Below are 56,542 nucleotides of genomic sequence, written 5' to 3' on the forward strand. Positions count from 1 at the left end.
AGGCCGAGGCCGGCGGCGGTGGGCTCGCCGGCGACGGCGAGGGCGCGTTCGGGGGCGATGTGGCCGGCGGGGATGGGGCGTTCCGGCCGTTCGGTGGCGTCCAGCTCGCGGTCGGCCCAGTCGTTGAGCGCCATGCCCGACCAGTAGAAGGCCGCCGAGGACAGCGGCAGCAGCAGGCGCCGCCCCCGCAGCGGCCGCCCGGCCGCCGCGGCGCCGGCGACCGTGTCCCCGACGACCGTCAACGCCGCGGGCGCCCGCACGAGCCGCAGGTAGGCCTTCACCGACCCGGCTCCCGCCCGAGGGACAGTGCCCACTCGGTGAGCATGGCGGTCTGCTCGGCGAAGCGGTGCTCGTCGCTGCCGATCGGGTCCTTGAAGAAGAACGCCAGCGCACCCAGCGGGCCCTTCGCTCCCGCCGCGTGCGCTGCCGCCGTCAGCCTGGCCAGGTCGAGCACCAACGGTGCGGCCAGTGCCGAGTCCAGGCCCGTCCAGGTGAGCTGCAGGCTCATCCGCGCGCCGAGGAAGCCCTCGAACGACACGTGGTCCCACGCCGTCTTCTGCTCACCGAGGTCGGGCACGTTGTCGATGTGCAACGGCGCGGTCACCCCCTCCCCGAGCAACGCCGCGAGGCCTCTGGCCTTCGAGTCGAGCTTGCCCTTCGCCTGGTCCGGGTCGGCCAGGTTGGCGCCGTCGCCGCCGCCGAGCAGGTTGGTACCCGCCCACGACCGCACGCGCAGCGCCCGCGCGGTGAACATCGGCGCGAGCACCGTACGCAGCAGCGTCTCGCCGGTCTTGCCGTCCGAGCCCGCGTAGGGCAGGCCACCGGCCAGCGCCAGCTCGTGCAGCGCCGGTAACCGGATGCCGGGCGACGGGGTGAAGTCGACATAGGGACATCCGGCCCGTAACGACGCGTAGGCCATCAGTGAGCTGGGCGGGAGCACGGCGCGCGCGGGGTCGGCGAGCGCCGCCGTCAGCTCGGCCAGGCTGTCGTGCGCCGGCACGTGCGGCACCGGCGGCTCGGTGGAGGCCACGTTCACCACCACCACCCTGGCCAGGTCATGCCGCTCCCGGAAGGCGACGATGTCCTCGGTCAGCCGCGCGGCCGCGTCGGCCTGCGAGCCGGTGTGCGTCGCCGGGTGGTAGCCGTCGCGGATCTCCCCGTCGACGGCCTGCAGTCCGGCGGTGGTCGCGGCCAGCACCCTCGGCGGGATCAGCCCGGAGTCCGCCAGCTGCTCGGCCCGTTTGTCCAACGGAGTGCACACCACGTCGTGTCCGCCGACCACCAGGTTCTCCCAGGCGGGTAGGCCGATACGGGTGAACGGCTCACGTTCGGTCACACAGCCGGTCGGTTCGATCAGGCCGGCGCGCAACGCCAACATCCCGGTCACCGCCGTCGTGCTCACCGACCCACGTGCCCCGACCAACCACAGCCCGGTCGGTTCGTTCGCTGCCATTGCGGACCCCTTTCACGAGGACGTCTGGTGACTCCGGTAGGCCGGCGACCGCCGGCCTACCGGAACATCTCACCTTGTCATCGCGCCTGCACCACTTCGGGGAGCACCGCTACCCCTTCGATGGAACCGATGACGGCCTTGGCATCACGCTCCAGCGCGGTGCGGATGTCCGCGTCCCCGATGAACGTCTCGTCCGTGACGAGTTGGACGAACGTCCGCAGGAACCGCACCGCCTTGGCGTCGTTGCCGTTCGCCTCGGCGTTGCGGATCCTGGTCATCAGCGACTTGAGCTGCTGGTACTGCGAGAGCGTCAGCCGGTTGGTGGCCCGGAATCGCTCGATCAGCTGACTCATGTCCCGCAGTGACGTGGTCGTGGTGAACGACACCGTCTGGTCCTGCACGTTGCCCGCGACGTCGGTGGCCGACACCGTGAACGCGTGCTGCCCGAGCGGCACCTGGTAGAGCGCCGTCGGCCGGCCGTTGAGCACGGTCTCCCCGTCGAGCGCGGCGGACACCGTGCGCAGCCCCGAGGTGGCGTCCTCGGCATGCCAGGACAACACCAGATCGGTGGCGTCGCCGTAGACCCGGCCCTCGGCGACCCCGGCCACCATCAGCGTCGGCTTGGTCCCGTCGATCCTGATCGTGGCGGCCTTCTCCACCTCGACGTTGCCCGCCCGGTCACTTGCCCGGTAGAGCAGCGTGTGGTCACCGTCGCCGGTCACCTCGACCGTGCCGGTGTAGCGCGTCCACGCGCCACCGTCGAGCTGGTAGTCGATCCGGGCGACACCATGGCCGTCATCGGTCGCCGACAGCTCGACCGGCACCGTACCCGGGTGCCAGCCGCTGGGACCGGGGTCGGCGAAACCGGCGGTGGAGACCGGCGCGGTCTCGTCGACGATCTCCTTGAGCTGGATGTTGCGGAACCACACGTCGTCGCTGTCGCCGTGGTTCTGGATGCCGACGAAGCCCTGGGTGAGGTCCCGCGCCGGGTCGGTGCTGGTGAAGTCGTTGATCAGCACCCCGTTGAGGAAGACCTGGATGGTCTGCCCCACCACGACGAGCTCGTAGCTGTTCCACTCACCCGGCGGGTTGAGCGCCTCGTCCCGCGCGGGGATGTCGGCGGCCTGGAAGGTGTAGATCGAGCCCGTGGTCCGGTCCTCCGCGTCGGTCGCGTCGATCTGGATCTCGTAGCCCTGGTTCACCGCCACCCACGGGTCGTCGCCAGGATCCGGGTAGCCGACGAAGATGCCCGAGTTGTCGTCCCCGCCCATCTTCCAGTCCAGCTTCAGGCTGTAGGCGTTGAACTCCTCGTCCACCGACAGCAGGCCCATGCCGCCGACCGACTTGATCGTGCAGTCCTCCTCGAGCGCGAAGCTCCCCGGCCCGGCCTGCGTCCAGCCGTCGAGGCTGCCCTGGGTGCCGTCGAACAGGGCGCGGTAGCCCTCGTCCGGCGTCCACGGCGTGCACTGGGTCGGGCCGCCACCGACGACCCCGTCGCCGACGACGTTGATCGCATCGAGGTCCAGCAGTCCGCCGGCACCGCCGCTGAAGGTCAGGTACAGCGCCCCGGTGCCACCCGGGTCGGTGATCGGCGCGGGCGGGATGTCGGCGTAGGTGTCCCAGCCGCCGGTGTTGGCGACCTCCACGGTCTGCACGACCGGACCGTCCGGCGCGTCCCGGCGGACGGTGATCGTGCCGCCATCGCCACCGGAGGTGAGCCGGTAGCCGATGCCGTCGACCCCGGTCAGGTTGACCGGGTCGAACTTGATCCAGTCACCGTTCTCGATGTGGCCGACCCGCTTGCCGCCGCTGGCCTCGGCGTGGGTGACGACCTCGGTGCCGCTGTTCTCGGTCCAGAACTCGGCCTGCTTGAGCTTGGGCTGCAGCACCGACTCGCCGTCGCCGGTCAGCGCCGGCACGTCGCCGGCACCACCGTCGGTGTAGCGGGCGTTGATGATGCCGAACACGTTGGCGTCCAGGCCGTGGCCCTCGTCGGCCGGGGTCGTGATCTCCCCTTCACAGCCGGTCGTGCGCGACAGCGGGTGACCGTGGGCGTCGTGGCCGAGGATGTACTCGACGATGACCTTCGAGCAGTCGATCTCCCCGTCCTCCGGGTCGGTCACCTCGACCTCGAACGGCACGGTGTCGCCGTAGCCGAAGAAGCCGCCGTTGACCGGCAGGTTCAACGCCACCTCCGGCGCGGTGTTGCCGGCGGTGACCACCACGCTGCGCACGCCGGTGAGCCCGGTCGGGTCGGTCACCGACAGCGACGCGGTGAACTGGCCCGGCGTGTCGTAGGTGTGGCTGACCACGCCCTGCTCGGTCGAGTCGACCGTGCCGTCGCCCTCGAAGTCCCAGGCGTAGGTGAGCTCACCGCCGTCCGGGTCGGACGTGCCGGCGGGGTCGAAGCTGACCGCCAGCGGCGCGGGACCCGAGGTCCGGTCCGCGGCCAGCTCCACCCTCGGGGTGCGGTTGCCCTTGGTGTAGTCCACCCGGTACAGCGCCGAGGCGTCCGAGCCGCCGAACCAGGTGTCGCCGTAGTCCAGCACGTAGAGCGAGCCCTCCGGGCCGAACTCCACGTTCATCGGCCACGACAGCTCCATCGAGTCGAAGAACGGGGTGATGTCGCCGCGCTCGCCGTCCGCGCCGACGTCGATGGTCTTGATCCAGCCACGGCCCCACTCGTAGGCGAAGTTCTTGCCGTCGAAGAACTCCGGGAACTTCGTCACCGAGTCCAGGTCGGCGTCGAAGCGGTAGACCGGGCCGCCCATCGGCGACTCGCTGCCGGAGCCGAACTCGGGCACCGACCCGCCGTCGTAGGGGATCCACGCCGGCTGCACCGGCGGCAGGTCGACCAGACCGGTGTTGTGCGGACTGTCGTTCTTCGGTGCCGCGCAGTCGAACGCCTCGCCGGAGGTGCCGGTGGCGAAGTCGTAGTCGATGTAGGGCAGGTTGTCGCCGACACACAGCGGCCAGCCGAAGTTGCCGGCTTCCTTGATCAGGTTGAACTCGACGGTGCCGCCAGGCCCACGGGCGGCGTTGGCCGCGCCGGCGTCCGGACCGTAGTCGCCGAGGTAGACCCAGTTGGTCTCCCGGTCGACGGCGAACCGGAACGGGTTGCGGAAGCCCATCGCGTAGATCTCCGGGCGGGTCTGCTCGGTGCCCTGCGCGAACAGGTTGCCATCGGGCACGGTGTAGCTGCCGTCCTCGGCCACGGTGATCCGCAGCAGCTTGCCGCGCAGATCGTTGGTGTTGGCCGAGGTGCGGCGGGCGTCGAAGGCCGGGTTGCGGTCCGCGCGCTCGTCGATCGGGGTGAACCCGTCCGAGGCGAACGGGTTGGAGTCGTCGCCGGTGGACAGCAACAGGTTGCCGTCACCGTCGAAGTCGATCTCGCCGCCGGCGTGGCAGCAGATGCCCCGGTCCGCGGCGACCTGCAGGATCTGCTGCTCGCTGGCTAAGTCGACCGTGCCGTCCTCGGTCAACGTGAACCGGGACAGCTGGTTGTGCCCCTGGTATGGCTCGAAGTCCGCCGCGGTGCCGTTCTCCGGCGCGTCCCCGGTGGGGGTCTCCAGCGGCGGCGCGTAGTACAGGTACAGCCACCGGTTCTGCGCGAAGTTCTCGTCGATGGCCACGCCCTGCAGGCCGTCCTCGTCGTGGTTGTAGACGGGGATCGTGCCGGCGAGCTTGGTGACGGCGTCCGGAGTGGTCAGGAACACCCGGCCGTCGCGCGAGGTGTGCACGACACCGCGGTCGGGCAGCACGGCCATGGCGATCGGCTCACCGGTGCTCGGCTCGCCCTTGGCCAGGGTGATCTGGTCGAAGTCCTCGTCGACCGGAGCGCCGGGGTCGGTGGTCTCCGGGGTGCAGTCGGCCTGCTCGATGCCGGCCGCGTACCGGATGCCGCCGGCGAGGTGGGTCAGGAACTCCGGCTCGCTGTAGGACTCGTTGGTGTGCCCGCCGCCGGTGTACCAGGAGCGGCCATCGGCCTGCGGGTGACACCACATGATCGGGTGATCGCCCATCGCGTCCGTGCCCGCGTCGTAGCTGGACTCGTCCAGCGTGGCCAGCACCTTGACGTCGGTTCGCGGGTTGGTGCGGTAGTTGTACCACTCGTCGGTGCGCGTCCAGGCGTCCGGCAGTTGCTCGGTCGACGGGTGGTCGTGGCTCTCCACGTCCACAGTGGCCTGTTGGATCTGCGGGTGGGACTTGAAGTACGCGCCGACGAGCTGGCCGTACCACGGCCAGTCGTACTCGGTGTCGGACGCGGCATGCACGCCCGCGTACCCGCCGCCGCCGTCGACGTAGTGCTCGAACGCGGTCTGCTGCTCGTCGTTGAGCACGTCGCCGGTCGTGGACAACCACACGACCGCGGCGTAGTTCGCCAGGTTGTCCTCGGTGAACGCGGCCGCGTCCTCGGTGGCCTCGACGGCGAACCCGTGCTCGGTGCCCAGGGCCTGGATCGCGGCGATCCCGGTGGGAATGGAGTCGTGGCGGAAACCCGCGGTCTTGGAGAACACCAGGACCTTCGGGTCCTCCTGCGCGGTGGCCGGCGTGGCGGCGACCCCCAGGGCGGTGGCCATGGCAAGACCCACGGTGGCGACCCTGACCAGGAAGCGTGGTTTCGATGGATGTTTACTCGGGCGGTTACCTCGCACTGGTACTTTTCTCCTTGTTCTCACCGAAATGGGGACCGCGAGAAGGGGTGAATCTCCTTTCCGTGTTCGCGGCGTCGCCTGACGTGCCGGTCAGGCGACGCCGCCCAAAAAATCAGCTGGTGCCGAACAGGTGCTCGAGCGCCAACTGGTCCAGGTGCTCCACCTTGGCGCCCCGCGCCGCCGCCTCGTCCAGGTCGAGTTCCTCGGCCCGCAGGTCGGCGAGCGACTCGCCGTCGCCGAGCGTGGACACCGACAACTGGTCGACCCGCGCGGCCGCGAGTGCCGCCGCCACCTCGGGATCGGCGCGGAAGGCCCGCGACTTCTCCGCGAGGATCAGGTAGTTGCGCATGCAGGAACGTGCCGAGGACCACACGCCCGACTCGTCCTCGGTGCGCGCCGGCTTGAAGTCGAAGTGCCTCGGCCCGTCGTAGCCGCCGCGCTCGAGCAGGTCCACGAGCAGGAACGCGCTCTTCACATCGCCGTTGCCGAACCGGAAGTCCTGGTCGTAGCGCGGACCGTTCTGCCCGTTCAGGTCGATGTGGAACAACTTGCCGTGCCACAGCGCCTGGGCGTACCCGTGCACCACCGACATGCCGGCCATCTGCTCGTGGCCGACCTCGGGGTTCAGCCCGACCCGGTCGGGCTCGTCGAGCTCGTTGATGAACGCGATCGCGTGCCCGATGGTGGGCAGGAAGATGTCTCCGCGCGGCTCGTTGGGCTTGGGCTCCAACGCGAAGCGGATGTCGTAGCCCTGCTCGCGCACGTAGGCGCAGAGGATGTCCAGCGCCTCCTTGTAGCGGTCAAGCGCGGCCCGCACGTCCTTGGCCACACCGGACTCCGCGCCCTCCCGGCCACCCCACAGCACGTAGGTCCGCGCGCCGAGCTCGGCGGCCAGGTCGACGTTGCGCAACACCTTGCGCAGCGCGAACCGGCGGATGTCGCGGTCGTTCGCGGTCAGCGCGCCTTCCTTGAACACCGGGTGGGCGAACAGGTTCGTGGTGGCCATCGGCACCACCAACCCGGTGTCGTCCAACGCCTTGCGGAAACTCGCGATCCGGTCGGCCCGCAGCGTGTCGTCCGCGCCGAACGGGATCAGGTCGTCGTCGTGGAAGGTGACCCCGTACGCGCCGAGCTCGGCGAGCTTGCCGACCGCGTAGGCGGGGTCCAGCGGCTCGCGGGTGGCCACCCCGAACGGGTCGACGCCCTGCCAGCCGACCGTCCACAGACCGAAGGTGAACCGGTCCTCTTTCGTTGGCGTGTAGTCACTCACGCGGAACCTCCCGGGATCTCCGTCCACACCGAACCCTCGCTGGCGCTCTGCTCGACGGCGGCCAGCGCCCGCTGCACGGCCAGACCGTCCGCAAAGGACGGTACGGGGTCCACGCCGTCGGCGATGGCCCGCAGGAAGTCCACCACCTCATGGGTGAACGTGTGCTCGTAGCCGAGCAGGTGCCCAGGCGGCCACCACGCGCCGACATAGGGATGGGTCGGCTCGGTGACCAGGATTCGGCGGAACCCGGCCGATTCGCCGTCCGCACCGTCGAAAAAGGACAGTTCGTTCATCGACTCGAAGTCGAAGGCCAGACTGCCGCGCGAGCCGTTGATCTCCACCCGCATGCCGTTCTTGCGGCCGAGCGCGAAGCGGGTCGCCTCGTAGCTCGCGACCGCGCCACTGGCGAACCGGCCGAGGAACAGGGCCGCGTCGTCGACGGTGACATCGTCCAACTCGCCCCCGCCCTCGGTCGGTCGCCGGTTGACGAAGGTGTTGGTGACCGCCGAGACCCCGGTCAGCCGCTCGCCGACCAGGTACTGGGTGGCGTCCACGAGGTGCGCGCCGAGGTCGCCGAGCGCGCCGGAGCCCGCCCGGTCCTTGCGCAGCCGCCAGGTCATCGGCGCCTGCTCGTCGGCCAGCCAGTCCTGCAGGTAGACCGCCCGCACATGCCGGACCTTGCCGATCCGGCCCTCCTCGATCAGCTTGCGCGCGTAGGCGATCGCGGGCACCCGGCGGTAGTTGAACGCCACCATCGACCGCACGCCCTTGGCCGAGGCAGCGGCGGCGGCCTGCGCCATCTCCTCAGCCTCGGCCACCGTGTTCGCCAGCGGCTTCTCACACAGCACGTGCTTGCCGGCGGCGAGGGCCGCGATGGCGATCTCATGGTGTGAGTCGCCCGGCGTGCAGATGTCGACCACCTGCACGTCGGGCGAGTTGACCAGCTCGCGCCAGTCGGTCTGCACGCTGGCCCAGCCGAACTTGGCCGCTGCCGCCTTCGTCCGGCCGAGGTCACGGCCGCCGAGGACGGCAAGATGGGGAACCACCGGCAGGTCGAAGAACCGATGTGCCGAACGCCACGCGTGTGAGTGCACCGCACCCATGAACGCGTGGCCGACCATCCCGACCCCGATCGTGCCCCCGCTGCCCGCTGTCATCGCACACCCTCCGTTGTCACTCGCGGCGCACTCGCGCGCCGCACTCACTCGCCTGGGAACCCGCCTGCTGGGACTCGGGTCAGGAGTCGAAGCCGATGTCCGCGTAGTCGTCGACGTTGTCCTTGGTCACCACGGCCGAGTAAGTGGTGATCAACGCGGGGATCTCGTGCTCGGCGAAGTCCGCGACGCCCTTGTTCTGCCCGAGCAGGCGGGCCAGCGAGATCGCGGTGGACGCCATCGACGGGCTGTAGAGCACGGTCGCCTTGATGACCGAGCTGTCCGCCTTGATCAGGTCCATCATGTTCTTCGAGCCGGCGCCGCCGACCATGAGGAACTCGTCGCGACCGGCCGCCTCGATCGCCGCCATCACCCCGATGCCCTGGTCGTCGTCGTGGTTCCACAGCGCGTCCAGCTTGGGCGTGCCCTGCAGCAGGTTCGCCGTCTGGCGCTCGCCGGTCTCCACGGTGAACTCGGCCGCGACCCGGTGGCTGACCTTGAGACCGTTGCGCTCCAGCGCGTCCTTGAAGCCCTTGCTGCGTTCCTGGGTCAGCGGCAGGTTGTCGAGCCCGGCCACCTCGCCGATGATCGGGCTCGCCACGTTCTTGGCCTTCATCTGCGCGGCGATGTAGTCACCGGCGTTGACGCCCATCCGGTAGTTGTCGCCACCGATCCAGGAGCGGTAGGCCAGCGGGGTGTCGAAGATCCGGTCCAGGTTGATCACCGGGATGCCGGCGTCCATGACCTCCAGCGCGGTCGCGGTGAGCGCCTTGCCGTCGTGGGGCAGGATCACCAGGACGTCCACGCCGCTGCTGACCAGGCTCTCCACGTGCGCGATCTGCTGGCTGGGGTCGTTGGTGCCCTCGGTGGCCTCCATGGTGACGTCCTCGAACGCCTCCGCCTGGGCCTGCGCGTTCTTGGTGATCGCCGCGATCCAGCCGTGGTCGGCGGCCGGGGCGGAGAAGCCGATGGTGACCTCCTTGCCCGGCTGTGCGTTGTCCGCACCGCCTTGGGCCACCTGGTTGCTGTTGGCTTCTGCCGGCTCGTTGGAGGTGCAGCCGACGACCAGCGCGCCCGCGCCGAACGCGGAGGCGCCGATGAGGAACCGGCGACGAGCCAGGGACGGGTCGGTCATTTGGGGTACTCCCTTGTACAGTCCGGAATTCGGGGGTTGTCGGGGTTGTCGCGTCAGGTCTTGCGCGTTCGGGTGGTGCCGTACTGCAGCAGCACCGCGAGGATGATGATCACGCCCTTGGCGATGTTCTGGATGTCGGTTTCCAGGTTGTTCTGGGTGAAGATGCTGTTCACGACGGTGAAGATGAGCACGCCGATGAGCGTGCCGATGAGCGTGCCCCGGCCGCCGGCGAGCAGCGTGCCGCCGATGACGACCGCGGCGATCGCGTCCAGCTCGTAGTACAGGCCGTTGGTCGACGAGCCAGAGGTCGTGCGGGCGGCGACCATGATGGCGGCGATGCCGCAGCACAGGCCGGCGATGCCGTACACCAGTGCGGTGTGCCGCTTGACGTTGATGCCAGCCAGGCGCGCGGCCTCGGCGTTGCCGCCGACCGCGAACGTGCGCCGGCCGAAGGTGGTCCGGTTGAGCAGCACCCAGCCGACGGCGAAGACCAGCGCGAGCATCCAGATCAGCACCGGGATGCCGAGGATGTCGCCGCGGAAGAACTCGCTGAAGTCGGTGACCGTGATCGTCTGGGTCTCCCGGTTGGACAGCCGTTCGGCCAGGCCGCGGGCCGAGGCGTACATGGCCAGGGTCGCGATGAACGGCACCACCCGGCCGTAGGCGATCAGCACGCCGTTGACCAGCCCCGCGCCGAGCCCGACCGCGAGCGCGCAGATCACCATCACGAACATGCCGTAGGACTGGGTCGCGAAGGTCGTCATCCACACGCTGGCCAACGCGACCATCGAGCCGACCGACAGGTCGATGCCGCCGGCGATGATCACGAACGTCATGCCGACGCTGACCACGCCGATGGCCGCGGCCAGCCGCAACATCGTGGAGATGTTGCTCTCGGACAGGAAGCTGTCCGGCTGAAGGAAGTAGCCGACCGCGCAGAGCACGACCAGCACCCCCATGAGGGTCGCCAGGCGCAGGTCGAGCCGTAACCCACTCGGCGTCCGCACACCGGACGTCGGCCCGGCCGTCACCGCCTCCTCTTTCTCACTAGCCGGCGAGGCCTTCTCCCCAACATCACTCACTGTTCCGCCTCCCCGGGTTTAAAAGTGTTGGTTGCGTTGGTTGTGTAGGTGGTTGTTGGGGACGTGGTTGGTGGTTGCGGTGCTTCACGTTCCCCTTGGGTACTGGGGCGTAGGGCTTGGGTCTGCTCATGGTCGGGCGGCTGCGTTGCTGGCTTGCGTAGTGGGTCATATGGCTGCCTCGCTGCCTTCCATGACCATGTCGAGGATGGCGGCCTCGGTCAGTTCGCTGGCGGGGGCCTCGGTGAGCAGGCGGCCCTCGCGCATCACCAGGACGCGGTCGGACAGGCCGAGTACCTCCGGGACCTCGCTGGAGACCAGGACGACGGCCACGCCGGCGGCGGCCAGCTCGTGGATCAGGCCGTACAGCTCGGCCCGGGCGCCGACGTCGACGCCGCGGGTCGGCTCGTCCAGCAGCAGTAGCTTGCACTCGCGCACCAGCCAGCGGGCCACCACGACCTTCTGCTGGTTGCCGCCGGAGAACGTGCGTACCTCGCGGCGCGGGTCCGGCGGGCGCAGGTCCAGTCGCTCGAGCATGGCCCTGGACTCGCGGATCTCCTTGCCCCGGTCGCTGAACCCGCCCCGGCTGAAGGCCGGCAGGCTGGCCAGGATCACGTTGCTGGCCACCGCCTGGTCCAGCAGCAGCGCCTGGCTCTTGCGCTCCTCCGGCGCGAGGCCGACCCCGGCGGCGACCGCGGCGGTCACGCTGCCGTTGCGCAGCCGCTTGCCGTTGACCACCACGGTGCCGGCGTCGGCCTTGCGGGCGCCGAAGATCGTCTCCAGCACCTCGCTGCGGCCGGCGCCGACCAGGCCGGCGATGCCGACGATCTCCCCGGCCCGGACGGTGAAGCTGACGTCGGCGAACTCGCTGCTCCTGGTCAGCCCCTCGACCACGAGCACCTCGTCGGTGACGTCGGTGGTGTTCGCGTCGCGGTGCGGGAACACCGTCTCGACCATCCGCCCGGACATCAGGTTGACCAGCTCGGACGTCGGGGTGTGCGCGTCCAGGTTGGACGCGACCGTGCGGCCGTCCTTGAGCACGGTGACCCGGTGCCCGATGCGGCGGATCTCGTCGAGCCGGTGGGAGATGTAGACGACCGCGACCCCGTCGGCGGTGAGGTCGGCGACCACCCGGAACAGGTTGTCCACCTCGTCGGCGGCCAGCGCGGCGGTCGGCTCGTCCATCACGATCAGCCGGGCGTCGTGGGCCAGCGCCCGCGCCATCGACACCAGCTGCTGGCCGGCCGCGGACAGCAGCCCGACCTCGCGGGAGGGCGGGATCTCCGGGTGACCGAGCCGGCGCATGAGCTTGCGCGCCTCGGCCCGCATGTGCCCACGCCGGGTGAAGCCGAACGTGTGCGGCTCGTGGCCGAGGAAGATGTTCTCCGCCACCGACAGCCCGTCGACCAGGTCGAGCTCCTGGTACATGGTCGCCACGCCGAGGCGCAGCGCGGCGTCGGGCGAGCGCAGCGTCGCCGGCCGGTCGAGCCAGGTGATCACGCCGTCGTCTGGCTGATGGGCGCCGGAGAGCACCTTGATCAGCGTCGACTTGCCGGCGCCGTTCTGGCCGAGCAGGCAGTGCACCTCGCCCGCGCGCACCTCGAGGTCCACCCCGTCGAGCGCGCGCACGCCCGGGAACGTCTTGACGATCCCGGACATGGTGAGCAAAACCTCGCCAGGTTCAGTCACAGGTCTTTCCCTCCCTCACGGCAGCGTTCACGCCGGCGCCTCCTGGTTCTCCTGCTGGATCGGCGGTACGACGGTCGGGTCGTCGAGCACCCGGCGCAGCGCCGCCAGCGCCCCGCCGGTCGTGGCGGCGGTGAAGCCGAGGCGCGAGCCGACCACCCGCGCGCCACCGGCGCCCGGCGCGAGCACCCCGGCGACGACCTGGTTGCGAATGGGCTCCACCAGCCACTCCGGCAGCGCCGCGAAGTACCCGCCGAGCACCACCACGGCCGGGTTGAGCAGGTTGACCAGGATGGACACGCCGACCCCGAGCGCGGACCCGATCTGGTGCAACGCGTCGAGGGTGCGCTGGTCGTGCTGGGCGGCGCGGGCGCGGACGACGCGCATGCGCTGGTCGAGATCCAGCGTCGGGTCGCGGACCGGGTCGTCCGGGTCGGCGCAGGCGTGCAGCAACGCGCCCAGCCCGACCTGGGTCTCCCAGCACCCTCTGCGCCCGCACGAGCAGTAGGGCCCGAGCGGGTCCATGGCCATGTGCCCGATCTCGCCGGCGAACCCGATCGAGCCGCGGACGAGCCGGCCGCCGGAGATCACGCCGCCGCCGATGCCGAAGTCGCCGGTCAGGTAGACCAGGTCGGCGACCGGGGCGCCGGACTCGGCGTTCATGGCGGCGAGCTCGGCCATCGCGCCGAGGTTGGCGTCGTTGTCGACCGCGATCTGGTCCAGCGGCAGCCCGGTCCTGGCGGCGAGCTCGTCGGCGATGGCGACGTCGCGCCAGCGCAGCCGGGGGGAGAGCGTGACCACGCCGGCGCCGGTGTCCACGAGGCCGGGGACGGAGACGGTGATGCCGACGGGCGGGCCGACCGCGCCGGCGACCTCGGCGAGCGCGGCGGTGGTCAGGTCGGCGAGCTGGTCGATGGTCCGTGCCGAGCCGAGCGCCGGGACGTCACAGACGATCCGCTGGTTGAAGATCGTCTCCCCGGCGAGGTCGGTGACCACGGCGCCGACATGGCCGACGTGCACGTCGAGCCCGATGCCGGACACGCTGGTCGGGCGCAGGTCGACGAGTTGGCCGGGGCGGCCCTGGCCGCCGGCGGACACGCCGGCGGAGTGCACCAGCCCGCGCAGTTCCAGGTCGCTGACCAGGCTGGAGACGGTCGCCTTCGACAGCCCGGAGCGGACGGCGAGCTGCGCTCGGGACAGGGCGCCGTGCTCTCTGAGGGTGCGCACGAGCAGCGCGAGGTTCCCTCGACGCAGACCAGCTTGGTCAGCAGGGCGGCTATGGCCCACCGGCGCTCCACTTCGTTGAGTGCCCGATCGAAAGTCGGTGCTTCAACTCACAGGGAAGCGTCTCCTAGCGCCCACAACGGACGCAATACCCCAATTGGCGCAACATCAAGATCGATCTTTTGGATTCAATCGGCAAAAGTAGTGCTGGTTCCACACGAAGTGACGAGATTCAGTCAGGAGCGTCTGGACGCGCGTCGGCCGCGCAGGATCACCCGGACCGCCCGACCACCCGCCGGTGACCGACAGCAAGGCCCCATCGGCTCGCGTCACCGGCGGCGCCAAGGCCGATCGCCCGACCGCGCACCTGGACAACCGACAGCGAGCAGCGCCCGCTCAGTTCACGGCGAACGCCCGGTCGGTCGCCGACCACGCCGCGCCGGTGACCCCCGCCAGGTCCCCCAGCTCCGAGAGCACGATCGGCAGGTTCCCGGTCGCCAGCGGCAGCGACCGGCGGTACACCGAACTGCGCACCTCCGCCAGCAGCGGATGCCCGAGCCGGGACACCCCACCACCGATCACGACCATCCCCGGGTTCAGGAAGCTGACCAGCGAGGCCACCACATGCCCGAGCCGCCGCCCGCCCTCGCGCACCAGGTTGGCCGCGGCGAAGTCGCCGGCCACCGCCGCCTCGCCGACGTCCTGCGCGGTCAGCCTGCCGCCGTGCTCCAACGCCTCGGCCAGCATCGTCGACCGGCCCGACCTGGCCAGCGTCATCGCGTCCCGCGCCAGTGCCGCGCCGCCGAAGTACGCCTCGAGGCAGCCGACCTCACCGCACGCGCACGCCGGCCCGTAGTCATCGAGCCGGATGTGCCCGATGTCCCCGGCGGTGCCGGCGACCCCTCGGTACACCTTCCCGCCGAGCACGATCCCGCAGCCGATCCCGGTGCCCACCTTCACGAAGATCAGGTCGTCCAGCGACCGGGCGACGCCGGCGTGCCGCTCGCCAAGCGCCATCACGTTCACGTCGTTGTCCACGGTCACCGGGCAGCCCCACTTCCCGGCGAGCTCGTCGCGCACGGGGTAGCGGTCCCAGCCGGGCATGATCGGCGGCGCGACCGGCATGCCGTCGCGGAAGCTGACCGGGCCGGGCAGCCCGATGCCGGCACCGACCAGCCTGCCGGGCACCTTGTCCAGCACCTGACCGGCGAGTTCGACCACCAGCCCGAGCACCGGTGTCGGCCCGAGGCGCACCTCGCAGTCCTCGCTCTGGCTGGCCAGCACCTCGCAGCGCCCGTCGGTGATCGCCACGTTGACCGACGTCGCGCCGACGTCGGCGGCGACGAACCGGAGATCGTCGGCGAGGTGCACGAGCGTCGAGCGGCGCCCGCCCCGGCTGGCCGCCGGCCCGCCGATCTCCACCAGACCCGTGTCGACCAGCCGAGACAGCTCGCCGGCGAGCTTGGCTCGCGGTAGTTCCAACCGTTCGCCGAGAGCGACTCTCGACATCGGACCTTCGTCGCGGAGCAGAGCCAGCAGCCGCGACTGCTGACGGGATCGGGCCCCTTGCTGCTGTCCGGCACCCTGCGCATTCATGGCCGTCTCCCTGGAGAACTGTTTCTCGTCCAATTTATCCCTAGGGCGGCATTGGTCGTCGTAAACTTCGGCACCCCGCGTCCCCGGTCCCCCCTTGGCCGCGGTGTGCAGAGTCACTTCTATCCGATGGAGTTGAGCATGGCGGCGAAGTTCGAGATCTACACCGACGCGCGCGGCGAGTTCCGTTTCCGGCTCAAGGCCGGCAACGGTGAGATCGTCGCGACCGGTGAGGGATACAAGAGCAAGGACGGCGTGCTCAAGGGCGTCGACGCGGTGAAGCGGGCCGCGGCCGACGCTGAGGTCGATGACAAGACGGGTGACAAGGCAAACGCCTAACCCTCTAAAGAGTTAACCCGAAGGGGGCTTGTCAGCGTTGCACAACACAATGCGCGCCGGTCAAGCCCCCTTCGTGCGACCCCAAGCCAACGGTGGAGGGTCGGCGCGAGCGGCGACGGCGTCTGGCCCTAGGCTGGACCCCGTGCGTCACGCAACCGTCAGGTTCGTTCCCGCCTTCGTCGTGTCGCTGCTTGCCCTGGTCATAGCCGCGCTGGTCACCGCTCCGGCGGCTGCGGCGGGGTCGAGGCAGGCGCGTGGGGCCCAGCCTGGTGCCGACGAGCAGCAGGGCGCTTGTCAGGCCCGCCAGCTGCCACCGCCACCCATCGACACGTCCGAGGAGCCCGCGCCGGGGAGCCCGAGTCCGGAGCCCCTCCCCATCCCGGGTGACCCAGTTGGTGGCGCACGAATGGGTGATTGCGGCATCGTGCAACCGGAGGGCGCGCCTGCGCCGCCCGCCGGGATCAACGCCGCCACCTGGGTGATCGCGGACCTGGACAGCGGGGATGTGTTGGCCGCCAAGGACCCGCACGCCCGCGAGCGGCCGGCGTCGCTGATCAAGAACCTGCTGGCCATCGTGGTGATCCGCGAGCTGCGCCCGGAGACCAAGGTCGTCGGCACGCAGGAGGACGCGAACCAGGAAGGCACCCGGGTCGGCATCGGCCCCGGCGGCCAGTACACCGTCGACCAGCTGCTGCACGCGCTGATCATGCGCTCGGGCAACGACGCCGCGCACGCGCTGGCCCGCGCGCTCGGCGGGGTCGGGGTCGCGCTGGAGAAGATGAACGCGGTGGCCAGCGAGCTCGGCGCGCTCGACACCAGGGCCGCGACCCCGTCCGGACTGGATGGCCCGGGGATGACGACCTCGGCCTACGACCAGAGCCTGATCTTCCGCGCCGCGATGAAGTACGAGGAGTACGCCGACGCGGCGCAGACGAAGTCGATGGACTTCCCCGGCCACGGCGGCAAGGGCAGCTTCCAGATCTGGAACGACAACGACCTGCTGACCAGCTACGACGGTTTCCTCGGGGGAAAGACCGGGTTCACCGACGACGCCCGGCACACCTATGTCGGCGGCGCGGAGCGCGACGGGCGCAAACTCGCGGTGGTGCTGCTGCGCGGCGAACGCAACCCGGAGCCGATGGCCGAGCAGGGTCGCAAACTGCTCGACTACGGCTTCGGCCTCGCGGCGACCGACATCCGTCCGGTCGGCCAACTGGTCGACAAGGCCCCGGATGCCCAACCCAAGCCGGACCCGAGCCCGGACGAGGAGCCGTCGAGCAACAAGATCCGCCAGCCGGTGGACGAGGCCGCGGCCACCACCCAGGCCGACCCGGAACGCTCGGCGTTCGGCAACGTCGGCCTGCCGCTCGTGGCACTGGCCGGCGTCGGCGTGCTGGTGGTCGCGGCGATGTGGCTGCGCCGCCGCCGCGCCCGCCTGGCCCGAGCCAACCGCACCGCCGGCTGACCTCGCCAACCCCCCGCGAGTGCGTGCGATAGCAAACACGCCTGGGCAAGCACCACCACACCCGGCAAGGGGGACCCCTTGCTTTAACGGTACTGGTTGGCACCGACAGTTCTGGCGCGCGGAGCCCCGGTCACGAGGACTCGCTGACTGACGCGGACCCGTTGGCCGACAGCGCTCGTCGTTCCTCCGTGCGCAGCCAGAACGCCGACGCGATGATCACGAAGCCGCAGAACAGCACCAGGGTCCCCGGCCAGGACATGCCGACCAGCCACGCCAACGCGACCGCCACCACCAACAGGCCCCACGCGGCCAGCACCCACCGAGGAAGCCGCCGGCGCAGGACGAGGACCGCCACCCCGGTCCCGCCGACGACAACTATCCGCCAGTACTCGCCGAGCAACTCCCACACCATCGGCACGCTCCCTTCACGGAACCCACCCAACCCGAACCGTACTCAGGATCGGCGCCACAGGAAGCCGGCCACCGCGCCCATGCCGACCAACTTCAGCGCGTCCCGCACGCCCGGCCCCTGGCGCACCAGCAGCACCGGCCGGATCACCGCCGGCGGCGGCGGTTGTGGCACCGGCGCCAGGAGGTTCTCCTTCGCCGTCGCCGTCCACGCGGTGATGAACAACAGGAACCTGGACACCAGGTTGGCGAACACCAGCAAACCGATGGTCGACCCGAAAACCGAGCCCGCCGGTGAGTCGAGGACCGTTCCCAGATAAACCGTGAACACCTGCTTCAGCACCTCGAACCCGACCGCGGCGAGCGCCGCGCCGCGCACCGCGGATTTCACACTCACCCGTTGTCTCGGCAACCGCGAAATCACCCACAGGAACACCACCCAGTTCGCCAGTAAGCCCAACGCAACCGTGGCCACGCCCAACAGGAACAGCGCCCACGCGTCGTCGTCCAGACCGACCCAGCTCAGTAATGCCGAGCCGAACCCGGTCCCCACCGCGGTCAGTCCGAACGAGACCGCGAGCGCCAAACCCAGTCCCAGCAAGGAAAGCAGGTCCGACAACGCGGTCTTCAGAAACGGCCGATCCTGCTGGCGTTCCTGCCCCCACTGCGCGGTCAGCGCGTCCCGCAGGTTGCTCATCCAGCCGAGCCCGGAATACACCGCCGCCAGCAACCCGATCACCCCGACCGCGTTGCGCTGCTCGATCGACGCGTCCACGATCTTGTTGATCGTCGGCGCCAGTCCGGACGGCACCGCGTCCTCGATTCCGGTTTTCAGTTCCGCCAACTGCGCCGAATTCCCGGCAAGCACGAAACCCGCGACCGCGAACGCGATCATCAGCAACGGAAAAATCGACAGCACACTGAAATACGTGATCGCCGCCGCGTAATGGTTGCCATTCCGCTCGCTGAACGCCATACCCGCCCGGACCAGATGGTCCAGCCACGGTCGTTTGGCCCGCTGCCTGGTCAGAAACGACTCGTTGTCTCCCACGGGCAAACGCTATCCCGGGGCGTGGTCACCCCGCAGAACCAACAGCCAACCTCAACCGGCGGTCGGCGCGACCAGCCCCAGCCGGTCATAGGCGCTGGCCAGCGTCACCGACGCCACCTCGCGCGCCCGCTCCGCCCCGCGCGCAAGGATCTTGTCCAGCTCGGCCGGGTCGTCCAGGTAGGACCGCACCCGCTCCTGCACCGGCGTGACGAACTCGACCAGCGCCTCGCCGACTGCCTTCTTCAGGTCGCCGTAGCCCTTGCCGGCGAACTCACCGGCCAGCTCGGCCAGCGGCCGGCCGGCCAGCGCGGAGTAGATCGCCAGCAGGTTCGACACCCCGGGCTTGTGCTCCGGGTCGTAGACGATCTCCCGGCCGGTGTCGGTCACCGCGGAGCGGATCTTCTTCACCGACACCTTCTGCTCGTCCAGCAGCTCGATGATCCCGCCGGGCGACGAGGACGACTTGCTCATCTTCGCGCTCGGGTCCTGCAGGTCGTAGATCTTGGCCGCGTCCTTGACGATGTAGGGCTCCGGCAGCCGGAACGTCGTGCCGTAGCGGGCGTTGAACCGCTGCGCCAGGTCGCGGGTCAGCTCGAGATGCTGGCGCTGGTCCTCGCCGACGGGCACGAAGGCGGCCTGGTAGGCCAGGATGTCCGCGGCCTGCAACGCCGGGTAGCCGAACAGCCCGAGGCTGATCCGCTCGGCCTGCTGCTTGGCCGACTTGTCCTTGAACTGCGTCATCCGGCTGGCCTCGCCGAACCCGGTCAGGCACTGCATCACCCAGCCGAGCTGCGCGTGCTCTGGCACATGGCTCTGCACGAACAGCGTCGCCCGCTCCGGGTCGATGCCCAGCGCGAGCAGCTGCGCGGCCGACACCCTGGTCCGTCTGCGCAACAGCTCGGGATCGTGGTCGACGGTGATCGCGTGCAGGTCGACGACGCAGTAGAACGTGTCGTGGGTGTCCTGCATGGCCGCCCACTGGCGGATCGCACCCAGATAGTTGCCGAGGTGGAACGAGTCACCGGTCGGCTGGATGCCGGACAGGACCCGGGGGCGCTGCTCTGGTTGCGTCGACACGTGCCGGATTCTCCCAGAACCGCCTGACCGGACGTCGGTCAGGCCACGCGCTCGCCGGCGGCCGTCTCGATCGGCTCCGTGGCCTCCAGCACCGGCAGCGTGCCGCTCGGGTCCACCGGGATGGCGACCGTCGCGGCGGTGATCTCCCGACGCCGGTGCCGCAGCAGGCCGATGACCAGACCGCCGAAGCCGAGCACGACCGCGGCGATGCCGACCGGGCCGAGCAGCCCGAAGGACACGCTCGTCGCGGCGACGTCGTCATCCGCGAGGGTGGCCGCCGCCGCGCCCTGCGCCGCGGTGACCAGCGCGACGGGGACCAGGACCACGACAAGAACCAGCTTGCTCGCCATCGCCGCCGTGCGGGCCGCGACCGGGGCAACTCGGTTGCGCACTGGTGCGCCTCCTGCGCTCATCACCGTCGTAGTACCCCCGATAGGGGCACTTGGGGCCAGATACCTACTGACTGTGCAATCCAGATGGGCTGCGTTAGTCCGATCGGTACTGCGCGAGGGAGCGTAACCCCTCTGTAGGTGAGACGTCACGCGGGGGGCTGTGGTTCAGCCCACAGGCCAACTTGTGCCGAACTTCCTGCGCTGGTCAGGGTGCCGGGCGCAGCCAACCGCGCCGCTCGCCCTCGTCGAGGATCGCCGTCGCCGCCTGTCCAAGCGCCGCCGACGCGTCCCCGATGGTCGACTTCCTGGCCCGCACGTCGACGGCGGTGATGCCCGGCGTCCGCCAGGTCCCGCCGCGGGCCATCCAGTTGAGCAACAGCGGCTCGAGCCGGTCCATCGCCTTGGCGAACCGCGCCTCGGCGGTCTGCCGCGCCTCGAACTCGTCCCACAGCGCGCGCAGCGACCCGGCCTGGTCGGCGGGCAGCAGCCCGAACAGCCGCTGCGCGGCCGCCTGCTCGCGGGCGACCTGGCTGAGCGCGCCGACGCTGTCGTAGAGCGGGGTGTCCCCGGCGTAGATCTCCACCAGGTCGTGCACCACCACCAGCTGCACGGTCCGGCCGACGTCGATCGGCTCGTCGGCGTACTCGGCCAGCAGGATCACCATCAGCGCCAGGTGCCAGGAGTGCTCGGCGTCGTTCTCCCGCCGCCGCGCGGCCACCAGCGGCGACTGCCGCAGCACGGTCTTGAGCCGGTCGACCTCGACGAGGAAACCCAACTGCGCGGCGAGCCGCTCGTCGAGTGCGGCCGGCAGCGGGTTGTCTTCGATGAGCAGCGAGTCGTCCACGCCCGGACCCTCTCAACCGGACCAACGGCACAGCAAGCGATTAGTCCACGGGCCATGGCGGGCTAGGCTCAGCGCATGCCGCCAGGCCAGAGCACGCGACGGGTGACGGTGCTCGGCAGCTGCGCGTCCTGGCCGGAGCCCGGCCGCGCGTGCAGCGGGTTCCTCGTCGAGTACGACGGCTTCCGGGTAGTGCTCGACCTCGGGTTCGCGACCCTGCCCCGACTGCTGGCGCACTGCCCCAACGGCGCGGTGGACGCGGTCGTGATCACCCACGCGCACACCGACCACTGCGTCGACCTCAACGGCCTGCTGCGGGTGCGCCACTACGGCGAGCGCACCCACGAGCGGATCCCCCTGCTGTGCCCGCCGGGGGTCGCCGACCTGGTCGACGCGCTGGAACCCAGGCCACGGCTGGCCGAGCTGTTCGACGTGCGGGCGCTGCCCGGCACCCACCGGATCGGGCCGTTCCAGGTCACCGGGCTGGCCCTGCCCCACCATGTGCCGGCCAGCGGCGTGCGGCTCAGCACCCCCGCCATGACGATCGCCTACACCGGCGACACCGGCCCCCACGAGAACCTCGCCGAGCTTGGCCTGCGGGCGGACCTGTTCATCGTGGAGGCCACCCTGCAGGGAGACCACACCAGCGAGCACCTGCTGTCCGCGCGCCAGGCCGGCCGCTGGGCCACCGCGGCGGGCGCGCGCCGGCTGCTGCTCACCCACTTCTGGCCGGGCAGCGACCGCGGGGTGTCCCTCGCCGAGGCGGCGACGACCTTCGACGGGGAGACGATCGCCGCCGAGGAAGGGCTGACGATCGAGCTCTGAGTGCCGCGTTCAGCCGCAGTCGCGGCCCGGCATGGTCCTGACGAAGTCGACCGAGACCCAGCGGCCATCGCCGAGCTTGCGGAAACCGTTCTCCACGACCTTGTCCGCGTCCGACTCCTCGCCCTGGGCGAGTTGGTCGACCACGTTGGCCTCGTCCTTCACCGGCGCCGACCGCACGTTCAGTCCGTCCACAGTGGACGAAATGCGGCACTCGGCGGCGGCGGGGGCCGGCTGGGTGTCGCCGTCGGCCCGTTGCTCGGAGCCCTGCACGTAGATGACATAGAGACCGACCGCGATCACCAACGCGATCAGCGTGCGCTTGCCGCTCCACTTGATCTTCAGCAGCTTCATGGGACCGCTCCCAACATGAGCGTCGTCAGCGCCTGTCCCCCAGATATAACCCAGGTAGCTCGAGTTGGGAACGAGCCCCGTTCGGAACCACTCGCACGGGCGAGTCGACACCACGTTCTGTCAGCGCACGTGCAAATGCACCGAGCGGCGGCCACCATGAGGTGACCGCCGCTCGGGTATGACCGGGATCGTCAGCCGGCCATCTTCTTCTGCAGGTTCTCGTCGAGCGTGGCCAGGAACTGCTCAGTGGTCTGGAACTCCTGGTCCTTGCCGACCAGCAGCGCCAGGTCCTTGGTCATCTTGCCGCTCTCCACGGTCTCGATGATCACCTGTTCCAGCGTGTGCGCGAACCCGGACACCTCCGGCGTGCTGTCCTGCCGGCCGCGCGCGTCCAGGCCGCGGGTCCAGGCGAAGATCGACGCGATCGGGTTGGTCGAGGTCGGCTTGCCGGCCTGGTGCTGGCGGAAGTGCCTGGTCACCGTGCCGTGCGCGGCCTCGGCCTCAACCTTGCCGTCGGGCGTCATCAGCACCGAGGTCATCAGGCCGAGCGAGCCGAAGCCCTGCGCGACCGTGTCGGACTGGACGTCGCCGTCGTAGTTCTTGCACGCCCAGACGTAGCCGCCCTCCCACTTGAGCGCCGCGGCGACCATGTCGTCGATCAGCCGGTGCTCGTAGGTGATGCCCTTGGCGTCGAACTCCGCCTTGAACTCGGCGTCGAAGATCTCCTGGAACACGTCCTTGAACATGCCGTCGTAGGCCTTGAGGATGGTGTTCTTGGTCGACAGGTAGACCGGGTAGCCGCGGTCGAGGCCGTAGCGCATCGACGCCCGCGCGAAGTCCTCGATGGACTTGCGGTAGTTGTACATGCCGACCGCGACGCCACCGCCCTCCGGGAAGTTGGCGACCTCGAACTCCATCGGCTCACTGCCGTCGGCCGGGGTGTAGCTGATGGTCAGCGTGCCGGGACCGGGCACCTTGAAGTCGGTGGCCTTGTACTGGTCGCCGTGGGCGTGCCGGCCGATGATGATCGGCTTGGTCCAGCCGGGCACCAGTCGCGGGATGTTGGAGATGACGATGGGCTCCCGGAAGATCACGCCGCCCAGGATGTTGCGGATCGTGCCGTTGGGGCTGCGCCACATCTTCTTCAGGCCGAACTCCTCGACCCGCGCCTCGTCCGGGGTGATGGTGGCGCACTTGACGCCGACCCCGTGCTTGCCGATGGCGTGCGCGGCGTCCACCGTGACCTGGTCGTCGGTGGCGTCCCGGTGCTCCATGCCCAGGTCGTAGTAGTCCAGGTTGATGTCCAGGTACGGATGGATCAACTTGTCCTTGATGAACTGCCAGATGATGCGGGTCATCTCGTCGCCGTCCAACTCGACGACCGTCCCCTGAACCTTGATCTTGGCCATGTGCCGGGATGCTCCTCTCGCGTCTTCATCGCGCGCGTGTGTTCGCCTGCTTAGCCCACCCAAACGGTACACGCGTACTGCTATGGGTGGGCTCCGGGTCAGGCCAACCCGGCGACCGCGGCGATGATCCGCTGGGTGATCGCCGGCTGCTCGGCCCCGCCCATGTGCAGCGTGTTGACCGAGAACACCACCCGGCGCGACAGGTCGCGGGTGGCCGCCATGCCGTTGTTGTAGCCGGGCCGGTCGCCGGTCTTGCCCCAGAAGACGAGCTCGCCGACCGGGAAGCGGCCAAGGCCGAGCCCGAACTGGGCCGGCACGTCGTTGGCCGGGTCGTCGTCGCCGTCGAAGGCCGGCACCCTCGGCACGTCGAACAGCAGCGCGGTCTGCGCCGGCGGGAGCAGCCTGCCGGACATCAGCGCGGTGAGGAACCGCTCCAGGTCGGGCGCGTTGGAGATCATCTCCGCGGCGGCCCACTGGAAGGTGGGGTCGGCCTCGGTGATGTCCACGTACTCGCCGTCGAGCAGCTCGTACCCCTTGGCGTGCGGGCCGTGGACGTGCCGGTCGCGGCCGGGGACGGTGGTCGCGGACAGGTGCAGCGGCCGGAGCACGTGGTCGCGGATGGCCTCGCCGTACGGGCGGCCGGTGACCCGCTCGATCACCACGCCGAGCACCAGGTAGTCGATGTTGCCGTAGTGCTGCCTGGTCCCCGGCGCGAACAGTGGGTCGCGGCCGGTGAAGGCGAGGTCGAGCAGCTCGTCGGGGCTCCAGGTGCGGAAGCGGTTCGCCAGGAACCAGGTCGGGTCCTTGTGGGCGATGTCGATGCCGGGCAGCCCGGAGGTGTAGTTCACGAGTTGGCGCACGGTGATCGCCGGGTAGTGCGCCGGCAGCGTGCCCGGCAGGTAGCTCTGGACGGTCCGGTCGAGGTCGAGCCGGCCGATGGCGACCAGGCCGAGCGCGGCGGTCGCGGTGAACGTCTTGGTCATGCTGCCGATGCGGAACCGGCCGTCGGCCGGCACCGGCGCGCCGGTGTGGATGTTCGCGACGCCGGCGGTCGCCCGCCAGGTGCCGGCGTGGTCGCGGATCCGGACGAGGGCACCGCTGGCCTCGTCGTCGGGCAACCCGGCGATCGCGGCGCGCACGTCGCCGCGGTCGATCGGCGGGAGGTCCTCGGCCACCGCCGGGCCGGTGGCGGTGGCCAGGAGGGCCGCGGTCGCGGCCAGGACGGTGAACTGCTGCCAAACTCTCATGCGGCCGACTCAAACAGCCGCCGGCGCTCCCGCCATCCGGCACAAACCCTGACCCGACCCCTGATCATGGTCGGGGGTCGGCCCACTCCTTCGCCAGCATGGCGTACACGATCTCGTCCGCCCACTCGCCCTTGATCTGCGCGTTCTGCACGAAGTGGGCCTCGCGGCGCAGCCCGAGCTTGGCCATCAGCCGCGCCGAGGCGGTGTTGGAGCCGGCGCACCTGCCGATGATCCGGTGCAGGCCAAGGCCGTCGAAGCCCAGCCGCAGCATCTCCACCGCCGCCTCGCGGGCATAGCCGTGGCCGTGGTGGTCCGGGTGGAACACGAAACCGAACTCGCCCTGACGGTCGCTCTCGGACAGCCACGCCAGGTTGACCTCGCCGACCAGCTCGCCGGTCTCCCGGAGCACCACCGCGAGCACCAGGATGTCCCCGGCGCGCGCCAGCGTGGTGACCGTGCGGCGGCGGGCGAGCACCTCGGCGGTCGCCGCCAGGTCGCGCGGGTCGTTGAGCAGGTAGCGGGCCACCTCGGGCAGCTTCTGGTACGCGTGCAGCGCGTCGAGGTCGCGCTCGGCGAAGGGACGCAGGGTCAGGCGGACGGTCTCGATCGGGTAATCAGGTCGGAGCACACCCGTCAACGTAGCCGGAGCTAGCGCGGCAGGTACTGCAGCCGGCGCTGCCGCCGGTTGCGCGCCAGCACGTTCCTGGTCGCCCGGACCGAAAGCGAACCGACCAGCAGGAAGGTCAGGAGCTTCATGCCTTCCAGGATGAGCGGCCGGGCTCGGAAAGTCGTCAGCGTCGGCGAGACTTCCGCGATGCGCCGACAGCGGTAGTTCCACCAGGCAACGTACTCTCCCCGGCGTAGCCGGCGGGCCGTGCCATGATGACCGCATGGCGACCTGGTTGACCACCGACTCCGAGGCCAACGAGCTGCTCGACCGCGAGCCGCTGGCGCTGCTCATCGGCATGTTGCTCGACCAGCAGGTGCCGGTCGAGACCGCGTTCGCCGGGCCGAGGAAGATCCACGACCGGATCGGGTCGCTGGACGCGCGGACCATCGCCGAGTACGACCAGGACGAGTTCGTCGCGCTGTGCTCAACGCCGCCGGCGATCCACCGGTTCCCCGGCTCGATGGCCAAGCGGATCCAGGCGCTGTGCCACGGGCTGGTCGACGCCTACGACGGCGACGCCGAGGCGGTCTGGACCGCCGGCAAGCCAACGGGCGCCGAGGTGCTCAAGCGGCTCAAGGGCCTGCCCGGCTTCGGCGAGGCGAAGGCCAAGATCTTTCTCGCGCTGCTCGGCAAGCAGCGCGGACTCACCGCGACCGGCTGGCGGCAGGCGGCGGGCGACTACGCGACGAAGGGTACGTACCGCTCCGTAGCCGACATCACCGACCAGGCATCGCTGCTCGAGGTGCGGGCATACAAGAAGGAAATGAAAGCCGCCGCCAAGGCAGCCAAAAACTGATCTAGCCGAGCAAGATCGGCGACCAGACGTTTCTTGATCTGGTTGGTTTGTTTCAGCGCGCGCAGGGTAACGAACCCCACTCTTGTTTGACTCGGGCGACCGCGTGTGTTTAGCGTTCCGGCGGGTCCCCCGAGGGTGAACAGGGGGAACTCAGTGCTGAAACGCCAGATAGGGAACGAGTGAATAAGACCTCCATCCGGCGTGGCCGGACGCTGTCCATTCGCGCGCGCGTGCTCTCGATCGCACTCGTGCCGTGTTTCGTATTCCTGCTCGCCGGGGCCGGCGGTGCCGGATATCTGATCTATGACGCGGCCAGCACCCGCAACTATTTCACCCTCGCCAGCGACGCCCAACGGGCCGCGCTCCCACTGATCATGGCCCTCGAGGAGGAGCGCCGGCTCACGCTGCGTAACCTCGCCAGCCTCGGCACGTACCAGTCCGCGCTGCTCCAGCAGCGCCAGCAGACCGACGGGTTGGTCGATCCGGTCCGCAGCACGCTCGGCGAGCTGTCCGACGTGGCGCCCGAGTCGGTGCGCCAGGCCGCGGGCGATGTCACCACGCTGATGACCCAGCTGCCCCAGCTGCGTACCAGGGTGGACGACAACCAGGTCAGCGTGAACGACTCGTTCACCTTCTACAACAGCGTCATCGACCGCTTCATCGACGGCGCCCAGGGCCTGGCCCAGTTCGGCCCGGACGCCGAGTCGGTGCACCAGCTCGGCGTCACCACCGGGCCGCTGCTCACCTCGGTCGACCAGATGCTCCGGGCCGACGCGCTGGCCTCGGCGAACACCGCCGGCGGTGGCCTGAGCCGGGCCAACTACCGCCAGTACCAGGGCCTGATCAACTCCTATCACCTGCAGCTGGAAAAGACCATGACGCTGGCCGAGCCGGCAGTACAGGAGCGCTACGCCCAGCTCAAGGAGACCCCGGCCTGGCAGCGGCTGGTCGAGGTGGAGAACACCCTGCTCGGCGGCGGGTCCCAGATCCCGATCAGCGAGGACCTGTGGCGGGCCGCGGCCCGCGACGTCGGCGCCGAGCTGATGGCCATGCTCACCACCCAGGCCAGGGCCACCATCGCGAGCGCGGTGGACCGGCTGGACACCGCGCTGACCCAGGCGATCATCGCCGGCGCGGTGGTGCTGCTGCTGGCCGCGACCCTGTTCGTCTTCGCGCTGCGGCTGTCCCGCAGGCTCATCATGCGCCTCACCCGGCTGCGTACCGAGACCCTCGACCTCGCCGACGTCAGGCTCCCCCAGCTGGTGCGGAAGGTGCGCACCGGCGCGGAGATCACCGTCGAGGACTCGGTGCGGCTGGTCGACCACGGCCGCGACGAGCTCGGCGAGGTGGCCGAGGCGTTCAACAAGGCCCAGCACACCGCCGTCAACGCCGCCGTGCAGGAGGCGCGGACCAGGGAGGGCACCAACGCGGTCTTCCTCAACATCGCCCGCCGCAGCCAGGTCATCGTGCACCGCCAGCTCAAGGTGCTCGACGAGGCCGAGCGCCGGCAGGAGGATCCCGAGCAGCTGGAGATGCTCTTCCAGCTCGACCACCTGTCCACCAGGGCCAGGCGCAACGCGGAGAACCTGATCATCCTGGGCGGCGGCCAGCCGGGTCGCCGGTGGCGCAACCCGGTCAGCCTGACCGAGCTGGCCAGAGGGGCCGCCGCCGAGACCGAGGACTTCGCCCGGGTCAAGATCGCCAAGCTGCCGCCGGTCGCGGTGAACGGGCCGGTCGTCGGTGACCTGGTGCACCTGCTGGCCGAGCTGCTCGACAACGCGTCCTCGTTCTCCCCGCCGGACTCGCGGGTGGACGTGCGGGGCAACGTCGTCGGCCGGGGTGTCGTGCTGGAGATCGAGGACCAGGGCGTCGGCATGGCGGGCGAGGCGGCGGACGCGTTCAACGAGATGCTCCACAGCCCGCCCGACTTCGGCATCATGGCGCTGTCCGACGAACCGCGTCTCGGCCTGTTCGTGGTGGCCAGGCTGGCCGGGCGGCACGGGATCTCGGTCACCCTGCGCGAGTCGGCCTACGGCGGCACCCGGGCGATCGTGCTGGTCCGCACCGAACTGCTGACCGACGTGCCGGCCGACGACCAGCCGGCCCCGGCCAGTCAGCCCGCTCCGGCCGACCAGCCGACCGAGTACCTGCCGGCGCCACCGGCAGGCCCGCCCGTGCTGTCCTCGTTCCGCCAGACGCTGCCGGAGTTCCCGGTGGTCCAGGCCGCGCCGGGAGAGAACCTGTTCCGCCCACAGCGCCCGATCGACGAGCAGCCGGCGCCGAGTCCCCGACCGCCGGCACCGCCAGCACCGTCCTCGGCCACCGAGGCAGGGCGGGCACCGAACGGGACCGGGTCAGCCGGCGGGCAGCGGCGGGCGCCGAACGGAACCAGCGCGACCAGCGAGACCGGGCAGACGAACGGCACGCGAGCAGACCACGAGACCGGTGCGCGGGCCGCCAGCGAGCAGACCGGGCAGGCACCGAACGGGACGCCTGCGAACGGCAGGCCGCCGCTGCCGCAACGGCGGCGCCAGCAGAACCTCGCGCCGCAACTGCGGGAGGAGCCGGACCAGGAACCGACCTGGCCAGAGCGCGAGGCCGCCGACGACACCCCGGACGCGGCCCGCAGCCGGCTCTCCGCGTTCGTGCACGGCACGCGGCGGGCCCGCGAGCAGCCTGGTTTCGACGAGACGAACGGGAACGGAGTGCGCCATGGCCAGCACCGCGCTGAATGAGCTGGACTGGTTGCTCGACGAGCTGGTCAAGCGGGTGACCGGAGCCGACCGGGCGGTCGTGCTCTCCTCCGACGGGTTGCTCATCGGCAAGTCGTCCGGCCTCGATGACGCCGACGCCGAGCACCTCTCGGCGGTGGCCTCGGCCTTCCAGAGCCTGGCCAGGGGCACCGGCCGGCACTTCGGCGGCGGCGAGGTGCGCCAGACGCTGGTCGAGATGGACCACGCGTTCCTGTTCGTCACCGCCGCCGGGCAGGGCGCCTGCCTCGCGCTGCTGGCCGACGAGTCGGTGGACATCGGGATGATCGCCTACGAGATGAACCTCATGGTCAAGCGAGTCGGCGCGGTGCTCACCGCCAAGCCGCGCGAGCCAGCGGTCCGACCGGTGCCATGACCGCGCACCAGGACCAGGAGGCGTGGTTCGACGACGCGGCCGGCCCGCTGGTCCGGCCCTACGCCGTCACCGGCGGGCGGACCAGGGCGGACACGATCGGCCTTGACCTGATCACGCTCGTGGTCGCGGTGCGCGAGCCGGCGGGCCATCTGGAGCCGGAGTCGGTGCGCATCCTGCGGGTCTGCCAGCAGCCGATCTCGGTGGTCGAGGTCGCCGCGCACGTCAACCTGCCGTTGCAAGTGGTGAAGGTGCTGCTCAGTGACCTGATCACGCAGAACCTGGTGATCTACCGGTCGGCCGGCCAGCAGGCGGAAACCCCCAGCCCACAAGTACTCCAGGCGGTTCTCGATGGCATCCGGAAGCTCTGAACGCAACGTCACCGCGACGGCGGTGAAGATCGTCGTCGCGGGCGGGTTCGGGGTCGGCAAGACCACGATGGTCGGGTCGGTCAGCGAGATCGCGCCGTTGCGCACCGAGGAGCTGATCACCGAGGCGTCCGCGGGCGTGGACGACCTGGCCGGCGTGGAGCGCAAGCACACGACGACGGTGGCGCTGGACTTCGGCCGGATCACGATCAACCCGCAGCTGATCCTCTACCTGTTCGGCACCCCGGGGCAGAACCGGTTCTGGTTCATGTGGGACGAGCTGGCCAAGGGCGCGCTCGGCGCGGTCGTGCTGGCCGACACCCGACGGTTGGACAGCTGCTTCCCGGCGGTCGACTTCTTCGAGGGCCGGGGGGTGCCGTTCATCGTGGCGGTCAACTGCTTCGCCGACGCCTACGACTACACCGTCGAGGAGGTCCGCGCGGCGCTGGACCTCGACCAGCGGGTGCCGGTGCTGCTCTGCGACGCCCGCGACCGGGAGTCGACCAAGCAGGTGCTGATCACGATGATGCAGTACGTGCTGGCCGAGTCCCGGCTCGCCGGCGCCCACTGAGGAAACCCGCTGAGGAAACCCGGCCGCGGTCAGGGTTTGCGGGCCACCGCGGCCGCGCTGCACTGTTCGACCTGGTTGAGGGGGCGCAGCTTGGGGCCGTCCGGCCACCACAGGTCGCTGAGCTCCCAGCCCGCCGGCTTGCCGGGCGCGGGCGGCACCAACTCGAGGCCGGGCAGGAACTCCGCCAGCTGGGCGCGGGTGCGGAACATGCCCGAGCCCATCGGGCTGTGTACGAAGACCTCCTCCATCTTCCTGGCCAGCGCGCTGTGCTCGGGGGTCTCCGGGTCGAAGAAATGCGAGATCGCCACGAAACTGCCCGCCGGCAGGCCGTCGACGTATTCCCGCATCAGGTCGCCGCCGTCGTCGTCCGTGTAATGGTGCAGCGTGCCCACCTGCAACAACCCGACCGGCTTGGTGAAGTCGATGTATTTGCGCACGAGCTCGTGGTTGAGCACCTCCGCCGGCCGGAAGATATCCGCCGAGACGAAATGCGTGTAGTCGTTCTCGGTCAGCAGTGCCTGGCCGTGCGCGATCACCACCGGGTCGTTGTCCACGTAGACCACACGCGCGTCCGGCGCCACCCGCTGGGCGATCTGGTGGGTGTTCTCCGCGGTCGGCAGCCCGGAGCCGCAGTCGATGAACTGCCGGATCGCGCCCTGGTCGGCGAGAAAACGGACCGCCCTGGTGAGGAAGTTCCGGTTCGACCACGCCAGGTCGTTCACCTCCGGCGCCACCCGCCGAACCTGCGCCAGCACCTCACGGTCGATCTCGTAGTTGTCCTTGCCCCCCAACGCCGCGTCGTACACCCTGGCGATGCTCGCCCTGGTCGCGTCGACCCCGACGGGGACAGAACTCGGCGCCGCGTACTGGGAACCGGCCTCGGACATCGCTTACCTCGCAACCCGACGAACTGCAGTGGTGGTTCCCGCCAGCCTAGTGACGCCCGCCCGCCCGCCACCAGTGCATCTGCACATGCAGCCACAGAAAGTCAGCGAAACCCGCCAACAATTCCCTCAGAAAACCAGCAAGAATCACCCATTCGGTCCAGCAAGACCGTCAACCCAACCCAAGGTTTCCGCAACCGCACCTAAGGGGAACGTGACGCAACTCAGCCACAAGTACGTACCCAATCAGCACATCCACCCCAAGGCAACCAGCACCTTAAAGCTCGGGGAGGCGGGCTAGTTGGCTAGGAAGATCAGGTCTGGGTCGCCGCGTGGCACGGGTACCGCGACCGTCTCGACCGAGGCGAACCGTTCGGCCAGTCGCGCGACGAACGCCGGGCTCTCCCCGGCACTCCACACCGCGAGCACCCCGCCCGGCACCAGCGCATCGGCCAACCGCGACAGCCACGGTTCCCGGTACAGCGCGATGTTCCCGGCCGTGACTGTCCACTCAGGACCATTGTCGATGTCCAGACAGATCGCGCCGAACCGACTACCGCACGCCGGCAACCAGGCGAGCAGGTCGGCCGCGACACACCGGACCATCGGGTCGGCGAGCGCGTCGCCGTGCCGGCCGGCCAGCGGCCCCCGGTTCCAGTCGATCACCGCGCGCTCCCGCTCGACCACCACGACCTCGCCGACCCTCGGCTCGTCGAGCGCGGCCCGCAGCGAGAACCCGACCCCGAGCCCGCCGACCAGCATCGAGGCTCCGGCCGGCATCCGCGCCGCGGCGGCGGCCACCATCAACCGCTCGGACTCGCCGTTGCGGGTGTCCATCAGAAAGACGCCGTTGGCGATGATCTCGAAATGCTCGCCGGCCCGCCGCAGCACCAGTTCACCGCACTCGCCGGTCACCCGATCGAGCACGACAGGATCTTCGCTCATCACCGGACAGCCTATGGAGCGCTACCCTGGGCGCACGGAGGTGGTCCTATGCAAGCCCAAGTAGGCGACCGACTCCATGTCCACGGTCGCCATGTCGGAAACCCGGACCAACTGGGCGAGATCGTCGAAGTCCGAGGCAACCAGGGCGCTCCGCCCTACCTCGTCCGCTTCCCCGACGGTCGCGAGACCCTCGTTTTCCCCGGCCCGGACTGCGTCGTCGAGCAGGCCTGAGGTCACGCAACGTGAACGGCGCCTTCCGGGCGATTCCGGAAGGCGCCGTTCGTTGGTTCGCGGGTCAGACCTTGGTGATCTCGTCGATCAGCCCGTCGATGTCGAAGTGCGCGGACTCCTCACCGAGCGGGACGATCGACGCGGTCGCCGCCAGGAAGTCGGCCACGCCGTCATGGTCGAGTTCCAGCAGCGCGTAGCCCTCCGGTGACTCGATCTCCACGACCAGCATCTCCAGGCCGCGATCGGTCAACGGGTGCAGGCGGACGTCCCCCATGCCGGCCGCGGCCGACAGGCCCTCGACCAGCAGATCACGGGAGAACACCCACTCCACCCAGCGGTTGCGGTCGGTCTGGAACGCGGCCACCACCGTGAACGGCTGGTCGGCTCGGTAGGACCAGCGCGAACGTACCGGCGTGGAGCCGGCGTACAACGACACGAGTTCTGCGTGCACTGCGTCGGTAGTCATCTCTGGCCCTCCTCCTTCGATCCGCCGTCGCGGGTCGGTCAAGGGTGAGATGACCAGGTGGACAGCTCGTGATGCGTGGTTGACGAAATTTCACGCTATCTGGTGGCTCCTTGGCCACGCACCGGTCTCGGCCGACTCCGGTGCGCGAGAAACGGCCTCTTTCAGATGAGACCCAGACCACGCACCGCGTCGCGCTCCTCGGCCAGCTCGGCGACCGACGCGTCGATCCGCTCCCGGGAGAAGTCGTCGATCTCCAGACCCTGGATGATCTCCCACTCACCATCGGCGCACCGCACCGGGAACGACGAGATCAGGCCCTCCGGCACGCCGTAGGAACCGTCCGAGGCCACCGCCATCGACGTCCAGTCGGCGCCGTGCACCCAGTCGTACACGTGGTCGACAGCCGCGTTCGCCGCCGACGCGGCCGACGAGGCGCCCCTGGCCTCGATGATCGCGGCACCCCGCTTGGCCACGGTCGGGATGAACGTGTCGCGCAGCCACGCGTCGTCGTTGACCGCCTCGACCGCCGGGCGGCCGCCGACCTCGGCGTGGAACAGGTCCGGGTACTGGGTGGCCGAGTGGTTGCCCCAGATCGTCAGCTTCGCGATCTCCGACACCGAGACGCCGAGCTTGCCGGCGACCTGGGAGAGCGCGCGGTTGTGGTCGAGGCGGGTCATCGCGGTGAACCGCTCCGCCGGCACGTCCGGCGCGTGTGACCTGGCGATCAACGCGTTCGTGTTCGCCGGGTTGCCGACCACGAGCACGCGCACGTCGGCCGAGGCGCCGGCGTTGATCGCCTCGCCCTGCGGCTTGAAGATGCCCCCGTTGGCCTCGAGCAGGTCGCCGCGCTCCATGCCCTTGGTCCGCGGGCGGGCGCCGACGAGCAGGGCCACGTTCACCCCGTCGAACGCGTGCTTGGCGTCGTCGGTGATGTCGATGCCGGCCAGCAGCGGGAAGGCGCAGTCGTCGAGCTCCATCGCGGTGCCCTCGGCGGCCTTGAGTGCCTGCGGGATCTCCAGCAGCGACAGCCGCACGGGCGTGTCCGGCCCGAGGAGCTGCCCGGAGGCGATGCGGAACAGCAGTGCGTAACCGATCTGGCCGGCGGCACCGGTGACGGTGACCTTGACGGCAGCCTTGCTTGCCACAGCGATCCTTCCCGATGGACGTGAATGCGGTGCCAGGAGGCTAGCAAGCGGCTACTGGTCGCGGCCCTGGTGGGAGCGCACCGTCACACCGGGTTTCCCTCGTCGATGACTCAGTTGTCGATGGTGAGCGCGACCGCCATCATGCAGACGCCGAAGATCGTGTAGGTCAGCGCGTCGATGCCCCGGCTGCGGATCACGATCAGCCCGGCCTGCTCGTCGGACAGCAGCACCCGCAGGCCGGCCGCCAGCACCAGCGCGGCGCCCATCAGCACGGTGCCCTCGCGCCAGTGGTAGAGCATGATCCGCGCCAGCCCGAGCGCCACCACGGCCATCACCAGGCCGAACGGCAGGTGCGCGAGGACGGGGTGGCGGCGGCGGTGCGGCGAGGTCACCCGCTGCTCCGCTCCGCGGCCAACACGGTGTTGGTCAGCAGCATGGCGATGGTCATCGGGCCGACCCCGCCCGGCATCGGCGCGAGATGACCGGCCACCTCAGACACGTTCGGGTGAACATCGCCGACCAGACCCTGGTCGGTCCTGGTGATGCCGACGTCCAGCACCGCCGCCCCCGGCTTGACCATGTCCGCGGTGATCAGTGCCGGGTTGCCGGCGGCGGCCACCACGATGTCGGCCCGGCGCACCTCGGCGGCCAGGTCCTTGGTGCCGGTGTGGCAGAGGGTCACGGTGGCGTTCTCGCTGCGGCGGGTCAGCAGCAGGCCGAGCGGGCGGCCGACGGTCACGCCGCGGCCGACGATCGTGGCCCGCGCGCCGGCGATCGGCACGTCGTAGCGGTTGAGCAGCTCGAGGATGCCGGTCGGGGTGCACGGCAGCGGGCCGGCCTCGCCGAGCACGAGCCTGCCCAGGTTGGTGGGGTGCAGGCCGTCGGAGTCCTTGGCCGGGTCGACCCGCTCCAGGGCGGCGCCGGCGTCGAGGTGGCCGGGCAGGGGCAGCTGGATCAGGTAGCCGGTGCAGGCCGGGTCGGCGTTGAGCTCGTCGATGACCTCGTGCAGCTGGGCCTGGGTGATGTCGGCCGGCAGGTCACGGCGGATGGAGGTGATGCCGACCTTCTCGCACGCGCGGTGCTTGCCGCGGACGTAGGAGTGTGAGCCGGGGTCCTCGCCGACCAGCACCGTGCCGAGGCCGGGCACCACCCCGCGGGCGGCGAGGGCGGCCACCCGGGTGCGCAGGTCGTCGAAGATGGCGTCGCGGGTGGCCTTGCCGTCCAGGATCGTCGCGGTCACGGGCGTCATCCTCTCACTCCGCCAACGCCGGGGCGCAGGGCCACGATCGCGACCGCCACCATCGTCAGCCCGGCGCCGATCGCGCTGGTCACCGACAGGCCACCGGCCGCGGGCACGGTCGCGTCGAGCAGCACCGCGCCGACGAGTTGACCGGTGACCGAGCCGAGGCCGAGCACCAGCACGCCGGTGTAGCGCACCGCGGTCACCGCGGTGAGCACGGCGATGATGCCCAGCGGGCCGCCGGTGTAGAGCCACCAGTCACCGGGTGGCGGCGCGGGCAGCCCGCGGATGAGCAGGTCGACCGCGGTGGCGACGGTCAGCACCAGCGCGCCGACGGCGAAGTTGACCAGCGTCGGCACGATGACGTTGGCGGACTCGACGCGGACCAGCCCGTTCATCGCCAGCTGCCAGGCGAGGCCGAGCCCGGCCACCGCCGGGAGCAGCGCCCACCACAGCCCGCCTGGCTGGTCGGTCGCGCCACGGTCGGACACCGCGACGATCACCGCGACGATCGCGACGCCCGCGCCGGCCGCGCGGGCCGGGGTCACCGGCTGCGCGGCGGACGGGCCGATGCCCTGGCGGTCGACCCACAGGCTGGCCACCACCTGTCCGGCGACCGCGGTCACGGTGAACACGGCCACGCCAAGAATTGACACGGTAAGTCCCTGTGTGGTGACCAACCAAGCACCACAGGCGCCGCCAAGGCACTGCCAAAGGCGGAGGCGGCCACCACGTACGCTGGATCGAAGCCGGCGCAGACCGGCACGCGCGGACGGCGTCACGGCGACGGCCACGACCAGCAGGACGGCGCCGATGCCGAACGAGAAAAGGGCGGCGAACACGCCGTCGTTCATAAGGTGACCGAGCTGGCCGTTGACGCGGCCCTGAACGGCGAGTGCCACCCCGCCGCCCGCGGCGAGAGCGGTGCCCGCCACCCGTACCCGGGCGGGGGGATGATGTGGTGAGGAGATCACGTGTGTACATCCTCGGCCACGGGTTCGCCGTGGTTTTTGGCGGCCCGGTAAGGGAGCTTGCCGAGCCGCCGCGGAATCTACGAGGGAAGATGTGAGCGTGGCACAACCGACCCAGCTAACCCCGACCGAGCAGGACGCCCTGGTCAAACAGATCGGGCTGGCGATGTTGCGGGTGGCGCCCGATGACTGGGAGCAACTGAACGTCGACTACCGGGCTGTCGGCCGCTATGCCGAGTCGACCGCACAGGTCGTCTTCGCGGACGGCGCGTCGGACCAGTGGACGATGCCGACCGACCTGCAGGGGCTGTTCGCCCGGCTGCGCGGCGGAATGTATCGGGAGGGGCGCGGCACCTGGTTCAACGCCAGGTACCGCCTCGATCATCCGTCCAGCTACAACCTGGAGTACGACCGCGAGGAGCCGCGGTGGGACAACCCGCCGCCCCCGCAGGCCTACCCGGACGACATGCGGCTGTTCCCGAGGACCGAGGACAACGTGCCGGCGTGGCTGCGCCGGCGGCTGGCCTCGGCGCCGCCGCCGCGCTTCCGGGTGGCACGGATCTTCGACGGCCCGCCGGTCGACGGTGGCCGCCCGACGGTCAACCGGCCGCCGGTCGACCCGGACGACTTCGCCGACCTGCTGAAGTACCTGGACAACGCGCCGGTCGTCGGGCCGGCGCGGGGGTTCGACATCGACCGGTTCGACCAGGAGGGCCGCCCGGCGGTGCCGGTCGCCTTCCACACCGACGGGACGTGGATCTGGCCGGCCGCGGTGAACTACTACCTGCGTGAGCACGATGTGCCGCCGGAGCCGGATCTGGTCGAGCACGTGGTGCGGTCGGGTTTCCGGCCGCCGATGGTGGACGACGCGACCCGCGCGGCCGCGGCGGCCTTCCTCGGCCCCGCGGCTGGTCCCGGCCCGTCCGCCGGCCCCGGCCCCGGCCCCGGTGGCCATGGTGGACCCGGTGGTCCGCCGAGGAAGCCACCGCCAGGACCGGCCCCGACCAGGGCGCTGCAACTGCCGGCGCCGGCGAACCCACTGGCGACGGCGGGTTCGCCGCCGCCGGCCGCGTTGCCGTCGAGCGGTCCGCCGGGGCGGACGGTGGACGCGCTGCGGTCGCGGCTGGACGAGCTGGGGATCCCGCTGACCGCGTACCGGATCGGCCCGCCTGCCGGCCGGGCGTGGACCATGGACCAGACCGAGGACGGCTGGCGGGTCGGGTGGTTCGACCGCGAGTTCGTCGCGCCCGCGATGTTCGAGGATGTCGCCGACGCGTCGGCGTTCCTGCTCGGCAAGCTGCTGCTCGACGCCGACCGGTGGCAATCGGGTCCCGGTCCCGGCCATGGGCCTGGTCACGGGCCTGGACACGGGGCGCGGCCGCCGGGGCTGCCGGTGCCGCCGGCGCCGGTGCCGCCGCCGGCCGACGAGCCGGCCGACTTCGCACTGTCGAACGACCCGGCGGAGGCGTTCGCGCCGCCGACGGTGATCGCCAAGCCGCCTGGCCGGCCGGACTCGCCGAGGGCGGCGTTCGACTTCGATCGCGGGGACGAGCGGACCAGGTTCAGCCCGCCGGCCGAGCCGTCGTTCAACGGGTCGCGGACCAACGGCTCGCGGCCGGACTCGCCGTTCGATCCGGGGAACTCGCCCTACCCGTCGCGGTCCGACCGTGCCGGTTCGATCTTCGAGCCGGCCACCCGTCCGGACGAGTCCGGGCGTCCCGAGTCGGGTTTCGACCCGGGGCGGCTGGAGGGTTTCGAGTCCGGCCGACCGGAGCCTGCGTTCGAGTCGGGTCGCCAGGAGCCGCGCTTCGACTCCCGGCACCCCGAGCCAGGCTTCGACCAGGGACGGCCAGAACCCAGTCCCGACTCCCGGCGCGCCGAGGCGGGCTTCGACCACGGGCGCCCAGAGCCCGGTTTCGACCACGGGCGGCCAGAGCCGAGTTTCGACTCCCGACACCCGGAATCGGGCTTCGACCAGGGACGACCAGAGTCCGGTTTCGACCATCGGCACCCCGAGGCGGGATTCGACCAGGGACGGCCGGAGTCGGGCTTCGACCAGGCGCGGTCCGATGCGCCGTTCGATCCGCGACAGTCCGAGTCGACGTTCGAGCCCCGGCGCCATGATTCGGCACGCGCCGAACAGGGCTTCGACACCCGCCACGCCGAGTCGGCGAACGCGGAGCAGGACTTCGACACCAGGCACGGCGAGCCGGTCTTCGAACCGACGCGATCCGAGCCGCCGTTCGAGTCCCGCCGCGCCGAACCAGCCCGCGCGGAACGACACCCCGAACCCAGCTTCGAAGCCGCCCTCGCCGAGGGCTTCGGCTCGCGTCGAGCCGACCCGGCCTTCGACCCGGCGCGCGCGGTCGAGTCGTTCGACGCGCGCTCGGCCGAGCCAGCGCGTGCGGAGCGGGGCTTCGACACCCGGCACACCGAGTCGGCACATGCCGAGCAGGACTTCGACACCCGGCACGCCGAACCGACCCGTGCGGAGCCGGACTTCGAACCGCGTCGGGCCGAGCCGGCGCACGCCGAGCAGGACTTCGACACCAGGCACGGCGAGCCGGTCTTCGAACCGACGCGATCCGAGCCGCCGTTCGAGTCCCGCCGCGCCGAACCAGCCCGCGCGGAACGACACCCCGAACCCAGCTTCGAAGCCGCCCTCGCCGAGGGCTTCGGCTCACGTCGAGCCGACCCTGGCTTCGAGCCGGCGCGGCGGGCGAGCCGGGCGGATGTCGCACTCGACCCGACCAGGGTCGAGCCGGCGCTGGGCAGTTCGTTCCGGTCCGACCCGGCCAGGCACGAGCCCGCGCTCGACAGCCCGACCACGGTCGCGGCGCCCGCCCGCCCGGCGGCCGCGAATGCCGGTGCCGGGCAGGGCAACCAGGAGTGGCCGGTCAACCCGTTGCCCGGCGAGCCGCCGCTGACCCTGTTCCGCGGCAAGCGACTCGTGGAGCTGGAACCGGGCACCGAACTCGACCGCTTCGGCGAGGACGACGGGAACCTGGCCTACGCGGTCGGCACCCCGTTCCACAAGCGGTCGCTGGTGCCGGAATGGGTGGAACGGCCCTACCACGCCTACCGGGTGCGCGAGCCGGTGCAGGTGCTGAGCGGTACCGCGATCCCGTGGTTCGACCAGCCGGGCGGCGGCACCGCGTACCTGCTGCCGGAGGCCATCGGCGACCTGGTGGCCACCGGCCGCATCGTGGAGATCAACGGCCGGGAGCGCCCGCCGGCGTGACCGTCCGGCCCTAGTTGTCGATCCGGAGACCGTGGGCGGCGGCGAAGGCCACCGCGGTCTCCAGATCGACCCGGGCGCCGGCCAGCTTGGCGTTGGTCAGGCCGGTGGCGTCCAGCCGCGCGCCGCGCAGGTCGGCGCCGGCCAGCTTGGCGTCGGCCAGCCGGGCGCCGCGCAGGTCGGCGCCGGTCAGGTCGGCGTCGCGCAGGTCGGCGCCGAGCAGGTTGGTCTCGCGCAGGCGCAGGCCGGCCAGCGTGGTCTTGCGCAGGTCGGCCTCGGTGAGGCTGGCCAGGGTCAGGTCGGTGTCGGTGATCCGCCACGGCCGGAACCGGCACTCGACGAACGTCGTGCCGACCAGGCTGCACGCGGTGAACTCGCTGTTGGCCAGGGTGGCGCGGCGGAACAGGCAGTTGCGGAACGCGGTCGCGGTGTGCCGGGACTCGCCGAGGTCCGCGCGGGTGAAGTCGCAGTCCTCGAAGACGCAGCCACTGGTGACCAGCCGGCTCAGGTCGGCTTCAACGAACGTGCAGTGCACGAAGTGCCGATCCGTCCAGCGTTCGCCGACCAGGACCGCGTCCCGGTAGTTCTCGTCGCGTTCCATGGTGAGCAACTCTAGGGAACGACCACGACCGGGCGACGAGCCTCGTTGACCAACGCCCTCGGGACGTCGGCGCCCCGGCCGACGACGATGCAGTCCGCGCGGCGGTCCTCGGCGATGGTCTCCAGGCCCTGCGCCGGGTCGCCCCGGTAGTGCACCAGTTCCCAGTGGACACCGGAGGTGTCCAGGTACCGCGCCAGGTTCTGGCGTAACTCGTGGACGAGTTCGGCGGCGGCCTCGGCCGCGGTGGCCATGCCGAAGGGCGACCAGTACGCCGGACTGGTCAACGGCTCGACGTAGACGAGCACCAGCCTCGCTCGCTCGCGCCGGGCGAGGCCGGTGGCCCAGGCCGCGGCGTGGTGGGCCCGGTCGCCGCCATCGATCCCGACCACGATGACCGCGAGGCCATCCTTGCCGATCTCGAAGGCGGGCATTCCCACATCTTAGAACCGTTGTGCGGCAACAACGACGCTCCTGCCGATCGGCTCGGATACTCAGCCGCCGGCACCCGGCGCGGACGCGCTGCCCACCAGGTCGCCCTCGGCGTTGTACGCATCGACCACCGGCGGCGGATTGTCACCCGTGAGCCACCAGTCGACCGGGCGGACGATGCGGGCGGCGTAGACACCGTCAACAAGCACCGCGTCGATGGTCACGTCTCCCTGGGTCAGGGTGACCCGAGCGACCGTGGCGGGATCGACGCGGCCGATGGCGACCTGGTAGCCCATGCGATCGGGGCTGCCCTCGACGGTGGTGACGAGGTTGAGGTCCATGGAGATCGGCGGCTGGTACCCGCCAAGGACGGTGAAGGTAGATCGGTACCCGCCGGCTGGGTCGCCGAACTCGCAGGCGATCAACTTGTCGCCGCCGTAGAGCACGGCGAGCTGGCCGGCCGCGTCGGCGAACGCGAGCTTCAGCTCGAAGGTGCCCTCGACGCCCGCGCTGTCCACGCAGCTCTGGACGAGTACGGGGACATCCTCCTTGGAGAACCGGACCCGCCGCACGGTCGATTCGTCGACGTTCGGGCTCGCGGCCGCGCTGGTCGTGGCCTGCCCGGCGGCTCGCCCGTCGTCGTCACCGAGCGGGACGAGCCACATGACCAGGCCGACGGCGACGACTGCCGTCGCCACGCTGAACGCCGGTGCCTTCCACCGACGTGTCCGCGGTTCACTCGCGGCGTGGACAAGGGTGGCGCGGATTCGGGCATGCCGGTGCGGCGGCAGGTCGCGAGCCGGCGGCAGTGTGGTGTTCATCGGGGAGCCTCCTCCGAGACAGTGAGCGCGACGACGGGCGGTGTGAGCAGGTCGCGCAGCCGGGCGCGGGCCTTGCTGACCCGCGCCCGCACGCTGACCTCCGCGATCCCCAGCACCGCGGCGGCTTCGGCGTAGGACACGCCGGACCACACGCACAGGCCGAGTGCTTCCTGCTGGTTGCGCGGCAGTTCTCGCACCGCCGCCAGCAGTTCGACCATGCGCCGCTCGTCGTCGACGCGGCCGACGACCTCGTCGGCGTGGTCGGGCACGTTCTCGCCAGGCAGTCGCCGGGCGATGCGCAGCCATCTGGTCATCGAGCGGTTGTGGGAGCGGACCACGTTGGTGGCCACGCTGAGCAGCCACGGCAGTGCCGAGTCGTTGGTCAGCCGTACCCGCGCCCGTTTACGCCAGGCCAGGAGGAACACGGCTTGCGTCAGGTCCTCCGCCGCTCCCCAGGACCCGACGAGCCGGAAGCAGTGGTTGTAGACGGCGCGGCCGTGGCGGTCGAACAGCAGGCCGAAGGCCCCGCCGTCGCCGCCGCGGGCGTCGTCCCACAGCTCCCGGTCCGTCCGGTTTTCGATCGTCATGTCAGGTAGTGCCCACCACGACCGCAAGTGTTGCCTACCGCGCCAGGAACGTTATGCCCGTATCAGCGGAAGTCCCGTGACTTGGCGGGGATCCTCAGGTCCAACGGCTCCAGCTGGTCGGCGAGCAGGCTGATCACCCCCTCCGCGCGTTCCAGCATGCCGCGCACGAGCAGCGCCGAGGAGTTCCGCGCGATCCGGCTGTAGCGCGACCACAGGCCGCGCGAGCAGATCACGTTGATCATGCCGGTCTCGTCCTCGAGGTTCAGGAACGTCACCCCGCCCGCGGTCGCCGGTCGTTGCCGGTGGGTCACCGCGCCGCCGACGAGCACCCGGGTCCCGCTGTCCACTGTGGACAGTTGAGCGGCCGGGACGACGCCGAGCTCGTCGAGCCGGGCGCGGAGGAACTCGGTGGGGAACGTGTTCGGCGACAGCCCGGTCGCCCACACGTCGGCGACCGCGAGCTCCAGCGAGCTCATCCCGGGCAACGCCGGGGCGTGCGCGCCGACCGTGGTGCCCGGCAACCGGTCCGGGCGCTCGCCGGCCACCGCGCCCGCGGCCCACAGCGCCGCGCGCCGGTCGAGGCCGAAGCAGTCGAACGCACCGGCCGTCGACAACGCCTCCAGTTGCGCCCTGGTGCAGCCGACCCGCCTGGCCACGTCGGCCATGTCCCGGTAGCCGCCGTGTTCGGCGCGCTCGGCGACCAGCCGCTCGGCGACGGCGTCGCCGATGGTGCGGACCGTGCCGAGTCCGAGCCGGACGACCGGATCGCCCGCCCCGGCGGGTTTCTCCAGCGTCGCGGTGGCCAGGCTCGCGTTCACGTCCGGGCCGAGCACGGTCACGCCGTGCCGGCGCGCGTCGGCGACCAGCGACTGTGGTGAGTAGAAGCCCATCGGCTGGGCGCGCAGCAACGCCGCGCAGAACGCGGCCGGGTAGTAGAGCTTGAACCACGCGCTGGCGAAGACCAGGTAGGCGAAGCTCAGCGCGTGGCTCTCCGGGAAGCCGAAGTTGGCGAACGCCATCAGCTTCTCGTAGATCCGCCCGGCCAGCTCGGGGCCGATGCCGTGCCCGGCCGCGCCGTCGTAGAACCGTTCGCGCAGCCGCTCCATCCGCTGGGTGGACCGCTTGGCGCCCATCGCGCGGCGCAGTTCGTCGGCCTCGGCGGGGGTGAAGTCGGCGACGTCGACCGCCATCTGCATCAGCTGTTCCTGGAACAGCGGCACGCCCTTGGTCTTGGCCAACGCCCTGGCCAGCAACGGATGGTCGTAGGTGACCGGCTCCTGCCCGTTGCGCCGGCGGATGTAGGGGTGCACCGAGCCGCCCTGGATCGGGCCGGGGCGGATCAGCGCGACCTCGACCACCAGGTCGTAGAACTCCTCCGGGCGCAGCCGGGGCAGCGTGGCCATCTGCGCCCGACTCTCCACTTGGAACACACCGACCGAGTCGGCCCGTTGCAGCATCTGGTAGACCCGCTCGTCGGCCAGGTCGAGGTCGTCGATGTTCACCGCGACCCGGTGGTGTTCGGCGACCAGCTCGACCATGTACCGCAGCGCGGAGAGCATGCCGAGGCCGAGCAGGTCGAACTTCACCAGCCCGGCCGCGGCGCAGTCGTCCTTGTCCCACTGCAGCACGGTGCGGTTGGCCATCCTGGCCCGCTCAACCGGGCACACCTCGCTCACCGGCCGGTCGCAGATCACCATGCCGCCGGAGTGGATGCCGAGATGGCGCGGGAACTCCTCCAGCTGCCCGGCCAGCTCGAGCACCTGCACCGGCACGTCGTGATCCCGATCGTCCACTGTGGACTTCAACGGTCCCCAGCGGTCGATCTGCTTGCTCCACGCGTCCTGCTGGCCGGGTGAGTAGCCAAGCGCCCGCGCCATGTCGCGGACCGCGGACTTCGCCCGGTAGGAGACGACGTTGGCGACCTGTGCGGCGTGCCGGCGGTCGTAGCGGTCGTAGACGTACTGGATGACCTCCTCGCGGCGGTCGGACTCGATGTCCAGGTCGATGTCCGGCGGGCCGTCGCGCGCCGGGGCGAGGAAGCGCTCGAACAACAGCTGCCACTTGACCGCGTCCACCCTGGTGATGCCCAGCGCGTAGCAGACCGCCGAGTTCGCCGCCGATCCCCTGCCCTGGCAGTAGATCCCGTTGCGCCGGCAGAAGTCGACGATGTCGGCGACGATCAGGAAGTAGCCGGGGAAGCCGAGTTCGGCGATGACGCCCAGCTCGTGCGCGAGCTGGGCGTAGGCGGCCGGGCTGTCGGACTCGGTGCCGTACCGTTCGCGGGCCCCGGCGTAGGTCTTCTCCCGCAGGTAGCTGATCTCGGTGTGGCCGGGCAGGTCGAACAGCGGCAGCTCGGGGGCCACCCACTGCAGGTCGAACGCCAGCTCGAGGCCGAGCATCGCGGCGCGGTGCACCGCGCCGGGGTAGCGGGCGAACCGGCGGGCCATCTCCGCGCCGGAGCGCAGGTGGGCGGTCGGCGCGGGCGGCAGCCAGCCGTCCAGCTCATCGAGCGAGCGGCGGGCGCGCACCGCGGCCATGGCGGCGGCCAGGTCGCCGCGGTTGGGCTGGGCGTAGTGCACGGCGTTGGTGGCCACGACCGGCAGCGCCAGCTCGGCGGCCATCGCGGCGAGCAGGTCGTTGTGCGTGGTGTCCAGCGGCAGGCCGTGGTCGATCAGCTCGACGTGCACGTGGTCGTGGCCGAACAGCTCGACGAGCAGGCGCAGCTGGTCGAACGCCGCCGCCGGACCGGCGCGCAGCAGTGCCGTGCGCACCGCGCCCTTGCGGCAGCCGGTGAGCACGACGCACTCGTCCCTGGTCTGCGCGGCGACCTCGGCGAGGTCGTACACCGGGCGGCCCTTCTCGCTGGTGTCGGCGAGCTGGCCGGTGGTGATCGCGCGGCAGAGCTTGGCGTAGCCGTCGGTGCCCCTGGCCAGCAGCAGCAGGTGCTCGCCTTCCGGGTCGGCGTTTCCGTTCTGTGGCTGGGAAAGCCCGAGCGAGAGCTCCGCACCGAACACCGTGCGCACGCCGAGCTCCCTGGCCGCCTCTGCGAACCGGACCACGCCGTACATGCCGTCGTGGTCGGTGATAGCGAGCGCGTCGAGGCCGAGCAGGGCGGCGGCCTCGACGAGCTCCTCCGGGTGGCTCGCGCCGTCGAGGAAGCTGAAGTTGGAGTGGCAGTGCAGTTCGGCGTAGGGGGCGCGGGTGTCGCCGCCGGCCAGGTCGGTCGGTTCGGGGACGCCGCCGCCCGCCGGGGCGGTGTAGCGCTCCCGGCGTCTGGTCCACGCCGGACTGTCGCCGCCGTCGCCGTGGACGGCCTCCCGGCCCGGCGGCGGCCGGCCGGAGAGCACGCGCTCCAGCTCCGCCCAGCTGACGGGTGGGTTGTTCCAGCCCATCAGCGGGTCCGGACGTCCTCCGGCGACCGGCGCGGGGCGGGGATCAGCAGGTCGAGGGCGAACAGCTCGGGGTTGGCCGGCCGGCGCCGGGGGTGGGGATAGCCGGCGACGCACACCGGGTCGGGGTGGCCGATGACGAACTGGCGGCAGCTGCCGTCCGGGGTGCGGCATTCGCGGCAGGCCATCGGGTCGCGAGACATCAGTCGTAGATCCCTTCTACGGTCCACTTCTCGTCGGCCAGGACGAGCAGCAGCGCGGTCTGGGAGTCCTCTTCGGACTCGTCGAGCAGGAGCTGGAGACGGCTGCGCCGGCCGGGGGTGGTCCACCAGCGCGCGTCGGCCGACCACGGTCCGGCCCAGGCACGGACCTGTCGTGGCCGGCGGCCGGGCAGGGTGAGCCTGGCCGGGCGGGTGGTCAGCTCGTCGCGCGCGGTGACCGAGACCGGGTGGCCGGTGTGGTCGGTCAGCGTGGCGGGCAGGGGTCTTCGCGGCACGGTGGCCGGGGAGGGCGGCGGCAGCACGCCGGGCCACGGGGCGCTGTCCTGGCTGGTGGTCACGCGCTCGTCGCCCCAGGGGACGTAGCGGACCCGCTCGTGCGGGTCGCGACCGCCGCCGAGCACCGGGGTGACCACCGCTGCCGGCCCGAGCAGGCCCTGGACGTGGACCATGGCGCGGGCGGCCCGTTCGTCGGCCCGCGCCCGGCCCTCGCCGCGCCACAGGTCGAGTTGGAGGGTGGTGCCGTCGATGACCTCCACCGGGGTCAGGGTCAGGGTGGTGACGCCGGCCGAGAGGCGGGCGGTGCGCAGCCAGCCGTCGAGTTGCCAACGGACCCGGTCGGCGATGCCGGCGGGGGTCAGCGGCTCGGCGCAGCGCCAGACCCGTTCGCGTTCCTCGCCGGCGGCGGTGGCGGCGTGGATGCCGAGGCGGGTGCAGGCGAGGCCGGTGGCGGCCAGGGCGGTGTGCAGGCGGTCGGCCAGGCTCCTGGCGACGAACGCGGCCGCGTCGACCCGGTCGACCGGTGGGTCGAGGGCCTCGGTGACGGTCAGGTCCGGGGGTGGGCGACGACGCGCGGGCGGGCGCTCCTGCCGGCCGGCGGCCAGGCGGTGGGCCAGCACGGCGTCGGCGCCGAAGCGACCGGCCACGTCGCGCTCGGGGACCTCGGCGAACGCGCCGAACGTGCGCAGCCCGAGGCGGCGCAGCAGGTCGACCAGGTCGGCCCGGTCCTGGGCCTCGGCCGGGCGGTGCAGCTCGCGGATGTTCAGCGGGGCGAGGAACTCCGGGGTGGCGCCGGGGGCGATGACCAGGCCGCGGTGGGCGGCGAGGACGGCGGCGAACAGGCCGTCGGCGATGCCGACCTGGCACTCCGCGCCGGTGCGGGTGGCCACCCGGTCGATCAGGCGCTCCGCGGCGGCCTCCTCGCTCCCGAAGTAGCCGGCGGGGCCCCGCGCCGGCACGGCGACCACACCGGGACGGATGATCTCGACGCCGACCGCGAGCTCCTCGACCGCAGCGGCCACCGGTTCGAACAACCGGGCGTCCCGGTCGGGGTCGTCTGGCAGGACGACCAGCTCCGGGCAGCGGCCCTGGGCCTCGCGCCGCCGCATGCCCCGGCGGACGCCCTCCGTCCTGGCCAACGCGTTGGCGGCGACGACGACGGTGCCGGTGACCACTGCCACCGGGCGTGCCGACGGGTGGGCGGTGGCCGCGCTCGCGGCGGTGACCGGCCAGTCGGGACACCACACGACGAGCGTTCGGTGTGGGGTGCCGACGCTGTTCATGATTCGAACCTACGTTCGATTTGACGAGGTGTCAACCGGGCTTCGCGGCCAGGGTGAGCGGCGGTCCACCCGCGGAAACCGCAGGTGACCCGGGGTGCGCGCCGTCGAGGACAGCGGGCGGGTTTCCCGGCCCCGCCGACGGGGGCGCGATGCCGCCGCCGGGGCCGGGAAGCTGGAGTTCGACCAGAGTGGGCCGGGCGGCGGCCCCGCGCCCCTGGGACCGGACGGCCGCCGCGCGCCGGGCCAGGTAGCCATGGCCGTCGCCGATGCCCGACCACTGGACCTCCGCGCAGCGCAGCTCCACATCGACCGCCGGCCAGGGGTCCGGGGTCAGCAGGACGGCACCTCGATGACGCGCACGGGCGGAGAGCCGGCGGGCCTGCGCCTCGGTCAGCCGGCCGCGCGCGGTGACCACCAGATCCACCCCGTCGAGCAGGGCGGCGACCACGACCGAGGCGTCCGCGCCGGGATGACGAACCAGCGCCAACCGGTCGACCGCCACCCCAAGCTCGGCGGCCGCGACCACACCGACGTCCGGCAGCCCGACGACACCCGCCCAGGAGTCGCCCGCCGTCGCCGCGGCCAGCAACGCCAGCAGCACCGAGGTCGAGCCGCGCACCGCCACCGTGCTACCCCGGCGCAACCCGCCCCACGGAAACAACGCCGCGAGGTCAGGATGCACCGGTAGCATTCGGACCCGGCCGGACGGCGCCGACGTCAGGTCGCTGGCCACCCCCACCGCACTGGAAGTGGCCAGCGATGCACCCAACAACGCCGGCATCCGCAACGCCTCCCCACGACTCCGCACGTGCCACGGGGAGGCAGCACAGTTCTCGAACGCCTGTTCGATAGTAGCACGGTCGCGAGCCAGGGGTCGAGCGCCCTGAAAGATTGTCACCTGGTGACAACTTCTTCAGTTAACAAGCAACCAAACAACGGTTTCGTCAGTTTGTTGCGTTCAGGTGTCACATTTTGGCTCGACGAGCCGATAGGCAGGATGCCACCCCCCGACGTCGCGCGGTGGCACGAGGAGTGTGTGCATGACGGTCGAGTACCGCCTCGACGGCGGGGCCTTACCCAGGAGGCTCGCTGACATCCTCCGGCCGGAGCTGGCGAGCCTCGCCACCGAGATCGTGGACGAGATCCGGGCGAAGATCCCCGCGTACGCACGCCCACTCGACGGCCCGTACGGCAAGTCCATCCGGGCCGGGGTCCAGCACGCCACCAGCCTGTTCATCGAACAGATCGCCAACCCGGACACGTCCGCGCAGAAGTGCTACGACGTGCACCACAAGCTCGGCCAGAACGAGATGCGCGAGGGCCGCTCCCTCGACGACCTGCAGGCCGCCTACCGCGTCGGCGCCCGGGTGTCCTGGCGGCGGATGATGCGCGTCGGCAAGCGCAACGGGCTGTCCTCCTCGGTCATGTCCCAGCTCGCCGACGCGGTGTTCGCGTACATGGACAAGCTCGCCTCCGTCGCGCTCGACGGCTACCTGGAAGCCAAGGCCACCTCCGCCGGCGCGCTGGAGACCTGGCGGCGACGGCTGCTCGGCATGGTCCTGCAGACCCCGTCCGCGCCACCGGCCGCGATCGCCGAACTGGCCCAGCTGATCGGCTGGACGGTGCCGGAGCGGGCGACCCCGATCGCGGTGCACGCCCTGCCAGGAACCGGGCACAACCAACGCAAACCCACGCTGGACAACGATGTGCTCGCCGACCTCGACGGCATCGAACCCCGGCTGCTGGTGCCCGGCGCGGTCACCGACGGCCGGCTGGCCACCATCCGCGCCGGCCTGCCGGGCTGCCGGCTCTCGGTCGGCCCGTGTGTGCGGCTGGACACCGTGGTCTACGCGCTGCGCTGGGCGCGCAAGGCGCTGACCCTGGCCCAGCAGGGCGTCATCGCCGACGGCCAGGTCATCCGGTGCGAGCACCACCTGTCGACGGTGCTCGTGCACTCCGACGACCTGCTGCTGGACACGTTGCGGGACCGGCTGATGGCGCCGCTGGCCGGGCTCACGGTCAAACAGCGGGAGCGCACGCTGGAGACGTTGCGGGCCTGGCTGGACACCAGGGGCAGCGTGCCGGACATGGCCGGGCAGCTCGCGGTGCACCCGCAGACCGTGCGGTACCGCATGCGCCAGCTGGAGGTGTCCTTCGGCGACCTGCTGCACGATCCGACGCAGCGGTTCGAACTGGAGTTGGTGTTGCGCGCGGCACCGGCCGGCCGGATCGCGCCGGTGGTGCCCGCGCCTCGGGAACGCCGGTAGACCGGTCCGCACCGAAGGTGCGGACCGGTCCACGCGGCAGTCCGGTCAGTCCACGATCGCGGCGTGCCAGCGGTCGGAGAGCACCTTGCCCTGGTTGGGCACGTGCGCCCGCGGGTTCTGGAACCCACCGAGCCGGAACGACGCGCTGTTCAGCGTCAGGTTGTTCGTCCCGGACGCCGCCGGCAGGCCCTGCCGGGAGTTGAGCACCGAGTCGATCAGGCCGACGAAGTCGCAGCCCTTCGCGGCGGGCACGGCGAACGTGCTGTCGTTGAGCGCACCGCCGCTGGTGGTCAGCGCGCTCATCTCGCCGGTCGCGCTCGGCGTGCCGTCCGCGTCGAACCGGCTGAAGGCCGCGGCCGGCGCGACGGTGTTGGCCACCTTCAACAGGATCGGGTTGCTGTTGGACCCGATGTAGCAACTGGACCGCAGCAACGGGTTACGCAGCCGGATCTTCACCGGCATCGTCATGATCGGCCGGCCGACCGTGGTCGCGGCGGACAGGTCGAAGTCCCTCGGCGTGCCGGCCGTCTCGATGGTCGCGGTGACGGTGTTCAGCGGGCTGTCGACCACGGCGTCGCAGATGTCGGAGATCACCGGGATGTCGCTGGGGCACATCAGCCCGAGCATGCCGCCGGGCACCGTGACCGGGTCACCGGTCAGGCCCCCGTTGGCCGGCACCGCGAGGGTGTAGGTGCCCCGCTGGTTGAGCACGCCGAAGGAGAAGTTCACCGCGCCGACGGGCATGCTGTCGTTGCCGAGCTTGATGGTGCCGTTCGGCGCCGTCCCGGCAAGACAGGTGGCGACCACGGCGCTGCCGTCGGCGGCGAGCATCGCCGGGGCATCCACCGGGCAGTCGCCGTAGGGCGCCCACTCCCCGGCGAGGGACTCGGCGCTCGCCGTGGCGGGCGCGGTCAGGGCGGCCGCGGCCCCGATGGCGATGGTCGTCGCGGAGACGAGCAGTCCCCGCCGCAGCCGGCTTCGGGTTCGAGGTACAGCGGTCATCGACACCTCTCCTGACTTCGGTTGTGGTACGGCGTTTCCCCCGACCTGGCACTAACGCTCCGGAACTGGTTGGTTCGGCGGACAGCCGGTCTGGTTGCCGGTCAGGGTGCAGACGCTGCCCTGAGTCAGCTTCACGGCGTTTCCCGAACTCGAGATGAGCCCGGTCAGCAACGGGGACACGTCCTCGGTCACGCCGCAGCCGGTGAACGCCGGGATGTCGGCCGTGCCGTTCAGCGGCCCGCCGGTGGTGAGGTTGTACGTGCCCGCGCCCCGGCCGGGCTTTCCGGTGAGGCGGACCTCGATCGGCTCCGCGGTGCGGCAGTTCGGCCCGAGGTCGAACGGCACCCCGTTGACGCTGGCGTCGTAGACCCGCGCGATGTACCTGGCGGAGATCCGCACATGGCCGTAGATGGGGTCCCGGACGGCGTGTGCGGCGATGTCGGCGTTCGACAGGCCGACCTGGGTGAGCTGCATGGAGGCCTTCGTCGGCACGAACCCGAACGGCAGCACCCACTGGTTCACCGATGGCGCCAGCACGGGATCGCCGGCGATATTGGGCAGAATGTTCGCCTTCTGGCACTGGATATTGACCGGCCGGCCGTCGCCGTCCACCGGTGGCGCGTCCGGCCGGCAATTGCCGTAGAGCGGGTCCCTGAAATTGTCCGCGAACGAGGTCGGACCGATGTTCACCAGACTCATCGGTTGCGCCACCGACGCGTTGAGTTTGTTCAGGTTCGAATATCCGACGACATAGGCACAGTATTTCGGCGGTGTCGGCGGCGGGCCTGGTGGCGACTCGATCATCGCGCAGTCCTGCGGGATCTCCACCTGTACGGCCGGGTCGCCGGGCGCCGGCGCGCCCGCCGGTGGCTCGTCGACGCGGACCGCGCCGGGCGGCGGCTCCTCGGTGACCGGGGTGTCCACTGTGGATACCTGAACGGTCGCGAGTACCGGGTCCTGGTCCGGCGCGAGCGTGCACGACAGCTCCAGGCTCGGCGGGTCGGTGACCGCGCCGTCTGGCAGGTAGCTGGTCAGCGTGAGCGCGGTGTCGCCGGCGGCGAACACCATCGCTCCCGGCCGGCCGAGGATGGCCGGCACCACGCGCGCCGGCTCGAGCGGCAGCTCGAGGTCGCCATCGGCCGGCAGTTGTACTTGGGAGGTCTCGGTTCCCGACCAGTTCGTCTCGGCCGTCGACCCGCCGTGGGTGATGGTCACGCCGACCCTGGCGACCGCGGTCACCGAGGTGGCGCCGATGGCGGTGAGGTCGGCGAGCGCGGCCTGGGGCACGGCGAGTGCGATGGTCAGGCCGGCCGGGCGCACCGGCTGCTCGACGGTCGCACTGGTCGGCAGGTCGGCGACCAGGTGCACCTCGACCCGCTGCTCACCGGAGGGGAACGGGCACAGGTAGGCCAGCCGACTGTCCACATGGGTCGTCTCGTCCTGCGCCACGGCTGTGGGCAGCGGCCCGATCAACCCGGCCGCCAGCATGGCGACCCCGGCCATGCCCGGTACCGCCAACCACCGCCGACCGCTCATCGTTCCTCCGCTGCTGTCGAAACCGTGCCGGGTGAACCAGCGGTGGGCCCGCTCGGCCGGACTACGACCGGGCGGGCCACCAGCTGGCCCGAACTGTCAGGCAGGAAGGATCTCCTGCGCGGGGCTGACGTCGTAGACGCCGTCGAACGCCGCCGTGTCATTGACATGCAGCAGGCCGAGGCAGTTGTCGGTCGCGTCAACGAACGTGATGGTCAGGGAGAAGTTGGGCACCACGGTCAATTGGTGGGTGTCGTTGTTGTAGTCGCCGGTGACGGTGCCGGCCACCGTCGCCTGACATCCCGGACCGACGATGTCGGCCTCGATGTCGCGGATCTCGCCGGCCACCACCGGGGCGTTGTAGCCAAGCGCGTGCAGCGACCACGGCGTGGCCGCGTTCACGTCGAAGGAGATCAGGCCGGCGAGCAGGCAGTCGTCGAACGTGATGTTGTCGATGTCGGCGACATGGCTGTCCGGCGACGAGAAGGCGGTGATGTCGGCGTGCGATCCCAGGCAGTCCAGGACCTGGTCGGCGCCGCCGTCCGCGGGCCGGACGGTCAGCACGGTCACGCCGGCGTCGCCGTCGGCGTCACCGCCGGGGGTGACGGTCCACCCGGCCGAGGCGGCGGCCGGGGTGGCTCCGATGATGACCGAGGTGAGGGCGGCGACCACTGTCGCCATTCCAAGAAAACGTTTACGCATATGCGATCTTTCCTTTCCCCAACGAGGACGCGTACCGGGATCGCAGCGCGGGTTTCGCAATTCCGAATTTGATTCCGGAATGTTCTTCGTTACGACCCACCATAAGCACGTTACCTACCGGTAACAGCTTCCACAATAAGGGCGCGAGAAAAAGACTTTGGACCTGCGAGAATGCGTCTTGTTTATTACCGGGATGACAATTCGTACCGGCAGGTTTGTCATGAGCGGACAGCGTGCTCATCGTGGCGCCAACCCGGTGATGACCCAGCTGCCGTTCTCCAGCCGCACGGTCACCGACAGCTGGGCCGCGGCGGCGTTCGAGGTACCCGCGTCCGCCCTGGTCGCCGACTGGTCGAGGAACACCAGCACCCGCGCCCGGTCGGCGGACAGCTCCTGCACCGCGGCGGTGACCACCCGCGTGGTGAGCACCAGCTTCTGCGTGGGCGCCTCCGCCCTGATCTGCTCGAAGAGCTTGTCGTAGGCCGCTCGGGCCGACCCGCGCAGCACCTCGTCGGCGGCCGCCTGGGTCTCCTCGGTGCGGTCGTAGGCGTAGGACAGGATCCGGTTGAGCGCCGAGGTGACCGCCGAGCTCACCTCGGCGGTGCGCCCGGCGTCGACCAGCGCGGCGTTGTCCGACGACGACGCGCGCAGCTCCGCGGTGCGCACGAGGAACCAGCCGCCGAGCCCGGCCAGCAGCGCGGCCACGACCAGCACCGCCACCAGCGGCCGGCGCCCGGCGCGCAACCAGCCGAACCGCCCGCGCTGCGGGGTGTCGTCGGCCGGCTCCAGCTCGGCGACATCCTCGTCCGTGTCGGGTTCAGAGACCTTGGCGGTCATCGGCGCACTCCCTAACTGGCGCCAAGGGGCACCCGGTCGAGGGCGGACATCAGCCAGCCGTCGTCGGTACGTTCGAGCCCGGCGACGAACCGGTTTCGCTTGGTGTTGACCGGTTGGCCGTCCTTGGTGGTCTCGATCACCACGGACACCAGCAGTTTCGCCGTGCCGGTGCGCACATCCAGCTCGCTCACCGCGGCGTCGAGCACCCGGCCGGTGGCGACCGTGCCGCCCGTGCGCAGCGTTTCCCTGACCTTGTCGTCGGTGGCCGCCAGCTCGTCGCGCAGCGCCCCGGTCGACACGTCCAGCCAGCGCTCGATCCCACCGTCCACATCGGCGGAGTCCAATGTGGTCAACCGGATGACGTGCGCGCGGGTGGTGGCGAGCACCTCGTCGCGGGTCTGCGCGTAGGCAACCGAGGTGTCGTTGCTCGCCTGCCACCAGGAGAAGCCGGCCCAGCCGGCGAAGCCGAGCGCGGCCACCAGCACGGCCACCGCCACCCGCAGCGGCCAGCGCGGCGCGCGCTGCTCGGTCACTTCGTCAGCCACAGCAGCTCCTCCAGGTTGCCGGCAACGTCCGTCAGCTCGGGCGCACCGAGCGGTCCGGGAAGCCGGGCACCGCCACCGGGCACCACTGGCTCGGGCACGCCACCGTTCGGCGCGTGCTGGGAACCGCGCACCAACCGCTCGTCGCCTGCCGGCAGGGTGCAGCCGGCGTTGGGGTTCATCGGCCGCTGGCTGGTCTCCTCGCCCGGTCGGTACACAGTGGACTCGTAGCCGGTGACGCACGGCTCCGGGTCGAAGAACGCCAGCACGAGCGAGAGGCTGCTGGTGTCCGGGGTGATCGCGGTCGAGGTCGCCGCGACCGCCTTGGGCGTCATCACGAACAGCTGCTCCATGCCGTCCAGCCGGGAGTCGAAGATCTGCGCGGTGGTCAGCAGGTTGGCCGCCAGCACCGACAGCCCGGGATTGTTGTCCGCCAACAACTCCGAGAGCTGGGTCGCGGCCTGGGGGGCCGCGCCGATCAGCTCCCGCAGGTCGCCGTCGGCGGCGGCCAGCTCGGCGGCGAACAGCTTGGCGTTGCCGGAGAACGAGCGCCAGGCCGCCGACGAGTCGACCTGGGTGCGCAGCACCACCGCGCCGTCGTCGATCAGGCTCACCGTCTGCGGCAGGTGGTCGGCCGCGGTCTCGGTGAAGTCCACCGTCGAGTCGAGCAGCACCTGCAGGTGTGGGCCGGTGTCGCGCATCGCGACGTACAGCTCGTCGACCACCGTCCGCAGCGACTCGGCCGGCACCGACGCGGAGAACGCCGACATGTTGGACAGCAGGTCGGTCACCGGCGGCGGCACCGCGGTCACCGACTTCGGGATCACCGAGTCGCCGTCCAGGTAGGGCCCCTGCTCGGTGCTCGGCCGCAGATCGACGTACTGCTCACCGATCGCCGACCGGTTGGCCACGACCGCCTTGGCGTCCACCGGGATCGGCGGCGCGTCGTCGTCGATGTGCAGGTCGGCTTCCATGCCGTCGTCGGTCAGCCGCAGCTCGCCGACCCGGCCGACCGCGACCCCGCGGTAGGTCACCTCGCTGTTGGTGAACACCCCGCCGCCCTCGTCGAGCTGCAGCCGCACCACATAGGACCCACCGCCGAACAACCGGTCCAGGCCGGCGTAGTTGGCGCCGACGAACGCGACCGCCGACAGCGCGATCACCACGAACGCGACGAGCTGGATCTTCACCGTCCTGGTGAGCATCAGCGACCTCCACTCGTGGCGGTGTCGGCGGGCGGCAGCGGCAGCAGCGGCGGCAGCGGCTCCTGGTAGTCCGGCGCGGGCTCCATGGTGACGAACACGTTGAGGTAGTCGCCCTTCGCGCCAGCCAGCACCTCGTCGGTGAACGGGAACGTCGGCAGGATCTCCAGCGCCTGCGGCAGGTCCTGGCCGGCGTCGGCGAGCCGGTCGAGCAGCGGCGCGAGCGCGGTGAGGTCGGCGACCATGTCCTCGCGGGCGCGGTTGATGGTGTCCACCGCGACGTCGGACAGCGCGTCCAGCGACTGGAGCATGGTGACCAGCGCGCCGCGCTGCTCGGACAGCGCCGCCAGCCCCGGAGTCAGGTCGGTCAGCGCGCCCTCGATCTGGTCGTCGCGGGCGGCGAGCGTGGTGCTCAGGTGGTTCAACCCGTCGAGGGCGGCGGTGATGTCGCCCCGATGGCTGTCCAGCTCGGTCACCAGTTCGTCCACATTGGCCAGAAAGGCCTTGATCTCGGTCTCGTTGCCGGACAGCACGTTCGTCAGCTCGCGGTTGATCGTCTGCAGCTGCCCGATGCCACCACCGTTGAGCAGCAGGGACAGCGCGCCGAAGACCTCCTCGACCTCGGTGTGCCGGTTGGTCCGGTCGGCGGTGATCAGCGCGCCGTCGGCCAGCTTGGCGTTCGGCGCCGGCTCGCCCTGCTGGCGGAACGGCTCGGCGAGCTCGACGAACTTCTCCCCGAGCAGCGAGGACTGGCGCAGGCTGGCCACCGCGTCCGCCGGCAACGCGACGTCACCGTTGACCGCGAGCACGACCTGCGCGGTCCAGCCGTCCTCGCCGCCGAGACCGATCGACTCGACCCGGCCGACCACCACGTCGTTGACCTTCACCGAGGCCTGCGGCACCAGGTCGAGCACGTCGGCGAACTGCACGGTGACCAGGTAGGGATGGTCGCCGAGATCCGCGCCGCCGGGCAGCGGCAGGTCGTAGATGCCGTCGGTGCCCACCGCCGAGCAGCCGGCGGCCAGCACGAGCGTGACGGCCGCGGCGAGCCGGGCGGCGGCGCGGCGGATCATCGCCCACCGCCGGTCACCGGCATCGGCATCGGCGGCGCGCCGGGGTAGAGGTAGTCCAGCAGCACGCTGCGGCCCTGCAGGCTGCCCGACTCCTGGTCGAACGCCTGGTAGACGTTGGTGACCGCGAGCGGGATGACGTCCAGCGTCTCGGCCACCGCCTCCCGGTTGTTCACCAGCTGCTGGGTCGTCTTCGCCAGTTTGTCCACATTGGACTTGATGGCGGCCCGGTTGTCGCGGATGAACACCTGGATGTCGGCCAGCGCGGTGCCCAACGTGTCCAGCGCGGTGGACAGCTCGCCCCGGTCGGCGGCCAGCGTGCGCCACACCTGGTCGAGCTGGGTGTTCACGCTGAGGATCTGCCGGTCGTTGCCGGCGAGCATGGTGGTGAACCGCTGCAGCTCGTCGACCGTGGCGAACAGGTCGTCGGCCGAGCCGGACAGCGTCCTGGCCGCCTCGGCGAAGTTGCGCACGCTCT

The 56,542-nt window shown here is 70.9% G+C and carries 53 protein-coding genes (1 of these 53 cut by a window edge); 11 read left to right on the top strand and 42 right to left on the bottom strand.

All coding sequences use genetic code 11. The features are described from left to right. The 10 genes from ACYVIP_RS08240 to ACYVIP_RS08285 all read right to left on the bottom strand — a co-directional run. On the bottom strand, positions 1 to 281 hold a 281-nt coding region (locus ACYVIP_RS08240; RefSeq protein WP_460393760.1), incomplete at its 3' end, for a UbiA family prenyltransferase. Then, complete coding sequence (locus ACYVIP_RS08245) at positions 278 to 1,453, bottom strand: inositol-3-phosphate synthase (RefSeq protein WP_460393762.1); 1,176 nt, start codon at positions 1,451 to 1,453, stop codon at positions 278 to 280. The genes ACYVIP_RS08240 and ACYVIP_RS08245, both read right to left, overlap by 4 nt. A gap of 77 nt (positions 1,454 to 1,530) precedes the next feature. Next, entirely contained in the window at positions 1,531 to 6,033 is a 4,503-nt protein-coding gene (locus ACYVIP_RS08250; protein WP_460393764.1) for a ThuA domain-containing protein, read from the bottom strand. 187 nt (positions 6,034 to 6,220) lie between these two features. Continuing rightward, a complete protein-coding gene (xylA, locus tag ACYVIP_RS08255; protein ID WP_460393766.1) occupies positions 6,221 to 7,378 on the bottom strand; it encodes a xylose isomerase in 1,158 nt (385 codons plus the stop codon). Beyond that, a complete protein-coding gene (locus ACYVIP_RS08260; protein WP_460393768.1) occupies positions 7,375 to 8,535 on the bottom strand; it encodes a Gfo/Idh/MocA family protein in 1,161 nt (386 codons plus the stop codon). The genes xylA and ACYVIP_RS08260 overlap by 4 nt, the downstream gene beginning before the upstream one ends. A gap of 79 nt (positions 8,536 to 8,614) precedes the next feature. Then, positions 8,615 to 9,667, bottom strand: a complete 1,053-nt coding sequence (locus ACYVIP_RS08265) for a substrate-binding domain-containing protein (protein ID WP_460393770.1) — start codon at positions 9,665 to 9,667, stop codon at positions 8,615 to 8,617. 53 nt (positions 9,668 to 9,720) lie between these two features. Further along, positions 9,721 to 10,698: an ABC transporter permease gene (locus tag ACYVIP_RS08270; protein ID WP_460393880.1), complete on the bottom strand. Its 978-nt coding sequence runs from the start codon at positions 10,696 to 10,698 to the stop codon at positions 9,721 to 9,723. Positions 10,699 to 10,914: 216 nt separating this feature from the next. Further along, a complete protein-coding gene (locus tag ACYVIP_RS08275; RefSeq protein ID WP_460393772.1) occupies positions 10,915 to 12,405 on the bottom strand; it encodes a sugar ABC transporter ATP-binding protein in 1,491 nt (496 codons plus the stop codon). A 57-nt stretch (positions 12,406 to 12,462) separates the two neighbouring features. Beyond that, positions 12,463 to 13,659 carry an ROK family transcriptional regulator gene (locus ACYVIP_RS08280; protein ID WP_460393774.1) on the bottom strand — a complete coding sequence of 399 codons (1,197 nt, stop codon included), beginning with the start codon at positions 13,657 to 13,659 and terminating at the stop codon, positions 12,463 to 12,465. A 393-nt stretch (positions 13,660 to 14,052) separates the two neighbouring features. Further along, positions 14,053 to 15,252 carry an ROK family transcriptional regulator gene (locus tag ACYVIP_RS08285; RefSeq protein WP_460393776.1) on the bottom strand — a complete coding sequence of 400 codons (1,200 nt, stop codon included), beginning with the start codon at positions 15,250 to 15,252 and terminating at the stop codon, positions 14,053 to 14,055. A 138-nt stretch (positions 15,253 to 15,390) separates the two neighbouring features. On the opposite strand from ACYVIP_RS08285, the gene ACYVIP_RS08290 reads away from it, so the two are divergent. Continuing rightward, positions 15,391 to 15,588: a YegP family protein gene (locus ACYVIP_RS08290; protein ID WP_460393778.1), complete on the top strand. Its 198-nt coding sequence runs from the start codon at positions 15,391 to 15,393 to the stop codon at positions 15,586 to 15,588. A 406-nt stretch (positions 15,589 to 15,994) separates the two neighbouring features. Further along, the gene (locus ACYVIP_RS08295; RefSeq protein ID WP_460393780.1) at positions 15,995 to 17,053 is read left to right on the top strand and encodes a D-alanyl-D-alanine carboxypeptidase family protein; all 1,059 of its coding nucleotides are present in this window, start codon (positions 15,995 to 15,997) and stop codon (positions 17,051 to 17,053) included. A gap of 130 nt (positions 17,054 to 17,183) precedes the next feature. On the opposite strand, the gene ACYVIP_RS08300 is transcribed toward ACYVIP_RS08295, so the two are convergent. The 5 genes from ACYVIP_RS08300 to ACYVIP_RS08320 form a co-directional block, all read right to left on the bottom strand. Then, positions 17,184 to 17,465 carry a hypothetical protein gene (locus ACYVIP_RS08300; RefSeq protein WP_460393782.1) on the bottom strand — a complete coding sequence of 94 codons (282 nt, stop codon included), beginning with the start codon at positions 17,463 to 17,465 and terminating at the stop codon, positions 17,184 to 17,186. Positions 17,466 to 17,507: 42 nt separating this feature from the next. Further along, on the bottom strand, positions 17,508 to 18,512 hold the full coding sequence (gene yhjD, locus ACYVIP_RS08305) for an inner membrane protein YhjD (RefSeq protein ID WP_460393784.1): 1,005 nt from the start codon (positions 18,510 to 18,512) through the stop codon (positions 17,508 to 17,510). 51 nt (positions 18,513 to 18,563) lie between these two features. Further along, the gene (trpS, locus tag ACYVIP_RS08310) at positions 18,564 to 19,589 is read right to left on the bottom strand and encodes a tryptophan--tRNA ligase (RefSeq protein ID WP_460393786.1); all 1,026 of its coding nucleotides are present in this window, start codon (positions 19,587 to 19,589) and stop codon (positions 18,564 to 18,566) included. 38 nt (positions 19,590 to 19,627) lie between these two features. Further along, positions 19,628 to 19,981: a hypothetical protein gene (locus ACYVIP_RS08315; protein ID WP_460393788.1), complete on the bottom strand. Its 354-nt coding sequence runs from the start codon at positions 19,979 to 19,981 to the stop codon at positions 19,628 to 19,630. 205 nt (positions 19,982 to 20,186) lie between these two features. After that, positions 20,187 to 20,825: an HD domain-containing protein gene (locus ACYVIP_RS08320; RefSeq protein ID WP_460393790.1), complete on the bottom strand. Its 639-nt coding sequence runs from the start codon at positions 20,823 to 20,825 to the stop codon at positions 20,187 to 20,189. Between the two features lie 75 nt (positions 20,826 to 20,900). Between ACYVIP_RS08320 and ACYVIP_RS08325 the strand changes: the two genes are divergently transcribed. Continuing rightward, on the top strand, positions 20,901 to 21,647 hold the full coding sequence (locus tag ACYVIP_RS08325; RefSeq protein ID WP_460393792.1) for an MBL fold metallo-hydrolase: 747 nt from the start codon (positions 20,901 to 20,903) through the stop codon (positions 21,645 to 21,647). Positions 21,648 to 21,656: 9 nt separating this feature from the next. On the opposite strand, the gene ACYVIP_RS08330 is transcribed toward ACYVIP_RS08325, so the two are convergent. The 4 genes from ACYVIP_RS08330 to ACYVIP_RS08345 all read right to left on the bottom strand — a co-directional run bounded on the left by ACYVIP_RS08330 (position 21,657) and on the right by ACYVIP_RS08345 (position 25,282). Beyond that, entirely contained in the window at positions 21,657 to 21,998 is a 342-nt protein-coding gene (locus tag ACYVIP_RS08330; protein ID WP_460393794.1) for an SH3 domain-containing protein, read from the bottom strand. Between the two features lie 191 nt (positions 21,999 to 22,189). Next, the gene (locus ACYVIP_RS08335; protein ID WP_460393796.1) at positions 22,190 to 23,407 is read right to left on the bottom strand and encodes an NADP-dependent isocitrate dehydrogenase; all 1,218 of its coding nucleotides are present in this window, start codon (positions 23,405 to 23,407) and stop codon (positions 22,190 to 22,192) included. Between the two features lie 98 nt (positions 23,408 to 23,505). Then, positions 23,506 to 24,654, bottom strand: coding sequence for a serine hydrolase domain-containing protein (locus tag ACYVIP_RS08340; protein ID WP_460393798.1), 1,149 nt, complete (start codon positions 24,652 to 24,654; stop codon positions 23,506 to 23,508). Between the two features lie 64 nt (positions 24,655 to 24,718). Beyond that, positions 24,719 to 25,282: a GNAT family N-acetyltransferase gene (locus ACYVIP_RS08345; protein ID WP_460393800.1), complete on the bottom strand. Its 564-nt coding sequence runs from the start codon at positions 25,280 to 25,282 to the stop codon at positions 24,719 to 24,721. Between the two features lie 262 nt (positions 25,283 to 25,544). Between ACYVIP_RS08345 and ACYVIP_RS08350 the strand changes: the two genes are divergently transcribed. From ACYVIP_RS08350 to ACYVIP_RS08370, 5 genes are all read left to right on the top strand, one after another. Beyond that, positions 25,545 to 26,120: an HhH-GPD-type base excision DNA repair protein gene (locus ACYVIP_RS08350; RefSeq protein ID WP_460393802.1), complete on the top strand. Its 576-nt coding sequence runs from the start codon at positions 25,545 to 25,547 to the stop codon at positions 26,118 to 26,120. A 179-nt stretch (positions 26,121 to 26,299) separates the two neighbouring features. Continuing rightward, positions 26,300 to 28,855 carry a sensor histidine kinase gene (locus tag ACYVIP_RS08355; protein WP_460393804.1) on the top strand — a complete coding sequence of 852 codons (2,556 nt, stop codon included), beginning with the start codon at positions 26,300 to 26,302 and terminating at the stop codon, positions 28,853 to 28,855. Next, on the top strand, positions 28,833 to 29,246 hold the full coding sequence (locus ACYVIP_RS08360; RefSeq protein ID WP_460393806.1) for a roadblock/LC7 domain-containing protein: 414 nt from the start codon (positions 28,833 to 28,835) through the stop codon (positions 29,244 to 29,246). Before ACYVIP_RS08355 ends, ACYVIP_RS08360 begins: the two co-directional genes overlap by 23 nt. After that, positions 29,243 to 29,614 carry a DUF742 domain-containing protein gene (locus ACYVIP_RS08365; protein WP_460393808.1) on the top strand — a complete coding sequence of 124 codons (372 nt, stop codon included), beginning with the start codon at positions 29,243 to 29,245 and terminating at the stop codon, positions 29,612 to 29,614. Before ACYVIP_RS08360 ends, ACYVIP_RS08365 begins: the two co-directional genes overlap by 4 nt. Further along, on the top strand, positions 29,595 to 30,182 hold the full coding sequence (locus tag ACYVIP_RS08370) for a GTP-binding protein (RefSeq protein WP_460393810.1): 588 nt from the start codon (positions 29,595 to 29,597) through the stop codon (positions 30,180 to 30,182). The genes ACYVIP_RS08365 and ACYVIP_RS08370 overlap by 20 nt, the downstream gene beginning before the upstream one ends. A 29-nt stretch (positions 30,183 to 30,211) precedes the next feature. Here ACYVIP_RS08370 and ACYVIP_RS08375 read toward each other — a convergent pair whose 3' ends face one another. Next, positions 30,212 to 31,069, bottom strand: a complete 858-nt coding sequence (locus ACYVIP_RS08375; RefSeq protein WP_460393812.1) for an SAM-dependent methyltransferase — start codon at positions 31,067 to 31,069, stop codon at positions 30,212 to 30,214. Between the two features lie 294 nt (positions 31,070 to 31,363). Beyond that, positions 31,364 to 32,011, bottom strand: a complete 648-nt coding sequence (locus tag ACYVIP_RS08380) for a spermidine synthase (RefSeq protein WP_460393814.1) — start codon at positions 32,009 to 32,011, stop codon at positions 31,364 to 31,366. Positions 32,012 to 32,059: 48 nt separating this feature from the next. On the opposite strand from ACYVIP_RS08380, the gene ACYVIP_RS08385 reads away from it, so the two are divergent. Further along, positions 32,060 to 32,242, top strand: coding sequence for a DUF1918 domain-containing protein (locus ACYVIP_RS08385; protein WP_460393816.1), 183 nt, complete (start codon positions 32,060 to 32,062; stop codon positions 32,240 to 32,242). Positions 32,243 to 32,306: 64 nt separating this feature from the next. Here the strand turns inward: ACYVIP_RS08385 and ACYVIP_RS08390 are convergent, their stop codons facing one another. From ACYVIP_RS08390 to ACYVIP_RS08410, 5 genes are all read right to left on the bottom strand, one after another. Next, entirely contained in the window at positions 32,307 to 32,708 is a 402-nt protein-coding gene (locus ACYVIP_RS08390; RefSeq protein WP_460393818.1) for an SsgA family sporulation/cell division regulator, read from the bottom strand. Positions 32,709 to 32,869: 161 nt separating this feature from the next. Next, entirely contained in the window at positions 32,870 to 33,853 is a 984-nt protein-coding gene (locus tag ACYVIP_RS08395; protein ID WP_460393820.1) for a malate dehydrogenase, read from the bottom strand. Between the two features lie 110 nt (positions 33,854 to 33,963). Next, complete coding sequence (locus ACYVIP_RS08400; RefSeq protein WP_460393822.1) at positions 33,964 to 34,245, bottom strand: DUF3017 domain-containing protein; 282 nt, start codon at positions 34,243 to 34,245, stop codon at positions 33,964 to 33,966. Continuing rightward, the gene (locus tag ACYVIP_RS08405; RefSeq protein WP_460393824.1) at positions 34,242 to 35,093 is read right to left on the bottom strand and encodes a bifunctional methylenetetrahydrofolate dehydrogenase/methenyltetrahydrofolate cyclohydrolase; all 852 of its coding nucleotides are present in this window, start codon (positions 35,091 to 35,093) and stop codon (positions 34,242 to 34,244) included. Before ACYVIP_RS08405 ends, ACYVIP_RS08400 begins: the two co-directional genes overlap by 4 nt. A 5-nt stretch (positions 35,094 to 35,098) precedes the next feature. After that, complete coding sequence (locus tag ACYVIP_RS08410) at positions 35,099 to 36,067, bottom strand: DMT family transporter (RefSeq protein ID WP_460393826.1); 969 nt, start codon at positions 36,065 to 36,067, stop codon at positions 35,099 to 35,101. Positions 36,068 to 36,164: 97 nt separating this feature from the next. On the opposite strand from ACYVIP_RS08410, the gene ACYVIP_RS08415 reads away from it, so the two are divergent. Further along, entirely contained in the window at positions 36,165 to 39,305 is a 3,141-nt protein-coding gene (locus ACYVIP_RS08415; RefSeq protein WP_460393828.1) for a TNT domain-containing protein, read from the top strand. Positions 39,306 to 39,315: 10 nt separating this feature from the next. On the opposite strand, the gene ACYVIP_RS08420 is transcribed toward ACYVIP_RS08415, so the two are convergent. From ACYVIP_RS08420 to ACYVIP_RS08455, 8 genes are all read right to left on the bottom strand, one after another. Further along, positions 39,316 to 39,903 (bottom strand): pentapeptide repeat-containing protein, encoded by a 588-nt coding sequence (locus tag ACYVIP_RS08420; protein WP_460393830.1) that lies wholly within the window; start codon positions 39,901 to 39,903, stop codon positions 39,316 to 39,318. An 11-nt stretch (positions 39,904 to 39,914) separates the two neighbouring features. Continuing rightward, the gene (locus tag ACYVIP_RS08425) at positions 39,915 to 40,334 is read right to left on the bottom strand and encodes a universal stress protein (RefSeq protein ID WP_460393832.1); all 420 of its coding nucleotides are present in this window, start codon (positions 40,332 to 40,334) and stop codon (positions 39,915 to 39,917) included. Positions 40,335 to 40,394: 60 nt separating this feature from the next. Beyond that, positions 40,395 to 41,153 carry a hypothetical protein gene (locus tag ACYVIP_RS08430; protein ID WP_460393834.1) on the bottom strand — a complete coding sequence of 253 codons (759 nt, stop codon included), beginning with the start codon at positions 41,151 to 41,153 and terminating at the stop codon, positions 40,395 to 40,397. Then, on the bottom strand, positions 41,150 to 41,740 hold the full coding sequence (locus ACYVIP_RS08435; protein WP_460393836.1) for an RNA polymerase sigma factor: 591 nt from the start codon (positions 41,738 to 41,740) through the stop codon (positions 41,150 to 41,152). The genes ACYVIP_RS08430 and ACYVIP_RS08435 overlap by 4 nt, the downstream gene beginning before the upstream one ends. A gap of 62 nt (positions 41,741 to 41,802) precedes the next feature. Further along, positions 41,803 to 45,132, bottom strand: a complete 3,330-nt coding sequence (locus ACYVIP_RS08440) for an error-prone DNA polymerase (protein ID WP_460393838.1) — start codon at positions 45,130 to 45,132, stop codon at positions 41,803 to 41,805. Continuing rightward, positions 45,132 to 45,332 carry a hypothetical protein gene (locus ACYVIP_RS08445; protein ID WP_460393840.1) on the bottom strand — a complete coding sequence of 67 codons (201 nt, stop codon included), beginning with the start codon at positions 45,330 to 45,332 and terminating at the stop codon, positions 45,132 to 45,134. The genes ACYVIP_RS08440 and ACYVIP_RS08445 overlap by 1 nt, the downstream gene beginning before the upstream one ends. Then, entirely contained in the window at positions 45,332 to 46,909 is a 1,578-nt protein-coding gene (locus tag ACYVIP_RS08450) for a DNA polymerase Y family protein (protein ID WP_460393842.1), read from the bottom strand. The genes ACYVIP_RS08445 and ACYVIP_RS08450 overlap by 1 nt, the downstream gene beginning before the upstream one ends. Positions 46,910 to 46,940: 31 nt before the next feature. Further along, positions 46,941 to 47,690 (bottom strand): hypothetical protein, encoded by a 750-nt coding sequence (locus ACYVIP_RS08455; RefSeq protein ID WP_460393844.1) that lies wholly within the window; start codon positions 47,688 to 47,690, stop codon positions 46,941 to 46,943. A gap of 259 nt (positions 47,691 to 47,949) precedes the next feature. Between ACYVIP_RS08455 and ACYVIP_RS08460 the strand changes: the two genes are divergently transcribed. Beyond that, a complete protein-coding gene (locus tag ACYVIP_RS08460) occupies positions 47,950 to 49,176 on the top strand; it encodes a helix-turn-helix domain-containing protein (RefSeq protein WP_460393846.1) in 1,227 nt (408 codons plus the stop codon). Between the two features lie 45 nt (positions 49,177 to 49,221). Here the strand turns inward: ACYVIP_RS08460 and ACYVIP_RS08465 are convergent, their stop codons facing one another. From ACYVIP_RS08465 to ACYVIP_RS08500, 8 genes are all read right to left on the bottom strand, one after another. After that, complete coding sequence (locus ACYVIP_RS08465) at positions 49,222 to 50,178, bottom strand: hypothetical protein (protein WP_460393848.1); 957 nt, start codon at positions 50,176 to 50,178, stop codon at positions 49,222 to 49,224. A gap of 51 nt (positions 50,179 to 50,229) precedes the next feature. Beyond that, positions 50,230 to 51,714 carry a DUF6801 domain-containing protein gene (locus tag ACYVIP_RS08470; RefSeq protein ID WP_460393850.1) on the bottom strand — a complete coding sequence of 495 codons (1,485 nt, stop codon included), beginning with the start codon at positions 51,712 to 51,714 and terminating at the stop codon, positions 50,230 to 50,232. Positions 51,715 to 51,810: 96 nt separating this feature from the next. After that, positions 51,811 to 52,392, bottom strand: a complete 582-nt coding sequence (locus ACYVIP_RS08475) for a hypothetical protein (RefSeq protein ID WP_460393852.1) — start codon at positions 52,390 to 52,392, stop codon at positions 51,811 to 51,813. A 258-nt stretch (positions 52,393 to 52,650) separates the two neighbouring features. After that, positions 52,651 to 53,250 (bottom strand): hypothetical protein, encoded by a 600-nt coding sequence (locus ACYVIP_RS08480; RefSeq protein ID WP_460393854.1) that lies wholly within the window; start codon positions 53,248 to 53,250, stop codon positions 52,651 to 52,653. An 11-nt stretch (positions 53,251 to 53,261) separates the two neighbouring features. Then, positions 53,262 to 53,795, bottom strand: coding sequence for a hypothetical protein (locus ACYVIP_RS08485; RefSeq protein ID WP_460393856.1), 534 nt, complete (start codon positions 53,793 to 53,795; stop codon positions 53,262 to 53,264). After that, entirely contained in the window at positions 53,780 to 54,997 is a 1,218-nt protein-coding gene (locus ACYVIP_RS08490; protein WP_460393858.1) for an MCE family protein, read from the bottom strand. Before ACYVIP_RS08490 ends, ACYVIP_RS08485 begins: the two co-directional genes overlap by 16 nt. Next, complete coding sequence (locus ACYVIP_RS08495) at positions 54,997 to 56,067, bottom strand: MCE family protein (RefSeq protein WP_460393860.1); 1,071 nt, start codon at positions 56,065 to 56,067, stop codon at positions 54,997 to 54,999. Before ACYVIP_RS08495 ends, ACYVIP_RS08490 begins: the two co-directional genes overlap by 1 nt. After that, a protein-coding gene (locus tag ACYVIP_RS08500) for an MCE family protein (RefSeq protein WP_460393862.1) crosses the window boundary here: on the bottom strand, positions 56,064 to 56,542 show its end. Its footprint extends 514 nt past the window's final position; only the last 479 of its 993 coding nucleotides appear in the window; the start codon falls outside the window, past its right edge; its stop codon occupies positions 56,064 to 56,066. Before ACYVIP_RS08500 ends, ACYVIP_RS08495 begins: the two co-directional genes overlap by 4 nt.

The sequence above is a fragment of the Actinophytocola sediminis genome, assembly GCF_054779715.1.

Coding starts and splice junctions, on each gene's coding strand:
- ACYVIP_RS08245 (WP_460393762.1), bottom strand. CDS start 1,453: ATGGCAGCGAACGAACCGACCGGGCTGTGGTTGGTCGGGGCACGTGGG.
- ACYVIP_RS08250 (WP_460393764.1), bottom strand. CDS start 6,033: ATGGCCACCGCCCTGGGGGTCGCCGCCACGCCGGCCACCGCGCAGGAG.
- ACYVIP_RS08260 (WP_460393768.1), bottom strand. CDS start 8,535: ATGACAGCGGGCAGCGGGGGCACGATCGGGGTCGGGATGGTCGGCCAC.
- ACYVIP_RS08265 (WP_460393770.1), bottom strand. CDS start 9,667: ATGACCGACCCGTCCCTGGCTCGTCGCCGGTTCCTCATCGGCGCCTCC.
- ACYVIP_RS08275 (WP_460393772.1), bottom strand. CDS start 12,405: ATGTCCGGGATCGTCAAGACGTTCCCGGGCGTGCGCGCGCTCGACGGG.
- ACYVIP_RS08285 (WP_460393776.1), bottom strand. CDS start 15,252: ATGAATGCGCAGGGTGCCGGACAGCAGCAAGGGGCCCGATCCCGTCAG.
- ACYVIP_RS08290 (WP_460393778.1), top strand. CDS start 15,391: ATGGCGGCGAAGTTCGAGATCTACACCGACGCGCGCGGCGAGTTCCGT.
- ACYVIP_RS08295 (WP_460393780.1), top strand. CDS start 15,995: ATGGGTGATTGCGGCATCGTGCAACCGGAGGGCGCGCCTGCGCCGCCC.
- ACYVIP_RS08300 (WP_460393782.1), bottom strand. CDS start 17,465: ATGGTGTGGGAGTTGCTCGGCGAGTACTGGCGGATAGTTGTCGTCGGC.
- ACYVIP_RS08325 (WP_460393792.1), top strand. CDS start 20,901: ATGCCGCCAGGCCAGAGCACGCGACGGGTGACGGTGCTCGGCAGCTGC.
- ACYVIP_RS08330 (WP_460393794.1), bottom strand. CDS start 21,998: ATGAAGCTGCTGAAGATCAAGTGGAGCGGCAAGCGCACGCTGATCGCG.
- ACYVIP_RS08335 (WP_460393796.1), bottom strand. CDS start 23,407: ATGGCCAAGATCAAGGTTCAGGGGACGGTCGTCGAGTTGGACGGCGAC.
- ACYVIP_RS08340 (WP_460393798.1), bottom strand. CDS start 24,654: ATGAGAGTTTGGCAGCAGTTCACCGTCCTGGCCGCGACCGCGGCCCTC.
- ACYVIP_RS08350 (WP_460393802.1), top strand. CDS start 25,545: ATGGCGACCTGGTTGACCACCGACTCCGAGGCCAACGAGCTGCTCGAC.
- ACYVIP_RS08360 (WP_460393806.1), top strand. CDS start 28,833: ATGGCCAGCACCGCGCTGAATGAGCTGGACTGGTTGCTCGACGAGCTG.
- ACYVIP_RS08365 (WP_460393808.1), top strand. CDS start 29,243: ATGACCGCGCACCAGGACCAGGAGGCGTGGTTCGACGACGCGGCCGGC.
- ACYVIP_RS08370 (WP_460393810.1), top strand. CDS start 29,595: ATGGCATCCGGAAGCTCTGAACGCAACGTCACCGCGACGGCGGTGAAG.
- ACYVIP_RS08375 (WP_460393812.1), bottom strand. CDS start 31,069: ATGTCCGAGGCCGGTTCCCAGTACGCGGCGCCGAGTTCTGTCCCCGTC.
- ACYVIP_RS08380 (WP_460393814.1), bottom strand. CDS start 32,011: ATGAGCGAAGATCCTGTCGTGCTCGATCGGGTGACCGGCGAGTGCGGT.
- ACYVIP_RS08385 (WP_460393816.1), top strand. CDS start 32,060: ATGCAAGCCCAAGTAGGCGACCGACTCCATGTCCACGGTCGCCATGTC.
- ACYVIP_RS08390 (WP_460393818.1), bottom strand. CDS start 32,708: ATGACTACCGACGCAGTGCACGCAGAACTCGTGTCGTTGTACGCCGGC.
- ACYVIP_RS08420 (WP_460393830.1), bottom strand. CDS start 39,903: ATGGAACGCGACGAGAACTACCGGGACGCGGTCCTGGTCGGCGAACGC.
- ACYVIP_RS08425 (WP_460393832.1), bottom strand. CDS start 40,334: ATGCCCGCCTTCGAGATCGGCAAGGATGGCCTCGCGGTCATCGTGGTC.
- ACYVIP_RS08430 (WP_460393834.1), bottom strand. CDS start 41,153: ATGAACACCACACTGCCGCCGGCTCGCGACCTGCCGCCGCACCGGCAT.
- ACYVIP_RS08435 (WP_460393836.1), bottom strand. CDS start 41,740: ATGACGATCGAAAACCGGACGGACCGGGAGCTGTGGGACGACGCCCGC.
- ACYVIP_RS08440 (WP_460393838.1), bottom strand. CDS start 45,132: ATGGGCTGGAACAACCCACCCGTCAGCTGGGCGGAGCTGGAGCGCGTG.
- ACYVIP_RS08445 (WP_460393840.1), bottom strand. CDS start 45,332: ATGTCTCGCGACCCGATGGCCTGCCGCGAATGCCGCACCCCGGACGGC.
- ACYVIP_RS08450 (WP_460393842.1), bottom strand. CDS start 46,909: ATGAACAGCGTCGGCACCCCACACCGAACGCTCGTCGTGTGGTGTCCC.
- ACYVIP_RS08455 (WP_460393844.1), bottom strand. CDS start 47,690: ATGCCGGCGTTGTTGGGTGCATCGCTGGCCACTTCCAGTGCGGTGGGG.
- ACYVIP_RS08460 (WP_460393846.1), top strand. CDS start 47,950: ATGACGGTCGAGTACCGCCTCGACGGCGGGGCCTTACCCAGGAGGCTC.
- ACYVIP_RS08465 (WP_460393848.1), bottom strand. CDS start 50,178: ATGACCGCTGTACCTCGAACCCGAAGCCGGCTGCGGCGGGGACTGCTC.
- ACYVIP_RS08470 (WP_460393850.1), bottom strand. CDS start 51,714: ATGAGCGGTCGGCGGTGGTTGGCGGTACCGGGCATGGCCGGGGTCGCC.
- ACYVIP_RS08475 (WP_460393852.1), bottom strand. CDS start 52,392: ATGGCGACAGTGGTCGCCGCCCTCACCTCGGTCATCATCGGAGCCACC.
- ACYVIP_RS08480 (WP_460393854.1), bottom strand. CDS start 53,250: ATGACCGCCAAGGTCTCTGAACCCGACACGGACGAGGATGTCGCCGAG.
- ACYVIP_RS08490 (WP_460393858.1), bottom strand. CDS start 54,997: ATGCTCACCAGGACGGTGAAGATCCAGCTCGTCGCGTTCGTGGTGATC.
- ACYVIP_RS08495 (WP_460393860.1), bottom strand. CDS start 56,067: ATGATCCGCCGCGCCGCCGCCCGGCTCGCCGCGGCCGTCACGCTCGTG.